Genomic DNA, 57,671 nt, shown 5'->3' on the forward strand with positions numbered 1-57,671 from the left:
AGTGCTTATTTTTTAGACGGCGCTTTGATAAACCTGAGCCAAAGAGTGTCTGGTTTAGCCACGCAAAATAGACATTACTCAACGCAGTAGCGTTATAAAATAGTCCTGACCCTACACTCGGTTACCGCTCTACCTTGCGGACAAACAAAGTAGTACTTTGCTATATGTCTCATTTGCCATTTGCCGCTCAGCAGTATTTAGTTCTCAGCAGTGTCTATAAATGTTTGCTATACAGCATAGCCCTATATTAATACCGCATTTTTATACTTATTTCAATACATAACGTATCACTAAAATAATTAAAATGATTGTAAACAGCAAAATTTGAGTTTGCTGACACTTTATAGAAGTAAAAATTTAAAGACAGACACAGTTAAGCTATTTACCATAAGTGCATAGATAAGCCGTCTCAACCTCGACTTTAACCTTAAATTTTTGATTAGCCTCAATGGTAAAGCTCTGATTTTCATCAAAAGTTCGCCATTCATCAGAATTTGGCAGTTTTACGATTAACGCCCCGCTCACAACAGTCATGGTTTCAAATTTGCTAGTACTAAACTCGTACTCTCCAACCTCCATAACCCCTACAGTAGCAGGCAAAGTCGCAGTTTGAAAGGCAATTGAGGTCACTTTATTATCAAAATATTGGTTAATCGTCGGCATGAAAAATCCTTAAGATAGTAAATTATAGTCGAGCCATGTTAATTGCAATATTAACCGCTTCAGTAATCCATTATACTAGATAGCCTTTATAATAAGTTAATTGATAATTCCCTTAGCTTATATTCCTCACTTGGAGTCTAAATTGAACGCGCCCACTTATACTGTATTATTTCTTTGCCAAGAAAACTCTGCCCGTAGCTTGATGGCTGAAGCTATGCTAAATAACTATGGTAAAGGCCGTTTTCAGTCATATAGTGCAGGTATAAGCCCTGCTGCTGAACCAAATCCTATTGCCATAAAGCTATTACAACAAGAAGGGTTTGCCACTGATTATTTAATACCAAAGCATTACAGGATGTTTTTAGAGGATGATGCGCCAAGTTTAGACTTTGTGTTTACCTTATGTGCCAGTAGTGAACAAGAAGCCAAGTTAAATATTTGGGATGAATTTAGTAGTGATACTATTACCGCCCATTGGCACTTTAACGATCCAAGTACTCTAGGCATCAATGAAGAAACTGAGCGTGAAGCGCTGATGCGTGTGCAACTGGAAATATCTCAGCGCATCAGAATGTTTATGATGTTACCAGATGAGAAACTTGAACGTCTTGCACATTTTCATGATCCTCATAACTAGATACACACTCTATGGATATAAGTGTTTATGATTTTGCAAGATATCGTACAGCTTGAAGGGCATATTCAAACCATATATCTGGCAGTTTACGATGATAAATTGCTACTGCTTGATGGCTGCTGCCGATCAGATGTACCCATGGTACTTGGTTATATAAAACAGACGTTAAAGCGCCCAATAACTGATCTTAAAGTTGTCGTCGTTACCCATATGCACCCTGATCATGCTGGCGGTGCAATAGCTTTTAAAAAAGCCACGGGATGTCTGATAGTGTCTTCGAGAAAAAATACCCAGTGGTATAGAGGAGTGAATGGGCGCATCATGCAGGGTGTCGATATATTAATGGCTCACTATGTAGCCACACGTTTAAACAAACAAATTAAATATCTGGGTTATCCTCGTTATCTAACCCCTGATGTGACAGTTATCGATGGTGATACTCTGCCGTACTTTGATGATTGGCAGGTGTTTGAAACGCCAGGACATACCGATAGGGATTTATCTATCTACCATCCTGATACTGGTCAAATTTATACTGCAGATTTGATTATTAAGCTGCGTCACAAATACGTAACGCCTATTCCCATTTATATTCCACGCGTTTATCAGTCCTCGCTTGCTAAGGTTAAAGCCATTAATCCTAAACAAGTCATGATGGCACATGGTGGGGCTCATTATATTGAGCCTGAGGTTTTTGATGATCTGATAAAGCGGACGCCTAAGGTGCCCAAAACTTTTAAAAGTTCAATCAATCACAAGTTGTTTTGGTGGTTTCAGACAAAACAAAGCGTTGATGACCATAGCGAGCCCACTTAATTTAATAACGTTAACAGGGTCATGATCATAAATACTACTGAGTGTTAAATACGACCACTTACCTCGCGTGTCATCTGTCAAATAATTTCATGGCTATTTAACAACGTTTCTAACGCTATCTGTCCATTATCTTAGTATGGGTCACTTATTAGCATCGATAACTTACCCTACCAACATAGTGATGATGAATATAACCGAATCCAGCTATCTTCAAAAGGCATTTACCACCGCTGGTGCAGGGTCATCTTCATTAGATATTTGGGAGATAAGATAGAGACTCAGGGTTGGTAAAAGTATTTAACCTGCTGCTGGCTCAAAGGTCTATTAATAGACAGACCCGTTAACGAGCCAAGGTCACGTAACGAAAGCGCTATAAGCTCAAAATGAAACACTATAAGCAGTCGAAAAACGTGATAAGAACCTATATTCATAAGCTAAAGTTAGGCTGTTTTAAAATAGAATGAGTCAATACGAGGCACTATTAAGTTAAAAACTCGGGTTGAATAGTCATTCTATTTAATCCTACTTTTAACGCAGTAGTGGCTTTTTTTAGGCGAAAATAACCAATTTTAGGCTGTGAATACAGGTTCTAAAACCAACAAGTTAAGTGTCTGGAATCAATTTAACTCATCAAATATCAGCTAAGAAATTACAGGGGCTAAATTTAATTGTGTTGACCACAAAAACGTTCAAACAGAACCTGCATTACTGCCATCGCATCATCACTGGCGATACGATAATAAATTTGCCTGCCTTCACGCCGCGTAGAAACCAGCCCATTTTCACGCAACACACCCAGCTGCTGTGATAAGCTTGGCTGCTTGATGCCTGTCATTTTTTCTATATCTTGAACGCAGGTTTCCCCTTGTACCAGCTGACATAGTAGTAATAGTCGATCTGCATGAGACAATGACTTAAGCAATAAGGATGCTTGACTAGCGGACGCCCTAATAGTATCTATATCCATGAATTCAATATGCTCTCTGACTTTGTCTTGGACATTCTCTTGAATATTGTCTTGTATACTCATAAGACTATTAAGATCTTCACAATTTGTCGCATCTAAAACTCTATCCCTAATCATGTATAACTCTCCAACTTACCTTTTATCTTTTTCGTTTATCTGACGCTTGGCTTTGCTAAGATTTAGTCTGAACCATCCTTAGTACTCTTTAACCATGATTCAGTATTAACCACGACTCAGTAGTTTACAGTATTAGTATAAATATTTTTATTATATTTATTTACATAGTATTTTTATATATGTGTACTTTATCCGATGTTCTCAATGATTGGCTTGATTAACAGTGTTAGCCAAAATTAAATCAGTAAAAAATTAATGACGTATCAATAAAATTTATTGTCAGTAACCAAACCCTAAAGCCCTGCCTCATAGAGTCCCTGAGAACTGATAGCGGCTTCCTGCATGCCACATTTTAACGAACGTAACCACTTTTCCTGAAGAATAGGTTTGGCGGCTAATCAATAAAGCACACTCCCCATCATTAATCTGTAATGCCTCGGCAACCTCTTTGGGTGCTGCAACCGCTCTAATACTATAACTGCCGCCTTCAAGGGGCGCTTTTGCAATAAGATAATCACTAGTATTTGTGACAGTAAAGTCTTGATGAATAAATTCTGGTACTAAATCAGCATCTACCCATCGCTCTTCGAACTGGATAGGAGCGCCATCGGCAAAATGTATAATTTTTACTTCAACAATATTTTTAGACTCATGTTTAGTACTTAGTTTAGAGGCCTGCGCTCGCCGCCCGACTTTATTTTGATTATTATCATCAAGCATGGGTTTGATAAATCGAGATAACACATTTGGCGATATATCAGTAGGTAATAAACTTCGATGAACGATAACTTTTGCTTTGTACTGTTTCTTATCTGCTTTTATATCAGCAGCAATATTCCTTACCTCAACTATCGTATTATTATATTGCTGTTGGGCAACAAAAGTCCCTGAGCCCTGCCGACGTTGCAATACTTGATCTTCACTCAGCTCTTTAAGGGCTCGGTTTACCGTCATGCGTGACACACCAAACTGAAGTGCTAAAGCATTCTCAGTGGGTATCATCGCCCCAGCTTGCCATTTACCGGAATGAATATTTTTTAAAATACTCTCTTTAATACGCTGATAAGCGGGTTTACTACGCTTAGATATTTTTTTATTCGTCGACATGAGTTAAAGCTTATTATTTGTGGTTAGGGTCTGTTGCACATTAAACGCTTTACCACTAATGAATTAATTTATTACCCAGATTAAAACAAGGTTTATGAATTTAGAATCAAAATGTCCTATATCGCACTATTGTATAGTATTAATCGAAACTCTGTCATTAAACTGCCATCTTCAATGCGGCATATTCTTGCATTTTATTATAAAGGGTAATTAAAAAAACGAGAAAAATGCTTGCATGATTTTTTTATTCTTGATAATTTGTATATACAACTTATATTAACTATTTTTTCTCTAAACACACCCCGCCTATAAAGGATTATTGATGACTAATTCTAAATTTACCCGTCGAGACGAAAGCCGTGAAATCGCTTCACCCACTGGTTCTACCTTATCGTGTAAAAGCTGGTTAACTGAAGCACCTTTTAGAATGTTGCAAAACAACTTGCATCCTGATGTGGCCGAAAACCCAAAAAGCTTAGTCGTATATGGCGGTATAGGCCGTGCCGCTCGTAATTGGGAAAGTTATGACCAAATTTTAGAATCCCTTAAACAGCTTGAGGGCGACCAAACTTTATTGGTACAGTCAGGCAAACCGGTGGGTATATTCCAAACTCATGAAGATGCCCCGCGCGTATTGATTGCTAACTCAAATCTGGTGCCTAAATGGGCAACTTGGGAGCACTTTAACGAGCTTGACCGTAAAGACCTATTTATGTATGGCCAAATGACGGCGGGTAGCTGGATTTACATTGGCACTCAGGGCATCGTACAAGGTACTTATGAAACTTTTGCTGAAGCAGGACGTCAACACTATGGGAGCGAAGATATCCGCTCCAATAACTGGGAAGGTCGCTGGATTCTAACAGCTGGCCTCGGTGGTATGGGTGGTGCTCAGCCGTTAGCGGCTACCTTTGCAGGTGCGGTCTCTTTAAATATTGAATGTCAACAAAGCAGTATCGATTTTCGTCTGCGAACGGGATACGTCGATGTTCAAGCTAAGGATTTAGACGATGCTTACCAGCTCATTAAACAGCATACTTCTGCTGGTAATGCTATTTCTATCGCTCTACTGGGTAACGCTGCAGAAATTCTTCCCGAGATGGTAAAGCGTGCTAAAGCAGGCGAAATTAAACCAGACTTCGTGACCGATCAAACCTCAGCACATGACCTCATTAACGGCTACCTGCCTATTGGCTGGACGGTTGATGAATGGAAAATAGCGCAAGAAGATTCAAGCAAACACGAAAAACTGGTTAAAGACGCCGCTCACTCCTGTGCCATCCACGTTCAAGCTATTTTAGATTTTCAAGAAATGGGTGTGCCAGCAACTGATTATGGTAATAATATCCGTCAAGTAGCCTATGACACAGGCGTTACAGATGCCTTTAATTTTCCCGGTTTCGTACCTGCCTATGTGCGCCCCCTATTTTGTCAAGGCAAAGGTCCCTTCCGCTGGGTAGCGCTATCTGGTGACCCTGAAGATATTTATAAAACAGACCAAAAAATTAAAGAACTATTCCCAGAAAATACTCATGTTCATAAATGGCTGGACATGGCAAACGAGCGTATTAAATTTCAGGGCTTACCTGCCCGCATTTGCTGGCTTGGGCTAGGCGAACGTGATAAAGCAGGGCTGGCTTTTAACGAAATGGTTAAAAATGGCGAATTAAAAGGCCCTATCGTTATCGGACGTGACCATTTAGATACCGGTTCAGTAGCCAGCCCAAATCGCGAGACCGAAAGCATGAAAGATGGCACTGATGCGGTATCCGACTGGGCACTTTTGAACGCCATGCTAAACGTTGCTGGCGGTGCAACTTGGGTATCACTGCATCACGGAGGCGGCGTAGGTATGGGATATTCACAGCATTCAGGCATGGTCATTGTGGCAGATGGAACTGATGCCGCCGCCAAACGTCTTGCTCGTGTATTAGTCAATGATTGTGGCTCTGGGGTTATGCGTCATGCTGATGCAGGGTATGAGCTTGCCATTAAGACTGCTAAAGAATATGGGCTTAATTTACCAATGATTGGGTAGCTGTTTTAGCGGCTTAACTTGTTGGTTTAACTATATTTTATTTAATTAGAGTTTTACTTAATTAAAGGCTCCTATCATCAAAACAACGCTGTTACCCTGAAAGACTCTTTAATCTTAAAGCTTTGGGGTTATTTGCTTCAGAACGCAAATAATACTATAGAGCTTAAATAATACTGATAAAAACAACCTTACCAAATCTAAAAATAAATAGGGTAATGAAAACGAGTGCAAACGCTAGGCTTAGCTGTTTTTATTAAGTGAGTTAGAGTTAGTTTGTTTTTTGGAAAAGGTACAATAATAGTCATATAAATTTTAAATTATAATACAGGATAACCTTATGCACCCTTCTCAATATCTAGTACTGACGCCTCGCAAACTGACGTTTACGCAGTTGCGTAAAATTTATGATACGCCTGTTCAAGTACGTTTAGATGAAGATGCTTATAAAGATATTGACGCCTCGCAAGCAGCTGTCCAACATATTGTCGCGCAGAATAAGAGTGCTTATGGCATCAATACCGGCTTTGGACTATTAGCGAAAACACGTATTAGCGATGACCAATTGGGCCTACTACAATATAATTTAATCGTTTCCCATTCTGTGGGCACATGCGAGCGGCTTGATGACGGTGTCGTGCGCTTGATAATGGTCATGAAAGTGGCCAGTCTTGCCCAAGGCTTCTCGGGTATACGCCGTGTGGTAGTTGACAGTCTAATTGGGCTGATTAACCACAATATTATTCCGCATATTCCTGCCAAAGGCTCAGTGGGTGCATCAGGAGACCTAGCACCATTATCACACATGACCTTAACCATGCTGGGACAAGGTACAGCGTATGTTAATGGTCAAGAAATGCCAGCCAGCGAGGCTTTGCAACAAGCTGGCCTTGAGCCATTAACCTTAGCTGCAAAAGAAGGTTTGGCACTGATAAACGGTACTCAAGTATCCACTGCACTTACCTTGCGCGGCTACTTCCATGCTCGTGATTTAGTGGCTTCTGCAACCGCAGTGGGCGCTCTGTCAGTCGATGCAGCTCGTGGTTCTGACGCACCATTTGATGCCCGTATTCATGACGTTCGAGGGCATCATGGTCAAATTCAAATTGCAAAAGCACACCGCAGACTTATTGAAGGTAGTCAAATTCGAGCCTCGCATGCCGAAGATGATGATCGGGTTCAGGACCCTTATTGCCTACGCTGCCAGCCACAGGTTGTCGGCGCTTGTTTAGATATCATCAATCACGCCGGTAATACGTTATTGATTGAAGCCAATGCTGTCACTGACAATCCGCTCATTTTTCAAAATAACGATAATGGTCATAATGATCCAGTCGCCATCTCGGGCGGTAACTTTCATGCTGAGCCCGTTGCCTTTGCAGCCGATACATTAGCGCTAGCTATTAGCGAGATTGGTTCGATGTCTGAGCGGCGTGTGGCCTTACTCATTGATGCGACTTTAAATGGTGGACTACCCCCTTTCTTAGTAGAAAACCCCGGTGTGAATTCGGGCTTTATGATTGCGCATGTTACCGCTGCCGCGTTAGCCTCTGAAAATAAATCTATTGCCCATCCTGCCAGTGTAGACAGTATTCCTACCTCAGCCAACCAAGAAGACCATGTCTCTATGGCCACTTTTGCTGGGCGCCGACTGTATGACATGATACAAAACACCGCTACCATCGTAGGTATTGAGCTATTATGCGCAGGTCAAGGTATTGATTTTCAGAAAGGGATGCACACCTCTAAAGCGTTGTCCGTGGTGCATCAACGCTTACGAAATAAAGTAACGTTTTATGATAAGGATCGCTACCTTGCACCTGATATTGAAGCAGCAAAACAGCTGGTATTATCCGGTGAGTTGAATACGCATTGGGCCGACTTACGTGCTGACTGGTTTTTACATGATTAATTTGATACCGTTTGAGAGAAATCAGTAATGTTGCTTAAATCATCTGATAGTCTATTACACGGCAAGCAAAAGTGCATAGACTTAAACTTAAAAAAAGGCATAGGCGTAGATCATACTCCATTTAATGCCACTCTATGGACAGGGCGCAATGAGCCGTATGAGTCAGAGCGTGCCTGTTATTGGTATCAGGTTGTTCAAGACGCTACGGTAAACACTGCCCCCGCAAGAATCTCCATTATTGGCTTTGCGTGTGACCAAGGGGTACGGCGTAATCTTGGCCGAGTGGGTGCCAAGGATGCCCCTCAGGCCATTCGTCACGCATTTGCCAAGCTACCAATCAGCCGTGCGCTACAAGATAAATATGATACTGACACTCGCAAATCATTAGTCGCTGATGTTGGCGATATCGTTTGTCATGACAATGACACCTTAGTGCCTGAAATCTTAGAACAAACTCAAGCAAAATACAGCGAACAAGTTACCAAAGTTATTGGCGAAGGTGGTTTTGTCATTGGATTAGGCGGTGGTCATGCCATTGCCTATGCCAGCTATCTAGGACTTTGGCATGCTTTAAATAAAACGATACCAGAGTCTACTTCACAAGTACGTCGTCCATCTAGTCCACCTAAAATTGGTATTATTAATTTTGATGCCCATTTAGACTTGCGCCAAGCTCCTAGCGGAACTTCTGGTACCCCGTTTCGACAAATAGCAGAACACATCCAGTCTTACAATCACACCCACCATCAAACTTTTCATTACTGCGCCATTGGTATCAGTCAATTTTCTAATACGGCTGCCCTATTTGACAGAGCGAGTGAGCTTGGGGTAATGATTATTAGTGATGATGACTGCTCTCGCCAGCCTTGGACTGCCATTGAACAACAGTTAGACAAGTTTATCAGCAATATAGATATACTCTATCTGACAATCGATATGGATGGCTTCTCTGCCAGTTGTGTACCCGGCGTTAGTGCCCCTGCGGCTAAGGGGATGAGTGTAGATTTTGTTGAGCGCTGTCTCGGGCATATCTTTGCTAGTGGCAAAGTTAAGGTGGCAGATATCGCTGAAATTAACCCCACCTATGATATTGATGGACGTAGCAGTAAAGTTGCTGCCCGTCTGTTGGCACTGATGATTGAATATTATTTATTGTTAGATTAGGTATCATGTTAATCATGCTCACTATTGGTAAGTTAGTAATACGTTTAAAGTAATACCTTTTCTGAAACAGAACCTAGATTTGTCAAACTCCCTTTGTCAAATTCGCTTAACGTAAGACTTGTCGTGTTTGCACTCATTTTTTTCGCTATCTTAATTTTCAGATTTGGTATAAGAAAACCTGCATCGATACGCCCCTCTTACCTTTTGGCGTAGGCTAAGGCCGCAGTTTACAAAGATTTATAACGAAGTAAGAAGTAAGAGTAAGGCGTTCATCTTAAATACTGGAGTATTCCATGACAGCTACTGCAACCACCCTGCCCTTTCCTGAAGAATTTGACACCCTTATCCTAAATGCCAATATAGCGACGTTCTCTAAACAGTATGGGTTTGATAGAGCTTTGTCAGGAGCTGGAGCATTAGACAATAAAAACGCTAAACACCACCGCCCCTATGGTCAAATCCTTAATGCTGCCATTGCTATTAAAGACGGTAAAATTAGTTGGATAGGTGACAATCAAGTCGCTCTTGACAGCCGTTCATACCAGCAAGCGATTAACAAGTTTGATAACGACACGGCTATTAATAACAAGGCTCTTGAAAATAAAATTGTTAATGCCAATGGTTACTGGATTACCCCCGGACTCGTTGATTGCCACACTCATTTAGTCTATGCAGGTAATCGCAGTAACGAGTTTGAAGCCCGCTTGCAGGGTATCAGCTATAAAGAGATTGCTGATAATGGTGGCGGTATCGTATCTACTGTGACAGCAACCCGAGCGGCCAGTTTTGACGAGCTGTATGCACAGACTGAGCGTCGCCTGCAAGCATTGCTTGCTGAGGGCGTGACTGGCATTGAGATTAAATCAGGTTATGGTCTCAACTTAGAGACGGAGCGTAAAATGCTACAAGTGGCTCGTAAACTTGGCCAAGACTATGGGATTACGGTAAAAACCACCTATCTTGCGGCGCATGCTGTACCTAACGAGTACAAAAATCAGCCTAGCGGTGCCGATGCCTATATCGATGAGGTGTGCGCATGGATGGCAATATTAAAGGATGAAGGATTAATAGATGCGGTGGATGGCTTTTGTGAAAATATTGGGTTTAGTAAAGTACAAATGGCCAAAGTATTTGATACTGCTAAAGCGCTAGGACTACCGGTTAAGCTTCATGCTGAGCAACTAAGCGACATGGACGGCAGTGGTTTGGTGGCACAATACAATGGGCTGTCCTCAGACCACCTTGAATTTTTATCAGAGAAAAATGTACAACTAATGGCACAGCATGATGTTGTCGCTGTCTTGTTACCCGGCGCATTTTACACGCTTAAAGAAACCAAGTTACCCCCAATGGACGCCTTATATCAGCATAATGTTGCCATCGCCTTATCAACTGACTGCAATCCCGGCACCTCGCCACTAACATCAATCTTAATGGTTCTAAACATGGGTTGTACACTGTTCGGTTTGACCCCAGAGCAAGCGTTAGCGGGAATAACCATTCATGCCGCTAAGGCGTTAGGTTTGGTTAATAAAGGGCGTATTGAAGTGGGTATGGATGCTGACCTAAGCTTGTGGGATATTGCCCGACCAGCAGACTTAGCATATCAGATGGGACTGAATTCCATTAACCGAGTTATGGTTAATGGTCAATGGAAGGATTAGGGCGCGACCTCATTGACATGCTATGGATTAAATAGGCTTAGTTAGCAAGAGCTAAGCGACTCATTTAAAAGTTAGGCCAAATAGGAGGTAAATCCATTTAACAGCATTTGCACAGCAATAGAGATAAGTATCATACCCATTAAACGCTCAATTGCTTTTAGACCACGATGACCCAGAATTTTATAAAGTTTCGTAGAGAAAAACAAAATTACAGCTGAAACACCCCAAGCAAGCAGCAACGCTAGCAGTGACTTAAAAATACTTTCAGGATTTTTTTCGGTTAATAAAATCAGCGTAGCTAATATAGATGGCCCAGCAATCAAAGGTATGGCGAGGGGCACAATAAAGGGTTCTCCATCGATATTATCATCACTCATAATACCACCAGGCTGAGGAAAAATCATGCGAATGGCAATAATCATCATTACCAAACCACCGCCTATAGCGACCGCCTCAGTACTTAGCCCTAACGTATGCAGTATGCTGCCACCCGCAAATAAAAATAAAACCATCAATCCAAGCGCAATCAGTAGCTCTCTGATAATAATAGGCTTGCGTCTATTTTCAGGGACTTTTTCTAAAACAGTCAAAAAGATAGGAATATTACCCAGTGGATCCATAATTAGAAATAGGGTAAGTGCTGCTGCAAAAATCTCCATCCGTTCTTGGCCTCAAATCAATAGCGTTTAAGCAAATAGATGTAGCTTATGCCCTATAGCTGCTCTATTGGTAAACAAAAGGACTTATTTTAACAGCGTTATGCGTACCTCGCTTATATAATTTACTTAAGGTCTCAAATCTTTCTAATAACGGCGTTTATTTTACTTTGTTTGTCTATAGTCAAAGAACTTTAAAGTAGTTACAAGGCAATCGAGTGCAAGTACTACTGGCGTAGGCTTAACGAGGTTAACACCGTAACTCTTTATAAGTTCGCCGACTATATCTAGTTTACCAATTGCTTTTCAAGCAATTGATGAATCTCAACTTTAAATTCTTTATCTTCGATTTTATTGGCGCTTACTTTTGCAAACTTCAAGCTTTCGATAGCAGCGTCTTTCTGGCCCAGCTCAAGTTGTAATTCAGCCATTGAAAATGCAATGGATGCCATATGGTCTTTAGAATTAATCGCCTTCGCTTTTTCCATCGCCTTAGCATAGATGACCAAAGCTTCCTCTAAATCTGCAGTAAAATCCGCCAGTGTTTCCCATTGTTCAGGATGATCTTTGCCATTAGATTCATTGTCAGCACAAACAGCTTGAAGCTGAGAATATAACGCATCAAACTCTGCTTGATTGCCTTTGCTATCCACCTCTAATAGCTTTTCTGCCAATACATAGATAGATCTGTATAGTTTGGTATTTATCATTTGTTCGCCTTATGACGTGCAGGATTGTAGTGGTTAAAGATTATAGTAGTTAAAAATTATAGTAGTTAAAGATTATTGTGGTTAAAGATTATGGTGGTTAAATAAGTACAGTTTTAAGATTTCATTTATTAATCTGTTAAAGGGTGGTTTAAATTGTGTTTACGACAAGTTTGAAGGATAGACAGAAGTTTGAATATGTTTGAATATTAGGTGCATGACGTATAGGGTTAATTCGTTCAAACTCATGTTAGCTCATGTGTTAAAAGCGCTATCGCTTTCATAAGTAGTCTTTCATGAGAAAACTTTAATAAACAATTATACACTAGGTCGTGGCCTAGTATTAAAACCACCTATTAATCAATCTTGCCCCTTAAAGCCTTTGTGCTACCTCGCTGTACTTTTTTATCTACCCGTTTACGTTTTGCATTTCTACTGGGTTTGGTAGGACGTCTGGTTTTATTGATATGGGTAGCAGTCACAATAAATTGTCTTAAGCGCTCCATGGCATCAATTTTGTTACGCTCCTGAGTACGAAACTGCTGCGCTTTGATAATGAGTACGCCATGTTTATTGATACGATTATCTTTAGTGTTTAATAGTTGCTGCTTTTGGGTATCGCTCAAGCTTGACGCATTGATATCAAAACGTAGATGAATAGCAGAAGCCACTTTATTAACATTCTGCCCGCCTGCCCCTTGAGCACGGATGGCACTAATTTCAACATCACTATCTTTGATACTTACTGTATTACTGATGAAAATCATAGAGATTATTAACTTTTTTACATTTTAAATTAAAACTGATTGTACGCTTATTACCTGATCTTCGAAACTCTGAGAAATAATTAATGTTTAGCCGGCTACTTTAAAGTAAGATTAAAGAAAAGCCATTAGATATACACTAAGATACGCACACAATAAAAAGCCCCTTATCAAAATGCTGATAAAGGGCTTTAACGTTATTGAGCGAATTTTAATGAATCTAACATTTAGATCAATAATCAGTCTTACTTAACACGCATATCGCCGGTTTCAACAAAACGTTGATGCCATGATAACGCTTCGGTTAACAAGTGCGGTGTATGCAATGAGCCTGCTTTTTCAGCGCGTGCATAGTAGTCTTGTAACATTGGGCGATAATCTGGGTGGGCGCAGTTATCTATAATGAGTTTTGCACGTTGACGTGGTGATTTACCACGCAGATCAGCAAACCCTTGCTCAGTAACCAAGAACATAACGTCATGCTCGGTATGGTCATGGTGCGATACCATTGGCACGATTGCGGAGATAGCTCCGTTTTTGGCGGTTGATGGGCTGACAAAGAATGAAAAATGCGAATTGCGAGTAAAGTCGCCTGAACCACCAATACCATTCATCATTTTGGTACCCATAATGTGAGTTGAGTTCACATTACCGTAGATATCCGCTTCTATCATTGCATTCATAGCGATAATACCAAGGCGACGAATGACCTCTGGGTGATTGGTATACTCTTGGGGGCGCAACATGATTTTTTCACGCAAAAGTTCAATATTGTCATTAAAGCGTTGCAATGCATCTGGGCTAAAGGACAAAGCCGTTGCAGAAGCTGACTTCATTTTGCCGCTTAGTACAAGATCAAGCATGCCATCTTGCAACACTTCAGTATAGCCAGCTAAATCTTCAAATGGGCTATCTTGCAGACCCATTAATACTGCATTGGCAACGTTACCAACGCCAGATTGTAGCGGTAGTAGATTTTTGGGTAGGCGACCTTGTTTGACTTCATGATCTAAGAAGTCAATGATTTGTGCCGCAATACGCTTTGAGTTTTCATCTGGATCAGCGAATTTGCTATTGCGATCAGGGGCGTCAGTAATAACAATACCAACAATTTTATCAAGGTCACATTCTAAATAAGGCGTACCAATGCGATCATCTGGCTGGACAATAGGAATTGGTTTACGATGAGGTGGTTCGCCAATGTCTGAATAGATATCGTGCATACCTTCAAGCATCATACTTTGACGCACATTGACTTCAATAATTACTTTTTTGGCCGATTTTATCCACTGATTGTTGGTGCCAATACCCATTGAGGGAACTATTTTACCTTCAGGCGTGATTGCAGTCGCTTCAATTAAGGCGATATCCATATCACCATAAAAGCCAAATCGAACTTGCTGCTCAAAATGCGATAAATGCATATCAACGTAGTGGGTGTTACCTGAGTTAATGTTATTGCGCATCACTGGATCAGATTGGAATGGCGCACGGAAAGTGACACAGTTAGCCTCGGCTAAAACACCATCACAGTCATGAGCGGTTGATGCGCCAGTTAACATGCCAATTCCGAACTCTTCGCCACGAGAGTGTGCAGCTTTAGCACGTTCAGCAATGGCATTAGGAACAAATTTTGGGTAGCCTGCACCGGTAAAGCCTGCCACACCCAAGGTCATGCCGTTTTGGACAAATTCTGCTGCTTGCTCTGCGGTCATGATCTTCGAACGCAAGCCTTCGTGTTGTACACGCTCTTCATGGTTAATTGAATTCATACAGTATTTTCCCTAGTAACTTCCATATTAAGATTTGCCTTCAACAAAATGAAGGAATGTTGAAACGAACCGTGATCAAGGTTTCAATATATTATGATGAACAATTTTCTTATAAAATACAAGCAAACTAAGCCAATTAATCACTTGTGGGGTAGTTATAAGCCATTCACTTTATAAGAATTTACTACATACCTTATTCTAAAATTTATATCTCCTTGTAAACGTTTCTTTACTCTAAAGCTGATCGGAAACTATTGTTTGAACTATTATTGCTTAAGCTATCGCCTGAATGACAGCTTAATTTGTAAGGTAGAGCGGTTTAGCCCCGATTGTAGCGCATATACTTGGTAAAGCACTGCGTTGCGAGGGCTTGGCGAGGGACGGTCTCGTTGTACAGGAACGACACTTGCCAATAGCGCTCGCCGCAGAGCAAGCCAAGATAGTAGCGGATAGCGGGATGGGCTATACATTTTAAAGTTAATTTATAGATTGCTAGGCTATGAGTGAAATTATCCCTCCAGACTGGTCAATAGTTTTAGAAGCTTAATTAAAGCCCAGCTTTCAAGCTTGCCTCAATAAACTGGTCTAAATCACCATCTAGTACTGCGCCCGTATTAAAGGTCTCAACGCCGGTACGCAAATCTTTAATGCGTGAGTCGTCGAGTACATAGGAGCGAATCTGACTACCCCAACCCACGTCGGACTTATTGTCCTCAACCGCTTGCTGTTTCTCCATACGTTTTTGCATTTCAAGCTCATACAGCTTGGCCCGCAGCATCTTCATCGCTGTGGCTTTGTTACCGTGCTGACTGCGCTCATTCTGGCAAGTCACTACAGTGTTGGTTGGCTCATGGGTTATCCTTACCGCAGAGTCGGTGGTGTTAACGTGCTGACCACCAGCCCCACTAGATCGATAGGTATCAATACGCAGATCAGCTGGGTTGATATCAATGTCAATATCATCATCAATTTCAGGCGACACAAACACTGATGCAAACGAGGTATGACGCCCATTGTTACTATCGAAAGGGGATTTTCGCACCAGACGATGCACCCCTGTCTCAGTGCGTAGCCAACCGAATGCATAATCTCCACTTACTTTAAATGAAGCGGATTTAACGCCCGCGACACTACCTGCTGACACTTCGATGATGTCTACCTTAAAGCCATGTGAGTCACACCAGCGGGTGTACATGCGCAGTAACATTTCTGCCCAATCTTGCGCCTCTGTACCGCCGCTGCCTGATTGAATATCGACATAGCAATTATTACCATCCATCTCGCCATTAAACATACGTTTGAACTCTAAGTCGTCTACCTGACTTTGTGCAGTCTCTAGTTCATGGTGTACGTCACCTAGCAAACTCTCGTCATCCGCTTCTACAGCCAACTCTAACATGGCTTTTGCATCTTCGAGCGTTGCCTCTAAGCTGGTAATGGTAGTAATTACCCCATCCAGCTGACTCTTTTCTTTACTAATTTTGGTCGCTCGCTCAGGGTCATTCCAAAGCTCTGGACTTTCCATTTCAAGGTTAACTTCTTCTAAGCGCTCAACTTTAGAGTCAAAGTCAAAGATACCCCCTTAAGTCATTTGAGCGGTTCATTAAGTCTTTAATGGTTTCTTGATACTGGTTAATTTCCATATATTTTCCAAAAGGTTAAGAGAAGGTTAAAAGGATGATTCATTAGATAGTAAAAAGCACTTAAGAAAAAACGAGCACTATGTATAACTCAACTAAACTTATCATGCCAACAGGCTAGTGCTACTAACAAGCTAACGCTAATACACTACCATTAACGAATTAACGGTAAGTCTATTAGCTATTAGCTGCTGGTTTCAATTGACCAGTCTTCCACTGCCCAACGATGCGCCAATGCATGAGCATGTAACACATCATCTGGGGTCACAGCGACTGGTCTGTCCGCCCACTCTAATAGTGGCAAGTCATTTTTTGAATCTGAATACGCATAGGTTTTACTGTAGGTAATACCCTTCTGTTGTTGGCCATCAAGCCATTTTTTAAGATGATATAATTTACCCTCTTGAAAGTTTGGCTTATCAGTTAGCTTTCCTGTATAACGATTGTCTTTTATTTCAAGCGGTGTGGCTAAAACATTGGTCTCGTGGATACCGAAATGTTCTGCTATGGCATTGACCACAAAGTTATTTGTCGCAGATATGATGACCACATCATGGCCGGCTTTAATATGCAGCTGAATAGCCTCTATGGCTTTTGGACGAATATGCGGTTCAATCTCGCATTTAATATATGCCTCACGTATCTCGCACAAACGCTCTATTGGCAAGCTGGTTAAAAACTCAGCCACAAATTCGTTATATTCAACCGCATCCAATGTGCCTTCAATATATTCTTCATAAAAGCGCTGATTAGCAGTGCGGTATTGAGCTTCATCAACCAAGCCATTTTTAACGATGTACTCGCCCCATAGATAATCACTATCGACATCTAGTAAGGTATGATCCAAATCAAATAGCGCCAGCTCTTTTTCAAAGTTTTGTTGGTGCTGGTCTGTTGACATATTATATTTACTCCACCTTAATGAGTCACGAATGATAAATTATTACAAACTAAATGATAAGCAGTTGAAACTAAAGATAAGTAATGCTAATTACTGATAACTGGGGTATGACTTTAGTGTCCATTAACAAAGCGTAAATTTAGGATGACTTAAAGTATGTACACGAATTTGCACAGTAAGTCTAAAAATAATGGTCCTGAAAAGACATCACTCAGGTAGTGCCACCTCCTCTATCCCTGTCTTAAATTGCTGGCATTTTTCGGCATAGTGCAGTGCTGACATTTTTAACATCTCGACTTGTTGCTCCGTTAAAGTTTTTACCACCTTAGCGGGTGCACCCATTACCAACGAGTTATCTGGAATTTCTTTGCCTTCAGTAACCAAAGCTTTGGCGCCAATAATACAATTCTTACCAATTTTGGCATTGTTGAGCACCACTGCGCCAATACCAATTAAACTGTTATCGCCAACTTGACAACCATGCAGCATGGCTAAATGACCAATCGTAACATAATTACCAATATTTACCTCGATACCTGCATCGGTGTGAATGACCACATTTTCCTGAGCATTACTGTAATCGCCAATATTGATACGCTCGTTATCACCACGTATCACCGCACCAAACCAAACACTGGCATGCTGACCTAAATAGACATCACCAATAACTCTTGCACTATCAGCGACCCAACCGTTAAAAGGTGTCGAAAACTGTGGGGTTTTATCCATATATTTATAAATCATCTGACCTTCCTTATGTATTACTCAGTATTGGTTAGTACATGCTTGCTTGTTAGTTAGTAAATGCTTGTTGCTAAATACCTAATTACCTAATTCTAACGACATAACACTGAAAGCGTGTTAATAAAACTCATGTAATTTATCCTATATTATGACATTAATGACTCAGTTCACTCAAAGCTAATTTATTGAGAGGTAACAGCGTGCTATTATCTGCGCATTAAATAACCATTTTAAAGCTGAGTACCTTATGCGTCATTTCTTTTTTGATATTATTTTTACCATCCTATGCTTAATAGTGGCTGCTTGGTGGGGGTTTACCCATGGCGGTATCTCAACCATGTTTTCTGCTTTAGCAATTACTGCTATTTTAGCGGTTATGGAAATCTCATTGTCATTTGACAATGCCGTTGTTAATGCCTCCATATTAAAAGGATGGAATGACTTTTGGAAAAAGATATTCTTAACCATCGGTATTCTTGTTGCGGTATTTGGTATGCGCTTAGTATTCCCCATCGTCATCGTCGCAGTGACGGCAAATCTAGGGTTTGTCGAGGTGGTGCAACTTGCGCTAAATGACCCAGCAAAATATGCCGAACACCTGAATGCTCATCATGCAGAAATCTCCGCCTTTGGCGGTATGTTCTTATTACTAGTGTTTTTAGGATTTATGTTTGGGGATAAAAAAGTGCATTGGTTTGATTGGCTCGAACGTAAGCTAACGCGGTTTAGTAAAGTAGATGCTATGAGCACCTTTGTTGCTATTTTAACCTTGATGATCTCGTTATCGTGGGTAGATGATACTAAAAAATCTGTTATTTTGATTGCAGGCATATGGGGGATTTTGGTATATCTAGGGGTTAATGTACTATCAACCATGCTAGAAGGTAGCACGGAGTCTGATGAAGAGGAAGCGCTTACTGACGCTCATGGAAACATCATTTCCAATACCGCAGGAGTATCAACCACCATATTAAAAGGAGGTATAGCAGGTTTTATCTATCTTGAAGTGTTAGATGCCTCATTTAGTTTTGACGGGGTTATTGGCGCCTTTGCTATTACCAATGATGTCATTATCATTATGCTTGGCCTAGCTATTGGCGCCATGTTTGTACGGTCAATGACCCTCTATCTCGTTGATAAAGGTACATTAAATGAGTTTATCTATTTAGAACATGGGGCTCACTATGCTATCGGTGCTTTGGCTATTATCATGCTTCTTTCGATGAAGTTTCATGTTCCCGAATTAGTCACTGGCCTAATTGGGGTAGCGTTTATTGGATTATCTTTATACAATTCTATTCAGTATCGACGCCGCTCGGCTGATAGCCAATAAAGCCATTTTTTATCAGCTATTTTGATTTGGTTGCTAGCCATTTTGTATCAGGTTTTGTATAATACGCAAAATCTGTACCTAAGCGAGTAGACATGAGACAGTTTGCAACATTCACTATTAAGTTATTCATTAGTGACTTTTGTTGTATTCTGTCCTCTTCTACTCGTTTTTTTGTGCCTAAAATTTATTAACAGTCATGTTTATAGCATCAGACATGTTTATAGAACAAAGTTATCGCATTTATAGTACAAAGTTATCGCAAAAATTTTTGCTTATTTCGAAATAGCGACTCTAAAACTGAGTTTAAAGTCGTCACAACCTTTTACAGAAGCTGATGAATGATAGAAACTGATAAATTCAATTATGATGCAGAGTTCAATTATGATGCAGAGTCGGTTGATTCAGTTTTCACACTCAACGTATCATGCTATATAAAATAGAAATAACTTATTTATGAACAAGTATAAAACCTAAATAACTTAGTAACTCAATAATTTAATAATTTAATTTATATTATTTACAAATTACAAATTGCGCGGCACGATAATTGATAATCACGAATAATGAGGGTAGGAATATGGGCGTACAGGACAGCACACATGGTCATTCGAAACCAGCTAGCAACTCGAAAAACGGCAACTCAAAAATTAGCAACTCGACAGATAATACAACGGTTACCGAAGTCGAGTCTATTCTAGCGTTAGCAGATGGCACGATTTTTCGCGGTATTTCTATCGGAGCACCTGGTTACCGCATTGGTGAAGTGGTGTTTAACACCTCAATGACTGGCTATCAGGAAATATTAACCGACCCAAGTTATGCTAAGCAAATTGTTACCCTAACCTACCCCCATATTGGCAATACTGGCACGAATACTGAAGATGCTGAATCTGGTAATATTGATTTTAGCTCCCAAAAGGGTCATCAAGTTTGGGCAGAAGGCTTAATTATTCGCGATGCCACAATGACCACCTCAAACTTCCGTAATTCAGAAAGTTTAACGGACTACCTTATTCGCCAACAAACCGTTGCCATTGCAGAAATTGATACTCGGAAGCTGACCCGTATCTTACGTGATAAAGGCGCGCAAAACGGCTGCATTATGACCGCTACTAATGGCAGCACCCTTACTGAGGATGATATTGCCAAAGCATTAGAGTTAGCGAAAGGATTTACTGGTCTTGAAGGCATGGATTTGGCGAAAGAATGCTGTCATCCCGAAGGTTTTGAGTGGACAGCAGGGACATGGGAGCTTGCAGACCGTGGTGTGCATGGCGTTACTAAAAGTGAAACTGGTGGTTATTACAAACAGTTAAACGAGCATATCGAACATAAATATAACGTAGTGGCCTATGATTTTGGCACTAAAACCAACATATTGCGTATGCTTGTGGATAGAGGCTGTAAAGTTACCGTTGTACCCGCACAAACACCCATTGCTGATGTATTAGCAATGAACCCCGACGGTATCTTCTTATCAAATGGCCCTGGCGACCCAGCAGCTTGTGGCTATGCGATAGACAATGTTCGTCATATTATCGAAGAGACCAATATTCCAACGTTTGGCATCTGCTTAGGTCACCAATTGGTTGGTCTTGCCAGCGGTGCTAAAACCATCAAAATGAAAACAGGCCACCACGGTGCAAACCATCCCGTTCAAGACTTAGAAACCAAACAAGTCATGATTACCAGTCAAAACCACGGCTTTGCGGTCGATGAAAATACGTTACCTGACAATGTAAAATCGACGCATCGTTCGTTATTTGATGGTACCAACCAAGGTATTGAGCTGACCAACAAACCCGTATTTAGCTTCCAAGGTCATCCAGAAGCCAGTCCTGGCCCACATGATGCTGCGCCTTTGTTTAAAAAGTTTGAAGGAATGATGGAAGCTGCTAAAAGCTAAGTAGTCATTTTTAAATAGCTATCCTTTATACAAAATTTAAATCGGTTATTTTAAGTCTCTATTTCGCCAATAGACGGTTTATTAGCATACAAGGCATGTGAAAAATGTTAACTTTTAGAACAGTTCTACTGGCCCTACTTTCTTTTAGCGTATTGAGTGGTTGTTCATCAGCCTTAAATACCCCGCCTAATAATACGTTAAATAATCAAAGTATTATAAAAAGCGAGAAAAGTGCGAGCACTAAGAAAGATGAATTAACTAATCTATTGGTTACTGTCTTTTCCATCGATGACTACTTAGGTATGGCTAAAAATGTCAATCAAGAAAATAACAGCTTTAGTCACTGCTTAGACTCTGAAGAAGTACATCGAAATACGTCGATTTATTTAAAAGAAAAGATTCAGAAGACTATTGCTCCGTTAACTCTTGATGAGACCAATAAGTATATCGACTTTCTTAAGTCAGATAATGGTTCGTTATTTCAAAAATTCTACCAAACACTCTATTCTTCTACTGAAGCACTTTATTCTGAAGGACAGGGCGGATTTGCAATAACAATAATGGAGTTTTATCAAGGTTTAAGCGATTATGAGATGGATATTCTTATGTCTCTTGAAGCCTTACCGAATACCGAAGTGAAAAATACATTATTTCCAATTGATGGAAATAACTTAAATTTAACAAAATCTGGCGAATTCATTGCTTACTTAAAAGAAACTGTTCAAGATACCTGCCAAAAAATTAAAATTTAATATTGCAACTAATACAGCTATAAGGTCAAATTATGCCAAAACGTACCGACATCAAAAGTATCTTAATTATCGGAGCAGGCCCAATCGTGATTGGCCAAGCGTGTGAATTCGATTACTCAGGTGCCCAAGCGTGTAAGGCACTGCGTGAGGAAGGCTACCGAGTCATTCTGGTAAACTCAAATCCAGCAACCATTATGACTGACCCAGTTATGGCTGATGCCACTTACATCGAACCCATTACTTGGCAAACGGTTGAACTCATTATCGACAAAGAACGTCCAGATGCTATCTTACCAACCATGGGTGGTCAGACCGCATTAAACTGCGCTTTAGATTTAGACAAGAACGGGGTTTTAGAAAAATATAACGTTGAGCTCATTGGTGCCACCAAAGACGCTATTGAAATGGCAGAAGACCGTGACCTATTTGACCAAGCCATGAAGCGTATTGGTCTTGAATGCCCACGTGCTGAGATTGCTGAAAGCATGGAGGAAGCCTTTGAGATTCAAGCGAAGCTTGGTTTCCCCTGTATCATTCGCCCGTCATTTACCATGGGCGGCTCAGGCGGCGGTATTGCTTATAACCGTGATGAGTTTATCGAAATTTGTGAGCGTGGTTTTGACCTCTCCCCGACCAACCAGCTTTTAATTGATGAATCACTCATTGGCTGGAAAGAATATGAGATGGAAGTGGTGCGTGACAAAAATGATAACTGTATTATTATCTGCGCTATCGAAAATATCGACCCGATGGGTGTGCATACAGGCGACTCAATCACAGTAGCCCCTGCACAAACCTTGACAGATAAAGAATATCAAATTATGCGTAACGCTTCACTGGCTGTATTACGTGAAATTGGTGTGGAAACAGGCGGTTCAAATGTGCAGTTTGGGGTTAATCCAGAAACTGGCCGGATGGTAGTGATTGAGATGAACCCGCGTGTATCTCGATCCTCTGCTCTAGCATCAAAAGCGACGGGGTTTCCTATTGCTAAGATTGCGGCAAAACTTGCGGTAGGATACACATTGGATGAACTGCAAAACGATATCACTGGAGGCAAAACCCCAGCCAGTTTCGAGCCATCAATCGACTACGTTGTCACAAAGATTCCTCGTTTTAACTTTGAGAAGTTCCCTCAAGCGGAAAATATTTTATCGACACAAATGAAATCTGTTGGCGAAGTCATGGCGATTGGTCGTAACTTCCAAGAGTCCATGCAAAAGGCATTACGTGGCTTGGAAACGGGTGCAGATGGTTTTGATGAGCAAATCGACTTTGCTGCCTTAAAAGAAGGTAAGCTTAGCGAAGATAAAGTACGCTCAGAGCTTAACAACCGCTTAACCATTCCTACACCAGAGCGTATCTTCTATCTAGCCGATGCGTTCCGCTTTGGTATGAGCGTAGATGAAGTCTTTAAACTAACCAATATTGACCCATGGTTTTTAGTACAGATTGAAGATATTGTTAAAACTGAGTCACAAGTCCACGCTCTTGGCTTTGGTGGGCTTAATGAAACAAACCTACGCAAATACAAGCGTAAAGGCTTGTCCGATTTACGCTTAGCAAAATTACTGGGTGTGTCGCAAAAACAGCTACGTAAAAAACGCTGGGATTTAGAAGTGTACCCTGTATATAAGCGTGTGGACACTTGTGCTGCCGAGTTTGCTACCTCAACAGCTTATATGTACTCCACTTATGATGAGGAGTGCGAAGCTAACCCGACTGATAACAAGAAAATTATGGTTATCGGCGGTGGACCAAACCGCATTGGTCAAGGTATAGAGTTTGATTACTGCTGTGTCCATGCGGCACTAGCCATGCGTGAAGATGGGTATGAAACCATTATGGTTAACTGTAACCCAGAAACAGTTTCAACCGACTATGACACCTCAGACCGATTATATTTTGAATCAATTACTTTAGAAGATGTGCTAGAGATTGTCCGTATTGAAAAACCAGATGGCGTTATTGTGCAGTTTGGTGGTCAAACCCCTCTAAAACTGGCACGTAGTTTAGAAGCGGCCGGCGTTAATATTATTGGCACCTCCCCTGATGCGATTGACCGTGCAGAAGACCGTGAACGTTTTCAGCATATGATTCATCAGCTTGATTTAATTCAACCCCCTAATGCGCTTGCTACCAGCTTAGAGGATGGCTTAATTAAGGCCAAAGATGTGGGCTACCCTCTTGTTGTACGTCCCTCCTATGTGTTGGGCGGCCGTGCAATGGAGATCGTTTATAACGAGGATGAACTCAAACACTATTTGCGTACTGCGGTGCAAGCCTCAAATGAAGCACCTGTTCTTCTTGACCGCTTTTTAGACGATGCGATTGAAGTGGATGTAGACTGCGTAAGCGATGGTAATGACGTGGTCATTGGCGGTATTATGCAACATATCGAACAAGCGGGGGTTCATTCTGGCGACTCAGCCTGCTCATTACCTCCTTATTCTCTGTCTCAAGAAATATGTGATGAGATGCGCCGTCAAACAGTTGCCATGGCAAAAGAGCTTGGTGTTGTCGGTTTAATGAATGTACAGTTTGCGGTTAAAGATGGCACAGTATATATCTTAGAAGTTAACCCTCGTGCTGCCCGTACCGTCCCTTTCGTATCCAAATGCATTGGTACATCGCTGGCTCAAGTTGCTGCTCGCTGTATGGCAGGTAAGTCTCTTGTTGACCAAAACTTTACCAAAGAAGTTATTCCCGCTTTCTTTGCGGTAAAAGAAGCGGTATTCCCGTTTGCAAAATTCCCAGGCGTAGACCCTATTCTTAGCCCAGAAATGAAATCAACGGGCGAAGTAATGGGTGTTGGTAAAACATTCGGCGAGGCTTTTTACAAGAGCGTGATTGGTACTAATGAGCGCTTACCTGGTCTGCCTAAAGAGGGAGAAACTAAAACTGTATTCATCTCAGTAAGGGACAGTGATAAACCTAATCTACCTGCAATTGCTCAAAAACTGATTGGATTTGGCTTTAAGCTTGTTGCGACAACTGGTACTCAGCAATTCCTCAATGAACAAGGAATTGAGTGCACCCGCATTAAAAAAGTAACCGAAGGTCGTCCCCATATTGTTGATGCCTTGAAAAATGGCGAAATTGACCTTATTATTAATACAACTGAAGGCAAGCAGGCACAGGAAGACTCATTTTCTATACGCCGCAATGCGCTTCAAAGTAAAGTATTTTATGTCACGACAATTGGGGCTGCCGATGCCGTATGTAAGTCTTACACCATTGACTTACCTTTTGAAGTGTATAAACTACAAGATCTACATGAGCAAGCTGATACTATTTAACTGATACTGTTTGATCAATTAGTTCAGATAAGTTCATACCAGATTTAACAGCCATTGATTAAGTGTGCTCTAAACTGTTTTGCAATTGCTAATCGAAATGCTCGATTAGCAATTTTTGTAAGTATAAACCTGTCATCGTTAATTGATGGTTTATACGCATCTAATATTTATGCACTCAGTACCCTCTCAGAAGCAGAGGGCGCTGTGGTGTTTTTTTATCTACTATACATATTTGTTTATCTAAGGATATTGATATGCAACGCTTTCCAATGACACCGCAAGGGCATGATGCACTTGAAGAAGAGTTGAAACAGCTCAAAAAGGTTGACCGACCACGCATAACTGCTGCTATCGCAGAAGCTCGTGAACATGGCGACCTAAAAGAAAATGCAGAATATCATGCAGCTCGTGAACAACAAGGCTTTTGTGAAGCACGTATTCGAGATATTGAGGCGAAACTGGCGGGGGCACAAGTAATTGATCCAACCACACTCCCAAAAGAAGGTCGTGTCGTATTTGGTGTGACCGTTGTCATTGAGAATCTAGACACCGAAGAAGAGAAACGTTATAAAATTGTCGGTGATGATGAAGCTGATTTTAAAGCTAATAAAATTTCTGTTAACTCGCCGATTGCTCGCGGACTTATTGGAAAGTCTGAAGGGGATGAAGCCCGTATCGAAACGCCACGTGGATTGGTTGAGTTTGAAGTTATTAAAGTTCTTTACGAATAATGCTTCTAACCATAAAAATAACCATAACATAAAAAGTTACTTAACTAGCTAATATTTAAAGATGCAAATGATGATTAAGACCCTACTTAAACATCGATTCTTGACAGCCCACTTTATAGCCTAGCAATTGCATCATTTTGACTCTACAAATTTGCCTAATTATTTAGTTTGTCTATAAATTTGTGGTTAGTATGATTTTTTATTGACAGCTAAACGTTATGTTGACTTGAAAAAAGGTTTCAGTTAGTGTAAGTTACAAAAAATAAACATACTCATATAAGTATGTGACATTTTATAGATATCTTAGGTGCTACTGATTTTGGTTATAAAACTAAGGGTTTTCATACTTACAGTTTTATAACCACAGTTTTTGCATAGGTATGTTTACCTATGTATTCTTTAAGTCACTAGTTAGATATCGTACTGACTAAATGCGAACAAAACAATAGACATAATGCTCAAGAGGCAGCCATGAATAAGCTTTCATCTACAATATGTGCTCTAGCCTGTATATTTGGTGCTAATACTATAGCTAATGCAGCTAATACAAATTCAGCTAAAGAAGCTCAAATATCCAGTCAAATAGATAATGTAATAAGCGGATTATCAAGTCAGCTAAGTCGCTCTCCCTCTTTGATTAAAACGTCTTACGAACCGATATCCTTAGCCACGCAAAGCTCATTAATGGGTAAAGATACCTTAGCTAATGACAATACTACCGATATGCTTTCGCATCTTACTTTAGTAGCTTCTAACTCTGTTAATCGCTTTAAGCAATCTGGCCGTGCTTCATGGTATGGTGGCAAATTCCATGGTAGAAAAACAGCAAGTGGTGAGCGCTTCAATATGCATTCGATGACTGCGGCCCATCCTTCTTTGCCTTTTAATACATTTTTAAAAGTCACAAATAAGAATAATGGTAAAAGTGTTATTGTTAAAGTCAATGACCGTGGACCATTTACGGGTAACCGTGTACTTGACTTATCTTACGGTGCTGCAAAAAAAATTGGTCTAGTATCTCGTGGTGTGGCTAATGTTGCTATTGAAAGGGTCAATAACCCTTAGTATTTTAATTGATTAAGGCTCTAATACCTATCAAAAGCACTTGCTATTAAGCAGGTGCTTTTTTGTATCTACTGATTATTAATTATAATATAGATGATAGAATATCATTTAAATAACAGACATAAAGGCCTTTATAAAACCTATATACATGTAACATAAGTGACAATATATATAAAGGGCATATCTCAATAAGAGCACATCTAAATTCGATACAACCAGTAACCAATTGATACTGAAAAGTACCTACCTCCCCGACTTATTAATTAAATCATACTGTTGATCTGGTTAATGATTACAAATGTGTAAGACAACACTCGTGATAACTTTATGAAATCAAATATTTCAAAACCTTCATCAAAGTCAGTATCTGCTTTAAATCTTTATTTAGTGACTGATGCCGATATGTGTGGTCATAAAGGATTAATAGACACTGTTTGTGCTGCCATAGATGGCGGTGTAACAATGGTACAGCTGCGCGATAAATATGCATCAGATGATGCGCTCTACCATACGGCTTGTCAGCTTAAAGAAGCTATTGGCGGGCGTGTACCACTGTTGATCAACGATAAAGTTTCAATTGCCAAAAAAGCTGGGCTTGATGGCGCCCATATTGGCCAAGGGGATATGCCCGTATTAGAAGCTCGCAGTATACTAGGTGCCGATGCTTGGTTAGGTCTAACCATTAACACTATCGAACAATTACAAGCCGCTCAACATGAGCATTTTGAGCAACTAAACTATGTGGGCTTAGGTCCAGTGTTTGCCACCAACACTAAAGCTAATCATGAATTACCGATAGGTATAAATGGCTTAAAAGAGTTAGTAAAGTTAAGCACCTTACCCACTGTTGCTATAGGTGGTATCCACTTTAATAATGCTGCCCAAGTTTATGCTACTGGATGCAATGGTATTGCTGTCGTCTCAGAAATTTGTGGCTCAAACAACCCTAAAGTAGCTGCGCAAGCCTTATTAAAGACAAAATAGGAGAACAAGTATGATTGCCAATATATTAACCATTGCTGGTACAGATTGTACTGGTGGTGCAGGTATTCAAGCTGATATCAAATCAATAAGTGCGAATGGCGGTTATGCAATGAGTGTCATTACCGCTGTTATTGCTCAAAACACTCAAGGTGTACAACAAGTAGAGATGATGCCTACTGAGCTAGTCTCCGCTCAGCTCGATTCTGTGTTTAATGATGTAAAAGTCGATGCTGTAAAAATTGGCATGCTAGGCACAGATGATATGATTCGCTGCGTTGCTGAAGCGCTAGTTAAATATAGACCGAAAAAAGTGGTCTTAGATCCTGTTATGGTGGCAAAAAGCGGCGATCGTCTGCTTGATGCTGACGCCGTCACTGCGCTGCGTGAGGTGTTAATTCCAAGAGTTGGGCTCATTACGCCTAACCTACCAGAAGCCGCAGATCTGCTTGGCGAGCCTGAAGCTAAAAATAGAGAAGAGATGAAAGATCAAGCCATGCGTTTACCAGGTGCTGTGTTTTTAAAAGGGGGACACTTAACCCAAGATGAATCACCAGACTTACTGCGCATCTCAGATGAGTTAAAGTGGTTTGAAAGCATACGTCTTGCTACCAAAAACAGTCATGGTACTGGGTGTACCTTATCTGCTGCAATAGCAACTTTCTGGGGAAATGGAGACTCACTTGATGACGCCTGTTTTAAGGCAAAAAACTACCTGACTGGTGCATTAACAGCAGCTGATAAATTAAATGTGGGTCAAGGTCATGGCCCTGTTCATCACTTTTATAAGTTTTACTAATTTAGTTTATAATGGATATCTCATAAATAATTTAAAGCCAATATAAGGTTTAAAAGCTAATATAAGTAGAGACACGATACTAGCGTTTAAAAGTGTTGACGAATAATAATCAGCTTTAATTTGATATCTAGGCTTATTTACTAAATCTCAAAAGCTCTATCTATAGCATCATCCAAACGGTCTGCTGTAATCACGTTAATACCTTTGAATTGTGCCATTAAACTCTTCGGTGCGTTAGCTTTTGGAACAATCGCATGCTTAAAACCATGCTTCATTGCCTCTTTTAGACGCTCTTGGCCATTTGGTACGGGGCGTATTTCACCAGAGAGGCCGACTTCTCCAAATACGGCTAAAGAAGATGGTAGCGGTTTTTCTTTAATACTTGAGGCACACGCTAATAGTACCGCTAAATCCGAACCTGTTTCCATCACTTTTACGCCGCCAACCACATTTACATAAACATCTTGACCACTGGTATGAATCCCTCCATGTCGATGCATCACTGCAAGAAGCATGGCTAAACGCTGTTGATCCAAACCCAATGCCATACGCCTAGGTTGACCGGCAGAGTCATCAACCAAAGCTTGAACTTCGACCAATAGTGGCCTTGTACCCTCACGACTTACCATGACCACAGAGCCAGATATGGGTTTATCATAACGGCTTAAGAAAATTGCAGAAGGGTTAGCAACCTCTTTAAGCCCTGTATCAGTCATCCCAAATATACCCAACTCATTGACAGCACCAAAACGGTTTTTAACTGCACGTATCATTCTAAAGCGCGAATCGGATTGTCCTTCAAAATATAATACCGTATCAACCATATGTTCTAGGACCCTTGGGCCTGCCAGCGTGCCTTCTTTTGTGACATGGCCTACCAAAAACAGTGCCGTTCCTGTCTGTTTAGCATAGCGGGTAAGCATCGCAGCAGATTCACGGATTTGACTAACTCCGCCTGGAGCTGAATTAATCGCATCGGTGTATATGGTTTGAATTGAATCAATAATCGCCACTGCAGGTTGCTCTTGTGTCAGTGCAGCGCAAATAGTTTCGACATTCGTCTCCGCCATTACTTTTAAATGTGCATTCGGTAACCCAAGTCGCTGTGCACGCATTGCCACTTGTGATAAGGACTCTTCTCCTGTGACATAAAGCGCACTACCCGCCAATGAATTGGGGTCAGCCATATTAGTGGCAGTTTGCAGCAATATAGTAGATTTACCAATACCAGGATCGCCGCCAATGAGTACCACAGATCCCGCTACCAATCCGCCTCCTAACACTCGGTTAAACTCGCCAATACCCGTTGGTAAACGGGTATCTAACGAGACACCTATAGAGGCTAGAGGTACAACGCCACTTTGTGATCCAGCATAATTAATACGATCTTTTTGAGTTGAGCCGGTTGAATGCTTTTGTGCATGAGGTGCCGAACTGGGTTTAGTAGTGGTCTTATGATGTGGCATGCTCACATTTGGGGCTTCGACTAAGCTATTCCATTCACCACAGTCTGAGCACTGTCCCGACCATTTACCAAAATAAGCACCACAATTTTGACAAACATAACTGGATTTAGACTTGGCCATAGACAGTACTCAGCTTTAGATTTTTAATATAAGGGATGTGATATATAAGAATCATGACCAACAACGGCATTAATAGCAAATATAGTGATAATAATAACGACTGAAAACACCAAACCTAATGAATGCTCAATAAGAGAATAATAAAACTAACATTAGTGATTGTGATTAGCAGAACACTGCGCATATCATTCATGCAGTATTGAGTCGTCATAAGAAGAGATATGAGAAAAGGTTTAGTAGTTTAAATAAAGGCAATGATTTATATAGATACAATAGTGAATAATGTTTTATTACATGTAGATAAGGGAGTTAAACTTGAAAATCCTTACCTAAATATACTTCGCGGACCAAATCATTTTCTAATACTTGCGCGGAGGTACCCTCAGCAATAATTGAACCCTCACTAACAATATATGCCTTATCGCAAATAGCTAATGTATCACGAACATTATGATCGGTAATTAACACACCAATTCCGCGCTCTTTTAAGGTAATGATGACTTCTTTGATATCACCAACCGAGATGGGGTCTACACCAGCAAAAGGCTCATCTAGTAAAATAAACTTTGGATCTGAGGCAAGCGCGCGTGCAATTTCACAGCGACGACGTTCACCGCCAGATACACTCATGCCTAAAGAGTGCCTAACATGTTCTAAATTAAAGTCTGCAATTAACTTTTCAAGCTCCTGCTTTTGCGCAGACATATTTAAATCCTTGCGGGTTTGTAATATAGATAAGATATTATCTTGAATAGACAGTTTACGAAATATAGATGCCTCTTGAGGTAAATACCCTATACCTGCTCTAGCACGCTCATGCATGGCATATTTAGATAGGTCTTGATCCCCCAGCCTTACCACGCCTTTGTCCATATTAACTAGACCAACTACCATATAAAAACTGGTGGTTTTACCCGCACCGTTAGGACCAAGCAAACCCACAACCTGACCTTGCTCCACGCTAAAAGACACATCTTTAACCACCCACCGCTTAGCATATCTCTTTGCAAGATGTTGCATGGTAAGCGTATTTTTTGGTTCATTATATGAATCAACTTTGTGAATCGCTTGACTGTCATTAAGTTGTATTAGTTCAGATGCGGATAGATTTTCATTCATAATTACCGTATTCCTTTACGACTTGACGCTGCGTTTGGTGGAAAAATAAGCTCTACTCGCTGGCTACCACCTGAAGTCGCTTCCACATCTCCAACCTTTAAACTATATCTGATGACATTACCTGAGAAGCTTGCTCCATTTTGAGTGAGTTTGGCATTGCCTGTGAGCGTAACGATACCATTTACTGCATTGTAGTCAATTTTGTTGGCCTGACCACGCGCAAGTCCCTTCTCTTTAGTAACCACTTGTTGCATCGTTGCAGGACGACCGCTTAAAACGGCTGATTGAATACTGCGGTTATTTGATAGATTAACCGTAATATTATCAGCAGCTAATTTCAAAGTACCTTGGGTAATCGTAACATTTCCAGAATATGAGTTTATCCCAGTACGTTCACTATAGGTTGCTCTATCAGCAAGCAACCTAATAGGCTGCTGGGCATCCGAAGGCAAAGCTTGAGCGTGCATCGAGATGCCAGCGGTCAATACGGATGCTACTGCTATAAAAACTGCGCTCAATACATTTTTATCACGGCTTGCATAACGATATATTGATTCTCGTATTGATTGATGTCGGCATGGATTCACGGTGTCGTTCCTAGGGTTAAATAACTTATTTATGGTGGTATGAGGTATTAACACTTAAAGAGTAAAATTATTGCTTAGCTTAAAATAAGGGTTCATTAGTACGTGGAGGCGGCATAAAAGTTACTGCAACCTTTGTAAAATCATATACGCCTGTTTGCAAATTTGCCTCAAAGCTTGCTGCGTCAAACTCATTCTTAGATTGAGTAACTTTAATCGGGTTTGCACTATAAATAACCTTTTTATCTAAATTACCGATAAGCTCCGATGCCATTAATCGCATTGGCGGTGTTACTGAATTTTTAGCCTCACTTGAATCTGTATCACTTAAATGACTAGCTCTAGATTGCTGACTAGCAAAGATAACGTTATTACTCATGATTACTTTTGACTCATCGTGATATATCTCAGCTTCATCAGCATTAATCACTACATTTTGTTCAAGGCTGGGACGCCAATTAATGGTCATCGACTCAAGTCGATCTAGATTTTTATCTGAATAATGCGTTAAATCATCTGCAGTGAGTGAATATTCTGCAATACCAGATTCATCGGTTTGAACGGCTAAAATATCAGTGGCTCGATATTCAATATTTGACTCAGAAAACTGAATAGGCGCTTCAATATTACCCTGATTACGATAAAACCATACCGCAAACACAGCAACAATAAAAGACACAATAAATAAGAAGCGAGTATTCATCGAACCTCTTTAATAACGCATTGTTTTAATAGCTTATTGTTTTAGTTTTAATAACGCATTTTTTAACAGCGAACTACTAGCTTTATCTGAGAGTGACATTAATCTAGTAAATAATCGCTGAGATAATCGTTATACTTACCATGACCTTTCAATATTAAATCGCATACCTCACGGACAGCCCCGTTGCCACCTTGCTGCGTCGTTACCATCATAACGCGGCTAATAACTTCGTGGTGCGCATTAGGAACAGATGCAGCGAAACCCACAGATTGAAGTGCTTTAAGATCGGTTAAATCATCGCCCATATAGGCACAATCCGCTAAATTATAAGGTAGATCAATGAGTAATTCTTGCATAGCAGCGAGCTTGTCAGAACGACCTTGAACCACATAGTCTATTCCTAGTTCAGCAGCACGTTTTTCCACCATTGGACTGGTACGTGCGGTTATAATTGCAGTCTTGATGCCGATTTTTCTAAGCGCTTTAATACCCATGCCATCTTTGACACTAAACTGTTTAGTCTCTACGCCATTCGCATCATAAATAATATGGCCATTGGTTAATATCCCGTCGACATCAAGTATTAGAATTTTAACCTTGCCAGCAGCTTTTATTAAATCCTGCATCGCTATGTAATCCTCAAATGATAGTTTGATAAAACCGCTATTTAACACCTGCATTTAATAGGTCGTGAATAGTAATAACCCCTTCCAAGCGATTTTCGTTATCGACAATAAGCAGCTGATTGATCGCTTTTTTATTCATGATTGTTAAGGCATCAGAGGCACGCATATCCTTTGAAACTGTCTTAGGTAATGGTGTCATAATATCCGCCATTTTAGTATTCAAATCTATATGTTTTTCTAAAGCACGTCTCAAATCGCCGTCAGTGAAGATTCCCACAACCCGTTGCTTTTCATCTACCACGACAGCCATGCCCAGCCGTCCACTTGTCATTGTAAATAATGCCTCATGTAAGCTTGTTTCTGACGTTACCGTGGGAAGTTTAGTCTTTGTTTCATCACTATGCATAAGGTCACTAACACGCATCAATAACTTACGACCTAAAGCACCTGCCGGATGCGACAATGCAAAATCTTCAGAGGTAAAATTTCTAATATGCACTAGAGTGACTGCTAAAGCATCGCCTAATGCTAGTGTCGCCGTAGTACTTGAAGTAGGTGCGAGTCCCAAAGGACAGGCCTCATCAAATGCACCTAAAGTCAGTGACACATTAGCAGATTTCGGCAGCACGCCTCTGGTATCACGGCTAATACTAATTAGTGGTATAGAAAACTGTTTGACCACCGGTAATAGCGTTTTAATCTCATCTGATTGGCCAGAGTTTGAGATTGCTAATAACACATCACCTTTGACCAACATACCAAGATCACCGTGTCCAGCTTCACCGGGATGCATAAAAAAGGCGGGTGTACCAGTGGATGCAAAAGTGGCGGCAATCTTGCGTCCAATATGCCCCGACTTTCCCATGCCAGTGACAACGACCCGACCTTTACAGCTTAAGATGAGTTCACAAGCTTCTACAAATCGCTCATCAAGCTGCTCAATTAGGAGCTCTAAGGCAGCTTGCTCAGTACGAATCGCTTGTATGGCATAATCAATATATTTATCTGTCTTTTGAATAGATAGCTTGGATAACATAGGATTTCTTATTTTTAAAACATCGGGTTAGCTATGTGGTTAATACGCTAAGTTTATCATATAAATAATAGTTGCGAGTAAATTGACTTCGGCAGACTGACCTAATTTTAACCATTCCTTTATTTTTACAATCGCTTTATTGCGTACAAAAAAACCCGCTCAGTGACAGCAGGTCTTAGTAAACAGAAGTAAAAATTATGTCATAGTGAATCAATCATCATCTTCAAATTTACTAGCAGACTCATCAGATTTATCTAATGGCTTAGTAGGCGGTTGAAAGCCACGCTTTTCTAAAGCACTGTCCTCAAAACCCCTGCTTTCAAAGCTACGCGGCTGGGCACTTTCTGAGGCAAGACCTCTGTCATCAAAACTCCGATTACTCTCAAAACCTCGCTCGTTAGCAAAACCTCGCTCTTGAGAGAAACTGCCTCGCTCTTGATTAAAACCCCTGTCCGTAAAGCCACTGCGATTAAAACTGGCGCGTTTATTTGTAAAACTACCCCCTTCAAAACCAGCCGAACCTCGATCAAATGCCCCTGCCGCTGGAGTACCAGAAAAACCGCTTGGAGCTTGGAGATTACTGGATGCGTGCATACCACTTGCCGAAGTAGACGAGCCACTAGTACGTGGATTACGTGCAGGCACTACTGTAGAAATAGCATGTTTATATACCATTTGACTTACCGTATTTTTTAAAAGTACCACATACTGATCGAATGATTCGATTTGACCTTGCAGCTTAATCCCGTTGACCAGAAAAATTGACACCGGAATACGGTCTTTACGTAAAGCATTTAAAAAAGGGTCTTGTAAAGTTTGTCCTTTTGACATTGAGTGTCTCCTATTTTTTTTAATTTATTATCGATAATTATTATCTATGGATGACAAAGTAATGTGTAAGTATTTAGATCAGTAGCAATATTTACAACAGACAATATTTACAACAAAAAGTTATTTGAAATTTAAAGTTATTCTTATTTTATCAGTTATAGTTAATAATTTATGTATTATTTAATGTCTTTTCTACAAAAGTAGCTCACGTATCACATTCATTAATTTAACAACTAACGTCTAACAATGTTTTGGTTATTAATAGTGGTAATTTTATAAATTTAGATAGGAATAGTGTCGTAAAGATATCTTATAGCTAAAGCTGAGCGAATAAAAAATCTTTGGCATCTTTAATGCTCGAAAAAGGATACACAACTTTAGACACATGGTTATTCAAAGCATCAGGAGTGATAGATTTATTGGTTTGGGTCATTGCAAAAATCAAATTCTCAGAATGCACGACATCTGCCTTTTGTGTTACGCAGACAGTAGAATGAGTGTTCACTAAATTTCTTAACCACGTATACTGACGTTTGGCAAGTTGTCTTGTAGCATATAGTGCCTTATTTTTCATGTCTTGACAAGCGACCTCCAGCTCGCATGATCGTACATTATCTTGTGTCTTATGACCATGATTTTCATTCGTGAGTATGTGTTGCATTACTGGATGTTTGGTATTCATTAGATAATCTAAAACTTGTCGGTAACCCACACAGCGCATAGAAGGAGTGTCAGGCGTTAGCGAATAACGGTTTAATAAATGTAACACTTCATCAAAAAAACCAGCCTCCCACATTTGCTGCAATCGAAGCTCAATTCGCTCATGTAACCATGCTCTTTCAGGCATAACCGCTAGACCCAACCAAAACTGTTTTGGATGATCAGCTATCGCCTGTTTAGGCAATTTTTGCCATTCACTGAGTGGCTTTCCTGTATGATTATAAACTTCAACAGCACGAGTTATACGCTGGGTATCAGTCGCATTGAGACGCTCAGCAATGTCAGGGTCTACCTGTTTCAGATAGTCATGCAGTACCTCAATACCCGCATTCTGTCGCCACTTCTCTACCTTGATTCGGGTCTTTATGTCTGTTTCTGGAACCGGCGATAATCCCGTAAACATTGCCATGTAATACATCATGGTACCACCAACCAATAACGGTATCTTACTGCGGGCATGAATCTGTTCAATCAGTATCTCCACATCTGCTACAAAACTAGCCACACTGTAAGTTTCGGTTGGATCAATAATATTTACCATGTGATGGGGATAACGACGTAATTCCTCTGCACTTGGCTTAGCAGTGCCAATATTCATATCACGATAAATGAGCGCAGAGTCTACCGAAATAATCTCAAACCGCCCTGTATCATATAACTCATATGCAAGAGAGGTTTTGCCACTTGCTGTTGGCGCCATCAGACATACCACTGCATTTTCAGGTAGCTTGTTTAAGCTTAATACCTGCTCTACAGTATCGTTAGTGGCGTCTGTATGCTGCTCTAACGTATTAGTCATTTAAATGCTCATTCAATCGTCTAGCGGGTTAGTAATTTGGGTAATAGTGGGTAATATAATGATGTTTATTAAATTGTCTTTGTTAAATGAGCCTTCTTGCATAGGCTAACTTATATAAATTGGTAGTTATTCACTCAGCTTTTTATTAGAGAAAGCTTGCTTTAACAGGGCAACCATAACCTCTTTATAGTTCATCCTGACTACTGCAAACTTTTTAAGATACTCATGGGCATTATTATCCTCTTCAGCAGCTAAATGCTGGATAAAGCTAGTATTTAAATAGTCAAGCTTCTCATCTACGTCAAGACATAAATAGTCATCTGGAAACTTAATGTTACTGATCGACCGGTGATGTGCAGAGTTGTCAGTACCCCCATGCACTGTATTGTCTAAAATAGGGGCAATATTCTTATGCCAATAAGTAAATAACTTCAATTCGCTCATCAACAAAAAACTATTATTAACCTGTATCAATACTAAAGCGCCCTCTTCAAAAGAATAACGTTTAGACAACCTTGATAAGCCACTATCATTTAATAGCCCCTTAAGATCTCTTGCATCTTCTAATATAGCCAAGCAGCTTATTAAACTATCAGACTGTATACTCTTTTCTGAGGGCAGTCTGGAAAACGGAATATGAAGTTGCTGCAAATTCTTAAGAAGCAGGTTATTTGTAGGTGCAGTAATATTATTATAGGTACTATATATAACCTTATTAAATGAATCGTTAATATTTGACAGTTGGTATCGCTGTGGCTTTTCAGAAACTGATCCACTCGACATCCTAGTATTTGAATGAGTAGCATTTGAATAAGTAGCATCAAAACCTTTTAAATATGGATATTTTTCGCCAGCTTGCTTTTTTCTATCTGGCTCGTTTTTATCTGATTCGTTTCTATCGGACTTTTTACGAACCCTATTTCCGTATTCAAGATGGGCTTGAGCTGATTTAGTGGTTTGCTTCTTTACCCATGTTTGCAGACCGTCTCGAACGCCTACTTTAAGGTGTGCCGTTATATTTGCTAAATTTTGTATCTTTATACATCGTTTAGAAGGATGCACGTTAAGATTTAACCAAGAATGAGGAAGCTGAAAAAACAACACATAGCCTAATTCCTTTAGTATAGTTTCAGTATTATTAGGCTGAAAACTTGCCACACACTTACGTAGGCACTGTGCAATTTGTTTATCTTTTACTAACCGCCCATTTATATAGATTAATTTGAGATTTAAAGTTGCCGAGGTAAAACCTTTGGCTTGAGGCATTATCAGCCCAGAGATATGACAAATCTGTGCAGAATCGACTTGAGGCGCTAATCCTTCTAGAGCTATATTAATGGGCTGAACCATCGTTTCAAAAGTTGAATCTGATTGCGATGCCAAACTTGGCAATATTGTTTGCAATCGAGACATCATTCCTTTTGCAGTCTCTAAAGGGGTTTTAGTTGTCGTACAATAACCTTCCGATTTGGGCCGAATAGACTCAAAATAAAAACGGCGCCTATCATTATGCCAAAGGCTGATATCAATATCACTAGCCACTAACGCTAGCTGCTTGACAACGGATTCAATATGACTAAACTCAGTAGAAATGGACTTTAAATTACCACGCCGAGCTGGTACATTAAAATACAGATCTTTAACAGTAACGGTTGTGCCTTGCGGTTGAACAACCGGTATGAGTGACGGGGTATCCTCTAAAATACCCGCAACAGTTAGCTCACGACCAATACCACTATCATCACAACTACTTTTAATGGTAAGCCGCGACACTGCTGCTGTTGCTGCTAGGGCTTCTCCTCTAAATCCTAGTGTGGAAATGCCCCGTAAATGCGCAACATCTGCTATCTTACTGGTGGCAAATCGTGTCACTGCCATTACCATGTCATCTGGATGAATACCACAGCCATTATCACATACCTCAATCAGCCCCATGCCGCCTTGAGTAATTTTAATAATAATTTCGCTTGCGCCCGCATCAATTGCATTTTCCATTAACTCTTTAACAACCGAAGCGGGGCGCGTGACCACCTCGCCAGCTGCTAATTGATTAACAAGTAAAGGAGGAAGTTTTTTTATACGATTACTTTCTAAACGATTACTTTCTAAACGATTATTCAGTTGAGCTTGGGAGGTTTGAGTGGTGTTGGAAGTCATTAATAAAGGTCTGATATAGTGATTTATAGGTTAAGGACTGTATTATTGATGAATAAAGTAAAGCATATGTGCATCGAGTTTGTTTATTTTAAAGAGGCTCAAAGCTAAATTCTATACAGCCCCTAATTGAGACGCATCAAAACTAGCATCATCTTCATAATCAATACTGACTTGACGAACCTCATCCTCAGACTCATTTTTTACGATTTTAATATGAATCGTCATCACTGGCTTTGACAAATACTGTTTTGCCTTACTCGCCCACTCTATAATTATCAGCGCATCATCGTCTTCCAAATACTCTTCGAAGCCAATGAAGGACAATTCTTCGGGGTCTTGCAAACGATATAAATCAGCATGGTAAACGGTCTTAACTCCAGATTGAATTGTAGCATGACTACTTAATTGACAATGGCTTAAATCATAAGGTTCAACCAAAGTATAGGTTGGGCTTTTGACGGCGCCCGTATGTCCTAGTTCTCGAAGCCAATAGCGGGTTAATGTGGTTTTACCTGCCCCCAAATCGCCTGACAACCAGACACTACCAATTATTCCTGCTAAGGCAAGTTTTCTAGCGAGAGCTTGCGTATCCTCTTCAGAAGTTAAAGTAAGCTCAACTGTATGCTTCGTCATATAAACCCTACTTAAACCCATTTTTTATTTTTAAATCAAATGTTTATCAAGATTTCATCTCTACTCTACTTAACCTGCAACTTAACCTCAGGGTTAACAAACTTTTTACCAGAAATAAGTTTGTCATACATATTGGAATCATACCACTCAGCTTTAACTTGATCACTAAATTCGAAATCTTCCAATCTCAGAGCTCCCATTTGTACGTTTGCCACATCCTCAGCAAAACACTGTGCATAGCCGGTTGCTGTCTCGTGTACGATCACTGAATAAACACTGACATCTGCTTCACCATTAGTAGTTTGCGTTTGCTTAAGAATACTTTGCACCCAGAAAAAAATAACTCTTGAAAACTGCTCCGCAGAAGGAGACACAGGCAAGCTAATCCAGCGTGCACTAAACTCTTTACACATCTCAATATAGTCAGGATTATCTTTATTCCAGAAGCATATAGCATGATCAAAACTATCAATAATATCTTTAATAGATGACTTAAGTAGCCCAAAGTCATAAACCATTTGTCCGTTATCCAGCCTATCTGCCTGTAAGATAAGCTCAATTTGATAACTGTGACCATGTATCGAACGCTTGCAGCGATCTGAGCTACAATTACGCACTATGTGTGCGTTTTCAAATTTAAATAGCTTACGTATTCGCATAAAGGGGCCCTAAGCTTGAATATAAAGAAATTTTGATAAAACACTTGGGTTATTGGCTAAAGTATATACCTAAAGTAATAATGCCAACATACTTATAATTAACCACTAAGCCATATATAAACTATGAAGAATGAGAAAAGTTACTAAGGGTTAAGATGAAAGTGCCTTAATCACATCCTTCTCTATTGCATCAGGTTTAGTCGTTGGCGCATACCTATCAACAACCCTACCATCACGACCTATCAAGAATTTGGTAAAGTTCCATTTTATTTTATCGGTTAAAAACCCACCTTCCTGACTTTTTAACCACGTATAAACTGGGTGTTCATTGTCGCCATTAACATCAATTTTATCCATCATTAAAAAACTAACGCCATAGTTCTTTTGACAAAATGCACCAATCTCTTCGCTACTTCCAGGCTCTTGAGCACCAAACTGATTACAGGGAAAACCAATAATGACCAACCCTTGCTCTTTATATGCTTGATATAACTTTTCTAGACCCTCAAACTGTGGGGTAAAGCCACACTTGCTGGCAGTATTGACAATGAGTAACACTTTCCCCTCAAAGTCTTTAAAGTTAACCAGATTTCCTTGGATGTCCTGTGCGCTAAAATCATATAATGTTGTCATTAGTATTCCTTTGTTTTTATAGGCATTAAGTTAGACTTCAAAATAATACCGTCATTAAATTAAATAGTGTCATTTAAATAGCGTCATTAAAGTATAGACATTAACCTTTATTAGGATCGAAATCTATAGCCACTGAGTTGATACAGTACCGCATTCCTGTGGTATCTTTTGGTCCATCTGGAAATACATGACCCAAATGACCACCGCAGTTACGACAAGTGACCTCAACACGTCGCATACCATGAGAGGTATCGAGATGCTCCTCTACTGCTGAGTCATCCAAGGTTGCGTCAAAACTTGGCCAGCCACACCCTGCATCAAACTTATTATTTGAGTCGAAAAGTTTTGCACCACACCCTTTGCAGCGAAATACACCCTTTTCATTTGTCTTATTATGAATACCTGTAAAAGGTCGCTCAGTGCCTTTTTGACGTAACACATAATATTCTTCATCTGATAAACGAGAACGCCAGTCGGCCTCCGTTAACTGTTCGATTTCTGACTTACTCAATTGATTATCTTGCATTATTTTCTCCCTCATAGCTGGTAATAACAGAATGTCTTTTAGTACATTTAACACAGTGTCATTTAAAGCAGTTATAGGCTATTTTATAGTTTTCGACGTTTTATAAGATAGAATTTTAAGATTGACTATAGTTAACTATATGCGGTCTTATATATCATCTACAAACCCAATTATTTAAATTACCCCGTCCCGTTACATAATCACAATATATAAAAGTAAAGAGAATTTCTGCCTAACCTCATGGTGTATCTGATAATTAAATGAGCATTAAGTAATAATTATATTTAATTTTGCAAGTATATCTTGCATAAAAACTATTGATAAAAAGTTTCAAATGCAATAATATCTTGCATTATACTATTGAATGTATATATTTTATTGAGTAAGTGTCTCATTTAAAATCAGCACGTAAAATTTTAACCAGCACTCAGTATCTGAAGAGTATATTTATGACGGCGCCATTATGACAACACTAGCAAATATCACAGAACCATCAGAGTTTCAGGCTCAAGGTAAGCGTTTAACGCAGCTTCGCAAAGCAAAAGGATTAACCGCTGAGCAACTGGCTGTCTTAATGACTAAGTCTGGCTCTAAAGTGAGCCGAGGCGCTATCTCTAATTGGGAACGGGGTATCAATGGTATTGTGTCTTCTAAGTTGCCTACCCTAGCTAAAATATTAGACTGTACTGAAGGTTATTTATTGCGAGGAGAACCAGCAACAAGCTTGCAGACCAAATCGAATATCAACAACGACCTGCTTTCACCTATTTTAAATTCTAACACGGGTAAAACAGCCATGCCTAATCCCATCAAAAACCCTTCTCGTAAACCAGTAAAAAAGTCAGATAAACTTCAAAATGTTTGTTATGACATTCGTGGACCTCTATTGAAAACAGCCATGCAAATGGAAGCTCAAGGTCAACGTATCATCAAATTAAATGTGGGTAATCCTGCCCCATTTGGTCTGGATGCCCCGCATGAAATTTTGCAAGACGTGGCGTTAAATCTGCATAAATCCACAGGTTATTCTGATTCACAGGGTATATTCTCAGCTCGAAAAGCGATTTTACAATACTATCAGTCTAAAGGCCTGTTAAGCGCAGTTGATGTACGAGATGTTTATTTGGGCAATGGCGTTTCTGAGCTTATTGTGTTAACGATGCAGGCATTGATGAATGATGGCGATGAAGTATTAATCCCCATGCCAGATTATCCATTATGGACTGCGGCTGCCAACCTCTCTGGCGGTACTGCGGTACATTATCGTTGTAACGAGGAGAATAACTGGCAACCTGATATCGAAGACATTCGTGCAAAGATTACGCATAAAACCAGGGGAATCGTCGTTATTAATCCTAATAACCCAACTGGTGCATTGTATTCTAACGAGCTGTTGCTTGAGATAGTTGAGCTAGCGCGTGAGTACGATTTAGTAATCATGGCGGATGAAATCTATGACCGCGTATTATACGATGATGCTGTGCATACGCCTATGTCTACCTTAGCACATGACGTGCTCGTACTAACCTATAATGGGTTATCGAAGTCACATCGTATTGCTGGCTTTAGAGCAGGTTGGCTTATGATCTCAGGGGAGAAAGAACACGCCAGTGACTTTATTGAAGGCTTGGATATGCTTGCCTCAATGCGTCTATGTGCTAACGTACCAGCACAATATGCCATCCAAACAGCCATGGGAGGATATCAAAGCATGCAAGCGCTTACTGATGAGTCTGGTCGACTATATAAACAGCGACAGCTCGCTATTGATCGCCTAAATGCCATTCCTGGTATTTCATGCACCTTGCCACAAGGGGCTTTTTATTGTTTTCCAAAAATGGACCGTTCCATCTACCCCATCGAAGATGACATGCAGTTTATGATGGATTTATTGGTTGAAGAAAAAGTACTTATGGTTCAAGGCACTGGTTTTAACTGGGAAGTTCCAGACCATTTCCGAGTCGTCTTTTTACCAAACTTATTGGATCTGGAAGATGCAATGAATAGGCTAGACCGATTCTTTGCCAATAAACGTAAACAGTTTGGCACGGATACTCTATCGGTCTAATTTAAATTTTTTTTATTAATAAAAAAGGGAGCATTAGGTTTAATGCTCCCTTTTTATCTTCATTTTAAGATTTATTAATACCAAATCTATAGTCAAAGAAGTCTAAAATGGTTACAAGGCAACCGAGTGCAAGTAGCTAGTAATTCAGAAGTAAGCTTAACGAGGTTAACACTGTAACCGTTTAGTAGTTCGCTGACTATAAAAATCAATATGAGAAGGAAAACGCTTGTAAATACTATAAATATTAGGTTTAACGAGTTTGATACAGTTAGTTTTTTTCAGATGTGTTGTCAGATTTATAGTTTTCGTTCTTTTAGATAATGCAGTATCTCGTTTTTATTTGAACGTGTGACTAACCACTGGGCAAACTCTTCTGCTTTAGCAAAATCATTACCTAGTTTTTGTTGATATAACAGTTTAAAGTTATTCTCTCTTTCCTCAGCTTTCAAACGCTTTTGCCAAGGGTCGCTTATCACTTCGGTCAATTCATTCTGCATTTTTAGATACTTAAGCAGCTGCCACTCACCACGATCTAGCCATATGTCATAACAGCTATGGCAAACATTTATGGTATTCTCATGCTCATTGTCTATCAAATATTTTAGGGTGTATTTGCCGCAGCCTTGACAAATCAAAGCACCATCGGTGTTTTCAACTTCGGTAAAATCGAAGTTATCCGCTACTTCAGAGCCTTCTGCTCTTAAGTTATTGCTGTTGTTTAAGGTCTGAGCCTCTAACCACTCTCGATAGGCCGATAGATAAACATGTACACCATTACAGGTTATACATTTTAACGCTTCCAGGCTACCATCAAGCAGTGCGGGTTCTAAAGTATCTGTTTTACATTGATAGCAATTTAATCGCATGGGACTTCCTGTTTTTTGGTAGGACTTCAATAAAATACACGATTATCAATTTAGTTTTTAACTAAAAAAAACTTGTCTTTAGGGTACGTTTTTATTTGTAAGTATTATTGGCAGATAATTATTAGCAAGTAATTATTAGCAAGCAGGTAAGTCGCTAACTAAGGGCTGTATGAGCCTTAACTAGCAGCTGAATAACTCGCAACTGCACGTTAAATAAAACAGCCGTTAAATAATTAAATAAAAAGCTAATAAGGTAATCACATCCATCATCAAAATATAACCAATACTGCCATAAACCATTAATAATTAATTATTAATGATTAAGCATTGAAACTAACGCACCTCTATACTGTTGAAATGGGTTAGTTGCAAAATCTAATTATAATAGACATTTAAAATACTATAAACCATCCTAAACTGGCTTAAAACTGTCTCTTAAACTCACAATCTGATTAAAGACAGGGGTTTCTTTTGTATGCTCCACACTGTCAGCCACAAAATAACCTTCTCGCTCAAATTGAAAGCGGCTTTCAGCTTCTGAATTTGCAAGAGCAGGTTCAATAACCGCCTTTAGCACTGTGAGTGAGTTTGGATTAAGCACTTCATGTAAGTCATCCGCATTAGCAGGATCTTCCACGTTAAATAGTTGCTCATAAATGCGCACAGTGGCTGGTACACCTTGGGTTGCCGATACCCAATGAATAACCCCTTTTACTTTACGGTCTTCAGGGTTTTTGCCGAGTGTTGTTTTATCAATCGTGGCTTTAAGCTCAACCACATTGCCGGCCTCATCAAGTATATGCTCACTTACGGCTAAACAATAGGTATTGCGCAAACGTATTTCTGTCTTTTCAGGCGACAAACGCTTATAGCCTTTCGGCGGATCAAGCTCATAGTCGTCTTTATCAATATAAATGGTTTTGGTAAATGGAATTTCACGCTCGCCCATATCGATATTGGGGTGTTTAGGCTGAGTCAGCCACAGTGCTTTATTGGTCTCATCCCAGCGGCCGGTCACACTGTCTGCTTTTAAACTTTCCCACTCGCTAACTGCTTCCTCAAAATTAGTAATAGTTACTTTGAGCGGCTTAAGCACTGCCATGCCTCGGGCTGTGGTATTTTCTAATGACTGACGAATGCTAAATTCTAATAGACGAAAATCAACAACGCTGTCTGATTTAGTGACCCCAACACGGTCACAAAAATCACGTAGACCTTCGGGAGTATAACCACGGCGGCGCATACCAGCCACGGTTGGCATACGGGGGTCATCCCAACCACTGACAACGCCTTCATCAACCAATTGTTTTAGCTTGCGTTTACTGGTCATCGTATGATCAACATTGAGACGGCTAAATTCGTATTGATGGGGAGGATAGCCAATTCCCCCCTTTTCTCCAATTTTCTCAACAGCCCAATCATAAAAAGGTCGATGATCTTCAAATTCTAGCGTACAAATTGAATGTGTAATACCTTCTATGGCATCGGATAAGGGGTGGGCATAATCGTACATGGGATAAATACACCATTTGTCGCCTGTTTGATGATGGTGTTGATGCATGACACGATATATCACAGGATCTCGCATATTCATGTTTGGGCTAGCCATATCAATCTTAGCGCGCAATACCGCTTTACTCTCAGCGAATTTTCCATTTTTCATATCGTCAAAAAGCTGAAGGTTTTCCTCAACGCTTGCATCACGTTGGGGCGATGGTTTACCTGGCTCATTAAATGAACCACGATTTTCTTTTATTTGCTCTGGTGTTTGCAAGTCTACATACGCATCGCCCTGTTTTATGAGCTGAATGGCCCAATCATATAGCTGATCAAAGTAACCAGAAGCATGATGTGGCTTACCAGCCCACTCGAAGCCTAGCCATTCTACATCTCTTTGAATACTATCGATATAATCTTGTTTTTCAGCAGTCGGATTGGTGTCATCAAAACGTAAATTACACACACCGCCAAACTCTTCGGCAATGCCAAAATTTAAGCAGATGGATTTTACATGACCTAAATGCAAATAGCCGTTTGGCTCCGGCGGAAAACGAGTGATGATTTTTTCATATTTATGTTGGGCAACATCTTCGCGAATAATATGACGAATAAAATCGTTTTTTTTGTCATTATTTATATTGGTGCTAACATTGCCATTAGTATTATCGTTTGTCTTGCTCATTAATTTACAGCTCCTGTTTTAAAGCGTCAAAAGTTAAATCTTCAAATAAATCAGTCTTTGCACTTATAAGTCATCGGTTATACATTAGGGTTGTTGCCTTAGCTATCAAGTTAACAGGGTACTGGATATCCGCAAATCAGTACTGACCCACGGTTGATCAAAGATTGGCTCTCGACTGATCGTAAACCATAAGAACAAAACCTAATCACAAACCGACAAATAATATCTAGTTAACATCATAATATGATGCCATTCTATCAGGTTTGCTAAACGCTGTAACAGCTAGACACATGACAAGCTAAAAAAAAGACGTTAGACTATCGCCTAACTTCATAGCTTTGTATTTATTAACATTGTATTTATGAACATTGTATTTATGAATCCTGTCTTCTCCCATTATTAAAAAAGTGAGATAACAAGTGAGCACACTTAAAGCATTTGGCTATACAAGTTTGATACTGCCAATCTTTTTTATGGGTTGTGCGAATACGGACACTACTCCGACTACCCATATCAATTCAAAACCTAAAACAGAGGAAACAACAATGACTGATACGCCAGTAGTACAATTAGAGACATCAATGGGCGAGATCGTAATTGAGCTAAACGCAGAAGCAGCGCCAAAAACAGTTGCTAACTTTGTAGAATATGTCAATGCTGGTCATTATAATGGCACTATTTTCCACCGTGTCATACCTGGATTTATGGTGCAAGGTGGCGGTATGGACGCTGAGATGAATGAAAAACCTACACGTGCACCTGTTGAAATTGAAGCAGACAATGGCCTAAAAAATGACGAAGGTACCATTGCAATGGCACGTACACAAGATCCAAACTCTGCAACGAGTCAGTTCTTTATCAATGTTAAAGACAATGATTTCTTAAATCACTCTGCAAAAAACATGCAAGGTTGGGGTTACACTGTCTTCGGTAAAGTGACAAGCGGCATGGATGTTGTGAAAAAAATTGAAGGGGTGCCAACTGGCCGTTTTGGTATGCATGCTGATGTCCCTAAAGAAGCTGTCGTCATTAACTCTGCTAAAATTATTAGCGAATAAATAGTTAGCGAATAAGTGACTATGTTAATAAATCAAAGCGCCGTGTTAGATTACGGCCATCTAATAACTAACCAGCCGCACAGTATTCGCCGGGTTTTTATTAGTGATTTACATTTATCTACTGATGAGCCTGCCTTAGTGCAGGCTTTTTTGGCATTATTAAATGATTTAGCTACCCTACCCAACCTACAAGAGTTGTATATATTAGGCGATTGGTTTGATGCTTGGATCGGAGATGATGCTTATTTATCACTGAGTCACACTCAGAAAGAACACCACTGGATTACGCCATTCCTAGAGAAGTTAACTACTTTAAGTAATAATACCTGCCAAATATTTGTCATGCACGGAAATCGTGACTTTGTATTAGGACGAAAGTTTTGCGATATATTTAAGGGTAAACTGATAGCCGAGCCTTACAACATCCAAGTAGGCCAACGTACGTTCCGACTTGAGCATGGTGATGCACTATGTACCGACGATAAAGCTTATCAGCGCTTTAGAAAAATAATACGCAACCCATTTATTCAGTGGTTTTTAATGAGAAAATCTCTACATAACCGCCAAAAAATAGCCGAAAATATTCGGCAACACAGTGCCAAAGGTAAGTCAAAAAAAGCAGAGTATATTATGGATGTCAATGAGTTAGCCGTGACTAAGGCTTTACAAAACGTTGATGCCTTGCTACACGGTCATACACATCGGCCAAATATGCATGAACTGTCAGTAAATCATAAACTTAAGCAACGTTATGTGTTAGGGGATTGGCGAGTTATTAAACCTGGTAGTTCTTATGAGAAGGTAGAAGCAATTATTGGTGTCACAATACAACCAGAAAACTCAGAGGCTCAAACAGCTGAAAAAATAGTTAAAAATCGTATTCAAGTTGATAATCCCATTAAAAATGCCGAAAGTTTTAATTTAATCAGCTTCCAGCATTAATATTTAGCTTTAATTAAAGGTAATAGTTTGTGAGGAATAGCGACTCAACCTAACCTTAATCCAGAAGTCTGAAAAAATGATCACGATAGTGCTTTAACTCACGGATTGAATCGCGGATATCATCCATAGCTAAGTGGCTACCTGTTTTAGTGACCCCTTTAAGTACATCTGGACGCCAGCGGTAACAAAGCTCTTTGATAGAGGACACATCTAAATTACGATAATGGAAAAAACGCTCAAGCTCAGGCATCTGACGCGCTAAAAAGCGGCGGTCTTGGCATATAGAGTTGCCACACATTGGGGACTTACCCGCATCAACCCATTTATTTAAAAAGGTAATGGTCTCACGCTCGGCTTCTTCTAATGTAACAGCACTACGGCGAACACGATCTATTAATCCTGATTGCCCATGTTGTTTAGTATTCCAATCATCCATTGCATTCAGCTTTTGGTCTGGTACCTTAATAGCAAATACAGGCCCTTCAGCCAGCACGTTTAAATTTTCATCGGTAACGATAGTCGCAATCTCAATAATGTCATCTGTCTTAGTATCAAGACCAGTCATTTCTAAATCGATCCATACCAGCCCTTTTTTACCCTCATTCTTAATCTTAATCTTATTGGGATGATCGGTATTACTCATAAGTTATCCTAAATCTTACATTTAATAAAATTGGCAATAATATCATTTAAAGAGACTATAAATCTTAAACCTTCAATCTTAATGAATAAGTTAAAAATAGAGCGTTATCGTATAGCGATTCATATCGAGAGGTATAATATAGGCAGTTATGGAATATAGAGCTCGATATAGCTCGATATAGAGAGCTATACAGTTGATCAAACTACCCTTCTACCTTTGGTATAAGCGTTAAAATAGCCCCCAACTAGAACGAAAAGGTCAATTAAGCCCTATGTTAACAAATTTAAACCCGTTAGCTTCAATATTTTAAAAAAACATGCCGATTCTTACGTTAAATTATGGATTTAAGAGCTAACAAAACGCCTTTTACCTCTAAAAAAAGTTATAGTGACAAAGTAAACAAGTGACACGATTGGTTTTATTATTTAACAAGCTTTATAAGCAACTTGCATTGACCCAACCAACTATTAACTAACCATTTTTTCAAATCTAGCCTTTTAGATTAGAGTTGAATTTAGCGTAATATAACCTTGCTCGATTGCGTGTTAATGGCAAATGCCACAGATTAGGGGTATCCTCTTTTAATTTATTATCCTCATTTAAACTATAAGGTAAAAAATAAAAAGGTAAAAAATAAAATATATTATCGTCAAACAGGAATGGTTTCAAAGTAGCTATAAGCCTATTGGTTAAAAATTAGATAAAGTTTAGCGGACATTTAGTTGTTTTTAACCCATATGATTTAAATGACTGTCAATGAAGACATGCCCTAAAATGACAAACAATATGATACATTACATCACGGACACAACTATTTTATGGCTTTGATTAGACAACGCAAACTGACCAAACAACAATTAAGACGCATCGACAAGCAGCAAACTGCTCAGCAAGACTCCATTGATGATGGTTTGATGGATGGAGTGGTTATGGCACATTATGGTAAACAGCTAGAGGTTCAAGTGACCTCTTTACCAGCCAAGATACCTGAGCGTCCTAAGATTAGTGAGGGCGAACCTGAACCTTTTTGGCAAGCCATACAACTTGGCGATATTTGGCGTTGTCATGCGCGAACTAATTTACCAATGCTCGCAACTGGCGATCAAGTACGATGGGTGGCTGATCCTAATACGGGATTTGGACGCATTGAATCTGTAAAAGAACGAACCTCATTAGTTTCAAGACCAGATCGTTATCATAGACTAAAGCCCGTTGCCGCTAATGTCGATATTTTAGCTATTGTTTTTGCGGCCCTACCCGCTGCTGCACCTAGCTTAATTGATAGATACCTAGTCGTTTGTCATCACGCTCACGTCAAACCTCTTCTGGTTCTTAATAAGGCAGACTTACTGTCTCTACCAGAGTATGCATTTACAAAGTCGTTATTAGAGGAATATGAGGCGTTGGGTTATGAGACTGTTCTAACCTCCGCACCCTGTCCAGAAAATACTTTTATTTCAAATACTATTCCCTCACAACAAAATACTATTCCCTCACAACAAGTGGCTAACAAGCTCGGACTAGATGATTTAAAACAGAAAATAGCTGACAAGTTAGTGATTTTTGCTGGCCAATCTGGTGTTGGAAAAAGCACTTTAGTCAATGCGTTACTTCCCGAATCTGATCAAAATGTCAACACGATTTCAGTCAACTCAAAACTTGGTCAACACACCACCACGACCAGTCGTTTACTACCCTTTAACCCAAGTGACTTGACCCAAGGCGGTATTGTTGATACACCTGGCATACGTGAATATGGCATATGGCACCTAACCCCTGATAACATTTTAGCAGGCTTTGTGGAGCTTGATCCTATAGCGGGAGACTGCCAATTTAGAGACTGCAAACATACTTATAACAGTAAAGGCTGCGCATTATGGAAGGCTGTCGCCGAGGGTAAAGTGAAGCAACGACGCGTTGAGAGCTTAGTTACCCTGCAAGAGGAAGCAGATACCCCCACCTACTAAGACAGCACCTTAACAGCTTTTTATAGAGGGACGTTGTAGTAGGAAACTATAGTGTCACATCAAAGTGACACTTCTAATTAATTGCTTCAAAGTGGATTAATTTCACATGGGATGTCTAATGCAATCTGCAACTTATCACGTTATAATAAGAGCCATTAAGTCATGTTCCCTAAATGCATTATTGGAGAAACATTTTGTCACTAGATCGTATGCTTGAATTTATGGGCAATCACCCATTCTTGTTTGGAATTTTAGCAGTACTTATTTTGTTGTTTTTTGCTGTTGAGAACAAGCGCAGTGGCAAGAAAATTGCACCTAACTCTTTAGGCACTTTGGTCAATACTCAGAACGCACAAATTATTGATATTCGTGCAAAGAAAAAATTTAATACAGGGTATATTCAAGGTAGCCGTAACATTCCTTTTACCCAGTTTAAAGATAGTCTAGAAGAAATTCGTGCTATAGAAGAACCTATTGTCATTGTCTGTGACATGGGTATTCAGGCAGGTGCTGCCGTTCAGATGATTGGTAAACCAAACGTATTTCGTCTAGAAGGCGGTATTGGCGGATGGCAAGCTGCAGGTATGCCATTGGTAGGTGCGACAGCAAAGCCAAAAGGTAAGACGGTTAATGGCAAAGCTAAAGCTCGCTAAACCTGTATTATTTACAAATATTTTTTAAACATTAATAAAGTTATTTTATAGACAAAGTTTTATTATACAGCTACATACAGCTACTATACGGTGCAATGTAACCTAATGTACTAAGTATGGTTCTATTTGATGCAAGGCAAGCATAAAGTACCACATTGTCTATCGACCTAACCTCAAGGATAAATTATGACTGTACCTGTTACACTATACAGCACGCCAATTTGCCCCTATTGTTCAAGTGCCAAACATTTATTGAACTCTAAGGGTATCGAATTTACCGAAATCGGCATGCATGATATTAGCTCCGAAGAACGTATGGCGTTGATGAAAAAAACAAATAACTATCGCACTGTGCCACAAATATTTATAGGTGATACATTCATTGGTGGTTTTAGCGAGCTAGACCAGCTGAACCAAGATGGTAAACTTGACCAAATGCTAAATGGCTAATCTTACAAGCCATAGTTAATTATTTTAATACAATTAAACAATAAATAAAGGAGCCTTATAATGGCTGAACAAGCAGCACAACCACAACTTGCTTTAGAACGTATTTATGTCAAAGATATGTCTCTTGAAGTACCGGGGGCTGATGTTTTTACTAAAGAATGGAAGCCTGAATTAGACATTAACCTTTCTACTAACGCTGAAAAGCTTGATGAAGATCATTATCAAGTTGTGCTTACGGTTACTGTCAATGCTCAAAATGACGGTGCACCTGCATTTATCGCAGAAGTCCATCAAGGTGGCATTTTCCTATTAAAAGACATTCCTGAAGAACAGGTTGGTCAAATTCTTGGTGCGTATTGCCCAAATGTATTGTTCCCTTATGCCCGAGAAGTCATTAGCGATATCGTAACTCGTGGTAGCTTCCCACAGTTGCTATTAGCACCTGTTAACTTTGATCAAGCTTATGCGCAAAGTCAGCAACAAGCCGCTGCTGAAGGCAATGCCTAATTCCTAGCATCTCTTGAGTTAACCTTAAGTACCTAAATAAAGCCTATCATTTAATAATAAAAAACCCGCTAATTTAGCGGGTTTTTTATTGGCTTCTGAGGTCATTTTATAACCTGTATTTTGTAAATAATGCTTTTTAAACAGTATGTGTTGAAGATTTTTATTATCAGACATGTTTAGGTATGAAGATTTGACTCAATGATTAGTAGCAACCAACTTAAGCAATCAATCTATACAAACCCACAATAAAAAACAATCACTACCAGCAAGCAATACGTCCATAGCCAACTTATAGAAGACTAAACGGATTTATAAGCCGTTCTCGAACCAACTTTTGTCACACGTCCCACTTTTGGGTTTGAAATCATCCTTTTAAAGCACTTAATATTTTTTGTTTAACAACCTCGATGTCTTCCGTACCGTCAAACTTATGATACTTAGCAGCATCAGCATCTTTTTTGGCTTTTTCTTGATAAAAGCCAACCAATGTAGAGGTCTGTTTATGGTAGGTTGATAAGCGATCACGAATGGTTTCTTCTTTGTCATCCTCACGCTGAACTAAAGGCTCACCTGTCACATCATCAATACCCTCTTGCTTAGGGGGGTTATAAATCACATGATACACTCGACCAGAATCTGGATGTTGACGACGACCTGATAAACGAGAAACAATTTCATCATCAGGAACACTAATCTCTACCACATGGTCAATAGCAACCCCCGCATCCACTAAAGCCTCAGCTTGAGGGATAGTACGCGGAAAACCATCAAAAATACAACCATTAGCACAGTCGGGCTTTGATATACGCTCTTTTACCAGATTTATGATCAAGTCATCTGATACCAACCCCCCTGCTTTCATGATGCTTTGTGCTTGTTTACCTAGATCAGTACCTTCTTTGATAGCTGCTCGAAGCATATCACCCGTTGAGATTTGCGGAATATCAAACTCTTTAGAGATAAACTGAGCTTGAGTGCCCTTGCCTGCCCCTGGTGGTCCTAGCAATATAATACGCATCATAAATTAAATCCTCTAGTTAAGTGAGTATGAGCAAATAACATTATGTGGAAGATGTCTATAATCAATATCACTTAAATAACAAAATAATCATGATTAAATTATAACAACAAATATCCACATTGATATTTGCAAAAGGTGCTTTATTGCAATTCATATCGTCTAGTTTTGAAACTTTGTTACCTTACCTTGAGATCTTTAAAAGCTCAAGTTATATTAAAAATTAAATGTGACCATCAGCAACTTGACAGCTATTGGCTAAGGTTGAATAAACTGATAAATAGATATTATGGCAGTTGCTGGTTAATTTCTATAACGATATTTATATTGTCCAAGTTATCCCCTTCTGTATATTGAAGGGGCACTCTGTCAGAACGTAAATCGCCAGATTCGCTCATTGCTTGACCAGATTTACTGATGCGAGCTGTTGCCACTAGCTTTTTATTCGCGTTTATTGCCGTTGAAATTGTATGGGTTGGCATCATCGCATCATTATCTGATAAATTGACTTTTAGAGTATGGTCTTTAGCGGCTAAAGCCTGATTTGCAGGGAGGCGCTTTACCGCCAGAGGTGCACCGCCAGTTTCTTCTTGTATGGTGACAAATAGCGTATCACCTGTTTCGATTAGAGGAATCAAGCTACTGTTTATTTTTACAGATGCATTTAAATTGCTTATGACTGTTGCGCTTTGTTGATCCGTTTGCAACGTTTGCGGGTCTGCAGATAAACTTGCTTGCTGCTGCGCCTGAATATTTTGGCTTAACTCATCAAGGCTTTGTATCGCTTGTGAATGGTCACCTTCTTTTGACATAATCCCATCACGCAATCTATTAATCCACGCTTGAGCATTGTCATAGTTCCCCCTGCGTGCTTCGCCCATTACCATAAGCATCTGAGCGCCTTGATGCTCAGGGTTTTGCTTAAGTACATGTTGTAGCGCGCTTAATCCATCAGCACTCAACATGCCGCCATTCACAAAAAATTGAGTTTGCGCATATCTGACGGCTATCGTTTCATCTGAAGGCTTAATTCTATAAGCCCGCGATATCGCCTCTAAGGCTTGGTTATCTGCTTTAAACGCCAGATAAATGTCTGATAATCGCATCCAGCGTTGGGCGTCATGGGCATGATGATGGACATTAGTTTGAATGGCATTTAAAAGTGCTACATTATCTTTGGTTGCCCATTCGGGCGGGGTTTCAATTTTTCCTGTCAATAAGTCATCTGCCACTTCGCCAACGTTATCTTGCGCATTCCACAGATCTCTAACAGGTGTTCTATCTTCAGCTAATATATAGATAAGTCCTATTAATAGAGGAACGCAAATTAATACGATCGTACAGGCTTTTTTATTGCCATTAAATTTGTAATAGCTATGAGCGTCGTTTAGTTGATCTTCATTTAAGTGTTTGTCAGATATACCATTAGGTTCATTTTTAGATATTCTGTCGGATTCGGATAGTTGCTCAGTTGTTATAGAATTAGATGATGGCGTATTATCAAAAGCACTAGCTTGTAATAACTGTCGCTCAAGCTCAGTTTTTTGAGTTATAAAAGCACTTTTACTCATCTGCCCACTTTCATAGTCAGCTTGTAACTCAGTGATACGATCTTGAAATACCTCGACATTCAAGGCAATCAGTTTATTATCTTTTTTATTACCTGCTGAATTATATTCTCTAAACCAAGGCAGCACTATGACATAAGCAAACGCAATTGCTAGAATGATTGCCAGGGCGATAAAAATCGTTATCGTTGGCATGATTTAACTCCTTTCAGTTGAGATATCAACAAATAATGTTAAGCGGCGTCAAGACATAGCTGATAAATAAAAATGCTATAAAGCCTACGACTATGAATAGCAAGATGATTGGTAGCACCTTAAAACCTTAAGTGATTCTTTATATTTAGCGTTGTATAGCGAAAGAATTGGCGTGTTCAACTCGTCGACCCTTCTCGTCGACCCTTATGATATAAAAAATATGACACTTAATTTTATTTTGGTATATCACTATTTTTATTACTTATAGAACCATGCTGTTTTAAGAGTGCTTCTAGAGAAGCAGATTCCTCAGTAGACAGTCCTGATTCAACAATCTCACTATTACTGTTATTACTACTGTCTATCACATTATCTATGCTTGATGCAGCAGACTCGGTGCCATGGCTTACTTTATATTTTGACCTGTCATTATGGCTATTTCGCCATAACCACCAACCTATCAAAGTCACTAGAATTAAAGGAGGGAAAAACCACAATATCCACGTCGTTGGCCGTACGGGTGGCTTATAGCTAATAAAGTCGCCATAACGTTCATACATATAGTCACGAATTTGAGCATCTGACTTTCCTTCCATGACCATCTCATAAGTCTTTCGCTTTAAATCTTTTGAGATCAGTGAGTCTGAACCTGCTAAATTCTGGTTTTGGCATTTTGGGCAGCGAAACTCTTCAATTAATGATCTGTATTGCGTCTCTTGCTGCGGAGTGTCGAATTCATAAACATCAATCGCCGCATAAGCAGTACTGGTAAATAAGCCAAGAGTAACTGTAAAAATCAATGCTATTAGCGTCACTAAAAACCACTGCTTAAAAGTTTTTAGAGGTATAAGGTTCGATAAGATCATTTACATACCTCAGCAATTCTTGCCGTCGTTTCTGATTTATTTAAATCAATATCGTCATTGCCCAACTCTTCAAGAAGCGTCATACATGGCTTCACACGCTCATTCCAGTTTTTCTCATTAATTTCGCCAACAATATGTTGACGAATGTTATCTTGTGAATCAACCACAAAAGTTTCTGGTGCGCCCGTTAACCCTAAATCTATTGCAAGAGACCCTGTGTAGTCATGAACAGAAAAAACAAAAGGATCACTCATTCTTCGCAAATAAGCGAGAGCATTCTCAACTTCATCTTGATAATTTACCCCTACAATATCAACACCTTGCTTGTCTAATTCAAGCAAGAATGGATGTTCTACAATACACGTTGGACACCACGATCCCCAGACGTTAATGAGATAGGGATGACTGGGTAGTTGATTATTGCTAACTTTTTTTGACATATCGGAAAGCAGTGGCAATTCAAACGTAGGCACAGGTCTATTAAGGGCATTATCCACAACAATATCCGTTGGCTTACCTAATCTAAAAAACAACATAACGATTAAGCCAATAAACACAATTAATGGAATAAGAAACCATGTTTTTATGGTTGACTTTTCTACGATCGGAGCTGTCATGCCATTTTCCTTTTAATGCATCATTAATACTATCAATATTGAGGTCATTACATCCTAATCAACAAAACCTCTACTTGCTGAGCGGTATGTTTGTTTATTTGCCTAATTGTTTATGCCGCTAACTGCCTGTCTAGCTATCAGATCAAGCCATCAAATTAATAGTCACTCTACTGGTCTACATGCTCATTTATTTATAGTATCAAGGTATTTGTCTAACCCGTTCAAGGCAGATAACATCATCATTAAGTGCCAGATAATTAAGTGCCAAATGATCAAGTGCCAAATGATCAAGTGGCAAACAATCTAATAGCCAAAATATTATTAAGT

At 39.7% G+C, this 57,671-nt stretch carries 52 protein-coding genes; 21 read left to right on the plus strand and 31 right to left on the minus strand.

The window, feature by feature from the left end; all coding sequences use genetic code 11:
• Nucleotides 1-378 precede the first annotated feature (378 nt).
• The gene (gene ppnP / locus AC2SLL_RS02140; protein ID WP_486530031.1) at nt 379-663 is read right to left on the minus strand and encodes a pyrimidine/purine nucleoside phosphorylase; all 285 of its coding nucleotides are present in this window, start codon (nt 661-663) and stop codon (nt 379-381) included.
• Between the two features lie 142 nt (nt 664-805).
• Here ppnP and AC2SLL_RS02145 point away from each other — a divergent pair, with 142 nt between their 5' ends.
• Complete coding sequence (locus tag AC2SLL_RS02145; protein WP_486530032.1) at nt 806-1,300, plus strand: arsenate reductase ArsC; 495 nt, start codon at nt 806-808, stop codon at nt 1,298-1,300.
• Nucleotides 1,301-1,327: 27 nt separating this feature from the next.
• Nucleotides 1,328-2,116: an MBL fold metallo-hydrolase gene (locus tag AC2SLL_RS02150; protein WP_486530033.1), complete on the plus strand. Its 789-nt coding sequence runs from the start codon at nt 1,328-1,330 to the stop codon at nt 2,114-2,116.
• Between the two features lie 664 nt (nt 2,117-2,780).
• Here AC2SLL_RS02150 and AC2SLL_RS02155 read toward each other — a convergent pair.
• Together AC2SLL_RS02155 and AC2SLL_RS02160 are read right to left on the minus strand one after the other, a co-directional pair.
• Nucleotides 2,781-3,083 (minus strand): ArsR/SmtB family transcription factor, encoded by a 303-nt coding sequence (locus AC2SLL_RS02155; protein ID WP_486530176.1) that lies wholly within the window; start codon nt 3,081-3,083, stop codon nt 2,781-2,783.
• Nucleotides 3,084-3,506: 423 nt separating this feature from the next.
• Nucleotides 3,507-4,307 carry a UTRA domain-containing protein gene (locus AC2SLL_RS02160; RefSeq protein WP_486530034.1) on the minus strand — a complete coding sequence of 267 codons (801 nt, stop codon included), beginning with the start codon at nt 4,305-4,307 and terminating at the stop codon, nt 3,507-3,509.
• A gap of 322 nt (nt 4,308-4,629) precedes the next feature.
• On the opposite strand from AC2SLL_RS02160, the gene hutU reads away from it, so the two are divergent.
• The 4 genes from hutU (at nt 4,630) to hutI (ending at nt 11,082) form a co-directional block, all read left to right on the plus strand.
• A complete protein-coding gene (gene hutU, locus AC2SLL_RS02165) occupies nt 4,630-6,345 on the plus strand; it encodes a urocanate hydratase (RefSeq protein ID WP_486530035.1) in 1,716 nt (571 codons plus the stop codon).
• A 337-nt stretch (nt 6,346-6,682) separates the two neighbouring features.
• A complete protein-coding gene (hutH, locus tag AC2SLL_RS02170; RefSeq protein WP_486530036.1) occupies nt 6,683-8,254 on the plus strand; it encodes a histidine ammonia-lyase in 1,572 nt (523 codons plus the stop codon).
• 27 nt (nt 8,255-8,281) lie between these two features.
• Nucleotides 8,282-9,418 carry a formimidoylglutamase gene (hutG, locus tag AC2SLL_RS02175; protein WP_486530037.1) on the plus strand — a complete coding sequence of 379 codons (1,137 nt, stop codon included), beginning with the start codon at nt 8,282-8,284 and terminating at the stop codon, nt 9,416-9,418.
• A 293-nt stretch (nt 9,419-9,711) separates the two neighbouring features.
• Nucleotides 9,712-11,082, plus strand: a complete 1,371-nt coding sequence (gene hutI, locus AC2SLL_RS02180; RefSeq protein WP_486530038.1) for an imidazolonepropionase — start codon at nt 9,712-9,714, stop codon at nt 11,080-11,082.
• Between the two features lie 71 nt (nt 11,083-11,153).
• On the opposite strand, the gene AC2SLL_RS02185 is transcribed toward hutI, so the two are convergent.
• The 8 genes from AC2SLL_RS02185 to AC2SLL_RS02220 all read right to left on the minus strand — a co-directional run bounded on the left by AC2SLL_RS02185 (nt 11,154) and on the right by AC2SLL_RS02220 (nt 18,266).
• Nucleotides 11,154-11,741, minus strand: coding sequence for a YhgN family NAAT transporter (locus tag AC2SLL_RS02185; protein WP_486530039.1), 588 nt, complete (start codon nt 11,739-11,741; stop codon nt 11,154-11,156).
• 284 nt (nt 11,742-12,025) lie between these two features.
• Nucleotides 12,026-12,448: a tetratricopeptide repeat protein gene (locus AC2SLL_RS02190; protein ID WP_486530040.1), complete on the minus strand. Its 423-nt coding sequence runs from the start codon at nt 12,446-12,448 to the stop codon at nt 12,026-12,028.
• Nucleotides 12,449-12,801: 353 nt separating this feature from the next.
• Nucleotides 12,802-13,212, minus strand: coding sequence for an alternative ribosome rescue aminoacyl-tRNA hydrolase ArfB (gene arfB, locus AC2SLL_RS02195; protein ID WP_486530041.1), 411 nt, complete (start codon nt 13,210-13,212; stop codon nt 12,802-12,804).
• Between the two features lie 242 nt (nt 13,213-13,454).
• Nucleotides 13,455-14,981 (minus strand): succinyl-CoA:acetate CoA-transferase ScpC, encoded by a 1,527-nt coding sequence (gene scpC, locus AC2SLL_RS02200; protein WP_486530042.1) that lies wholly within the window; start codon nt 14,979-14,981, stop codon nt 13,455-13,457.
• Between the two features lie 278 nt (nt 14,982-15,259).
• Nucleotides 15,260-15,451, minus strand: a complete 192-nt coding sequence (locus AC2SLL_RS02205) for a hypothetical protein (protein WP_486530043.1) — start codon at nt 15,449-15,451, stop codon at nt 15,260-15,262.
• A 77-nt stretch (nt 15,452-15,528) separates the two neighbouring features.
• Nucleotides 15,529-16,624 (minus strand): peptide chain release factor 2 gene (prfB, locus tag AC2SLL_RS02210; protein WP_486530044.1). Its coding sequence is split into 2 segments (ribosomal slippage): nt 15,529-16,551 and nt 16,553-16,624, totalling 1,095 coding nucleotides; the frame shifts between segments, so codons are not numbered across the junction.
• Between the two features lie 181 nt (nt 16,625-16,805).
• Nucleotides 16,806-17,522: an HAD family hydrolase gene (locus tag AC2SLL_RS02215; RefSeq protein WP_486530045.1), complete on the minus strand. Its 717-nt coding sequence runs from the start codon at nt 17,520-17,522 to the stop codon at nt 16,806-16,808.
• Nucleotides 17,523-17,729: 207 nt separating this feature from the next.
• Nucleotides 17,730-18,266 carry a gamma carbonic anhydrase family protein gene (locus AC2SLL_RS02220; RefSeq protein ID WP_486530046.1) on the minus strand — a complete coding sequence of 179 codons (537 nt, stop codon included), beginning with the start codon at nt 18,264-18,266 and terminating at the stop codon, nt 17,730-17,732.
• A gap of 247 nt (nt 18,267-18,513) precedes the next feature.
• Between AC2SLL_RS02220 and AC2SLL_RS02225 the strand changes: the two genes are divergently transcribed.
• The 8 genes from AC2SLL_RS02225 to thiD all read left to right on the plus strand — a co-directional run bounded on the left by AC2SLL_RS02225 (nt 18,514) and on the right by thiD (nt 29,132).
• A complete protein-coding gene (locus AC2SLL_RS02225) occupies nt 18,514-19,599 on the plus strand; it encodes a DUF475 domain-containing protein (RefSeq protein ID WP_486530047.1) in 1,086 nt (361 codons plus the stop codon).
• 577 nt (nt 19,600-20,176) lie between these two features.
• Entirely contained in the window at nt 20,177-21,505 is a 1,329-nt protein-coding gene (gene carA / locus AC2SLL_RS02230) for a glutamine-hydrolyzing carbamoyl-phosphate synthase small subunit (protein ID WP_486530048.1), read from the plus strand.
• 104 nt (nt 21,506-21,609) lie between these two features.
• The gene (locus AC2SLL_RS02235; protein WP_486530049.1) at nt 21,610-22,257 is read left to right on the plus strand and encodes a hypothetical protein; all 648 of its coding nucleotides are present in this window, start codon (nt 21,610-21,612) and stop codon (nt 22,255-22,257) included.
• A gap of 32 nt (nt 22,258-22,289) precedes the next feature.
• Nucleotides 22,290-25,556 carry a carbamoyl-phosphate synthase large subunit gene (gene carB / locus AC2SLL_RS02240; RefSeq protein WP_486530050.1) on the plus strand — a complete coding sequence of 1,089 codons (3,267 nt, stop codon included), beginning with the start codon at nt 22,290-22,292 and terminating at the stop codon, nt 25,554-25,556.
• A gap of 254 nt (nt 25,557-25,810) precedes the next feature.
• Entirely contained in the window at nt 25,811-26,287 is a 477-nt protein-coding gene (gene greA / locus AC2SLL_RS02245; RefSeq protein ID WP_486530051.1) for a transcription elongation factor GreA, read from the plus strand.
• A 471-nt stretch (nt 26,288-26,758) separates the two neighbouring features.
• Nucleotides 26,759-27,352, plus strand: a complete 594-nt coding sequence (locus AC2SLL_RS02250) for a septal ring lytic transglycosylase RlpA family protein (RefSeq protein ID WP_486530052.1) — start codon at nt 26,759-26,761, stop codon at nt 27,350-27,352.
• A 327-nt stretch (nt 27,353-27,679) separates the two neighbouring features.
• Complete coding sequence (gene thiE / locus AC2SLL_RS02255; RefSeq protein WP_486530053.1) at nt 27,680-28,336, plus strand: thiamine phosphate synthase; 657 nt, start codon at nt 27,680-27,682, stop codon at nt 28,334-28,336.
• Nucleotides 28,337-28,346: 10 nt separating this feature from the next.
• Nucleotides 28,347-29,132 carry a bifunctional hydroxymethylpyrimidine kinase/phosphomethylpyrimidine kinase gene (gene thiD, locus AC2SLL_RS02260; RefSeq protein ID WP_486530054.1) on the plus strand — a complete coding sequence of 262 codons (786 nt, stop codon included), beginning with the start codon at nt 28,347-28,349 and terminating at the stop codon, nt 29,130-29,132.
• A 140-nt stretch (nt 29,133-29,272) separates the two neighbouring features.
• On the opposite strand, the gene radA is transcribed toward thiD, so the two are convergent.
• The 13 genes from radA to msrB all read right to left on the minus strand — a co-directional run bounded on the left by radA (nt 29,273) and on the right by msrB (nt 41,744).
• Nucleotides 29,273-30,718, minus strand: a complete 1,446-nt coding sequence (gene radA / locus AC2SLL_RS02265; RefSeq protein WP_486530055.1) for a DNA repair protein RadA — start codon at nt 30,716-30,718, stop codon at nt 29,273-29,275.
• 309 nt (nt 30,719-31,027) lie between these two features.
• Complete coding sequence (gene lptB / locus AC2SLL_RS02270; RefSeq protein ID WP_486530177.1) at nt 31,028-31,738, minus strand: LPS export ABC transporter ATP-binding protein; 711 nt, start codon at nt 31,736-31,738, stop codon at nt 31,028-31,030.
• Nucleotides 31,739-31,839: 101 nt separating this feature from the next.
• Entirely contained in the window at nt 31,840-32,304 is a 465-nt protein-coding gene (lptA, locus tag AC2SLL_RS02275) for a lipopolysaccharide transport periplasmic protein LptA (protein ID WP_486530178.1), read from the minus strand.
• 199 nt (nt 32,305-32,503) lie between these two features.
• Entirely contained in the window at nt 32,504-33,124 is a 621-nt protein-coding gene (lptC, locus tag AC2SLL_RS02280; RefSeq protein ID WP_486530056.1) for an LPS export ABC transporter periplasmic protein LptC, read from the minus strand.
• Between the two features lie 98 nt (nt 33,125-33,222).
• The gene (locus AC2SLL_RS02285) at nt 33,223-33,750 is read right to left on the minus strand and encodes a KdsC family phosphatase (RefSeq protein WP_486530057.1); all 528 of its coding nucleotides are present in this window, start codon (nt 33,748-33,750) and stop codon (nt 33,223-33,225) included.
• 37 nt (nt 33,751-33,787) lie between these two features.
• Entirely contained in the window at nt 33,788-34,786 is a 999-nt protein-coding gene (locus tag AC2SLL_RS02290; protein WP_486530058.1) for a KpsF/GutQ family sugar-phosphate isomerase, read from the minus strand.
• Between the two features lie 210 nt (nt 34,787-34,996).
• Entirely contained in the window at nt 34,997-35,617 is a 621-nt protein-coding gene (gene hfq, locus AC2SLL_RS02295; RefSeq protein ID WP_486530059.1) for an RNA chaperone Hfq, read from the minus strand.
• Nucleotides 35,618-35,933: 316 nt separating this feature from the next.
• On the minus strand, nt 35,934-37,037 hold the full coding sequence (miaA, locus tag AC2SLL_RS02300; RefSeq protein ID WP_486530179.1) for a tRNA (adenosine(37)-N6)-dimethylallyltransferase MiaA: 1,104 nt from the start codon (nt 37,035-37,037) through the stop codon (nt 35,934-35,936).
• A 225-nt stretch (nt 37,038-37,262) separates the two neighbouring features.
• Entirely contained in the window at nt 37,263-39,293 is a 2,031-nt protein-coding gene (gene mutL / locus AC2SLL_RS02305; RefSeq protein WP_486530060.1) for a DNA mismatch repair endonuclease MutL, read from the minus strand.
• Nucleotides 39,294-39,404: 111 nt separating this feature from the next.
• Nucleotides 39,405-39,926 carry a tRNA (adenosine(37)-N6)-threonylcarbamoyltransferase complex ATPase subunit type 1 TsaE gene (gene tsaE, locus AC2SLL_RS02310; RefSeq protein ID WP_486530061.1) on the minus strand — a complete coding sequence of 174 codons (522 nt, stop codon included), beginning with the start codon at nt 39,924-39,926 and terminating at the stop codon, nt 39,405-39,407.
• Between the two features lie 65 nt (nt 39,927-39,991).
• A complete protein-coding gene (locus AC2SLL_RS02315) occupies nt 39,992-40,585 on the minus strand; it encodes a 6-pyruvoyl trahydropterin synthase family protein (protein ID WP_486530062.1) in 594 nt (197 codons plus the stop codon).
• Nucleotides 40,586-40,735: 150 nt separating this feature from the next.
• A complete protein-coding gene (locus AC2SLL_RS02320) occupies nt 40,736-41,218 on the minus strand; it encodes a glutathione peroxidase (RefSeq protein ID WP_486530063.1) in 483 nt (160 codons plus the stop codon).
• A gap of 100 nt (nt 41,219-41,318) precedes the next feature.
• Nucleotides 41,319-41,744: a peptide-methionine (R)-S-oxide reductase MsrB gene (gene msrB, locus AC2SLL_RS02325; protein ID WP_486530064.1), complete on the minus strand. Its 426-nt coding sequence runs from the start codon at nt 41,742-41,744 to the stop codon at nt 41,319-41,321.
• A 463-nt stretch (nt 41,745-42,207) separates the two neighbouring features.
• Between msrB and AC2SLL_RS02330 the strand changes: the two genes are divergently transcribed.
• Entirely contained in the window at nt 42,208-43,812 is a 1,605-nt protein-coding gene (locus AC2SLL_RS02330; protein ID WP_486530065.1) for an aminotransferase class I/II-fold pyridoxal phosphate-dependent enzyme, read from the plus strand.
• 296 nt (nt 43,813-44,108) lie between these two features.
• On the opposite strand, the gene AC2SLL_RS02335 is transcribed toward AC2SLL_RS02330, so the two are convergent.
• Nucleotides 44,109-44,678, minus strand: a complete 570-nt coding sequence (locus tag AC2SLL_RS02335; RefSeq protein WP_486530066.1) for a TFIIB-type zinc ribbon-containing protein — start codon at nt 44,676-44,678, stop codon at nt 44,109-44,111.
• A gap of 412 nt (nt 44,679-45,090) precedes the next feature.
• Nucleotides 45,091-46,860, minus strand: a complete 1,770-nt coding sequence (locus AC2SLL_RS02340; RefSeq protein WP_486530067.1) for a glutamine--tRNA ligase/YqeY domain fusion protein — start codon at nt 46,858-46,860, stop codon at nt 45,091-45,093.
• 545 nt (nt 46,861-47,405) lie between these two features.
• Between AC2SLL_RS02340 and AC2SLL_RS02345 the strand changes: the two genes are divergently transcribed.
• A complete protein-coding gene (locus AC2SLL_RS02345; protein WP_486530180.1) occupies nt 47,406-47,918 on the plus strand; it encodes a peptidylprolyl isomerase in 513 nt (170 codons plus the stop codon).
• Nucleotides 47,919-47,939: 21 nt separating this feature from the next.
• Nucleotides 47,940-48,860 (plus strand): UDP-2,3-diacylglucosamine diphosphatase, encoded by a 921-nt coding sequence (locus tag AC2SLL_RS02350; protein WP_486530068.1) that lies wholly within the window; start codon nt 47,940-47,942, stop codon nt 48,858-48,860.
• Between the two features lie 55 nt (nt 48,861-48,915).
• On the opposite strand, the gene orn is transcribed toward AC2SLL_RS02350, so the two are convergent.
• Nucleotides 48,916-49,503: an oligoribonuclease gene (gene orn / locus AC2SLL_RS02355; RefSeq protein ID WP_486530069.1), complete on the minus strand. Its 588-nt coding sequence runs from the start codon at nt 49,501-49,503 to the stop codon at nt 48,916-48,918.
• A gap of 818 nt (nt 49,504-50,321) precedes the next feature.
• On the opposite strand from orn, the gene rsgA reads away from it, so the two are divergent.
• The 4 genes from rsgA (at nt 50,322) to secB (ending at nt 53,080) form a co-directional block, all read left to right on the plus strand.
• Nucleotides 50,322-51,470 (plus strand): ribosome small subunit-dependent GTPase A, encoded by a 1,149-nt coding sequence (rsgA, locus tag AC2SLL_RS02360; RefSeq protein ID WP_486530070.1) that lies wholly within the window; start codon nt 50,322-50,324, stop codon nt 51,468-51,470.
• A 209-nt stretch (nt 51,471-51,679) separates the two neighbouring features.
• Nucleotides 51,680-52,123, plus strand: a complete 444-nt coding sequence (locus AC2SLL_RS02365) for a rhodanese-like domain-containing protein (RefSeq protein WP_486530181.1) — start codon at nt 51,680-51,682, stop codon at nt 52,121-52,123.
• 186 nt (nt 52,124-52,309) lie between these two features.
• Nucleotides 52,310-52,573 carry a glutaredoxin 3 gene (grxC, locus tag AC2SLL_RS02370; protein WP_486530071.1) on the plus strand — a complete coding sequence of 88 codons (264 nt, stop codon included), beginning with the start codon at nt 52,310-52,312 and terminating at the stop codon, nt 52,571-52,573.
• Nucleotides 52,574-52,630: 57 nt separating this feature from the next.
• Complete coding sequence (secB, locus tag AC2SLL_RS02375) at nt 52,631-53,080, plus strand: protein-export chaperone SecB (protein ID WP_486530182.1); 450 nt, start codon at nt 52,631-52,633, stop codon at nt 53,078-53,080.
• A gap of 364 nt (nt 53,081-53,444) precedes the next feature.
• Here secB and adk read toward each other — a convergent pair whose 3' ends face one another.
• From adk to AC2SLL_RS02395, 4 genes are all read right to left on the minus strand, one after another.
• On the minus strand, nt 53,445-54,098 hold the full coding sequence (adk, locus tag AC2SLL_RS02380; RefSeq protein ID WP_486530183.1) for an adenylate kinase: 654 nt from the start codon (nt 54,096-54,098) through the stop codon (nt 53,445-53,447).
• A 287-nt stretch (nt 54,099-54,385) separates the two neighbouring features.
• Complete coding sequence (gene ccmI, locus AC2SLL_RS02385; RefSeq protein WP_486530072.1) at nt 54,386-55,861, minus strand: c-type cytochrome biogenesis protein CcmI; 1,476 nt, start codon at nt 55,859-55,861, stop codon at nt 54,386-54,388.
• A 233-nt stretch (nt 55,862-56,094) separates the two neighbouring features.
• A complete protein-coding gene (locus AC2SLL_RS02390) occupies nt 56,095-56,676 on the minus strand; it encodes a cytochrome c-type biogenesis protein (protein ID WP_486530184.1) in 582 nt (193 codons plus the stop codon).
• Between the two features lie 47 nt (nt 56,677-56,723).
• Nucleotides 56,724-57,344, minus strand: a complete 621-nt coding sequence (locus AC2SLL_RS02395) for a DsbE family thiol:disulfide interchange protein (protein WP_486530073.1) — start codon at nt 57,342-57,344, stop codon at nt 56,724-56,726.
• Between the last annotated feature and the right edge of the window lie 327 nt (nt 57,345-57,671).

This window comes from Psychrobacter sp. CX97, from assembly GCF_057396285.1.

What these genes read in the sequence shown, in the direction of transcription:
- AC2SLL_RS02365 (WP_486530181.1), top strand. Translation starts at nt 51,680, where the DNA reads ATGCTTGAATTTATGGGCAATCACCCATTCTTGTTTGGAATTTTAGCA.
- hfq (WP_486530059.1), bottom strand. Translation starts at nt 35,617, where the DNA reads ATGTCAAAAGGACAAACTTTACAAGACCCTTTTTTAAATGCTTTACGT.
- lptA (WP_486530178.1), bottom strand. Translation starts at nt 32,304, where the DNA reads ATGCACGCTCAAGCTTTGCCTTCGGATGCCCAGCAGCCTATTAGGTTG.
- AC2SLL_RS02160 (WP_486530034.1), bottom strand. Translation starts at nt 4,307, where the DNA reads ATGTCGACGAATAAAAAAATATCTAAGCGTAGTAAACCCGCTTATCAG.
- AC2SLL_RS02315 (WP_486530062.1), bottom strand. Translation starts at nt 40,585, where the DNA reads ATGCGAATACGTAAGCTATTTAAATTTGAAAACGCACACATAGTGCGT.
- hutI (WP_486530038.1), top strand. Translation starts at nt 9,712, where the DNA reads ATGACAGCTACTGCAACCACCCTGCCCTTTCCTGAAGAATTTGACACC.
- thiE (WP_486530053.1), top strand. Translation starts at nt 27,680, where the DNA reads ATGAAATCAAATATTTCAAAACCTTCATCAAAGTCAGTATCTGCTTTA.
- lptC (WP_486530056.1), bottom strand. Translation starts at nt 33,124, where the DNA reads ATGAATACTCGCTTCTTATTTATTGTGTCTTTTATTGTTGCTGTGTTT.
- ppnP (WP_486530031.1), bottom strand. Translation starts at nt 663, where the DNA reads ATGCCGACGATTAACCAATATTTTGATAATAAAGTGACCTCAATTGCC.
- hutU (WP_486530035.1), top strand. Translation starts at nt 4,630, where the DNA reads ATGACTAATTCTAAATTTACCCGTCGAGACGAAAGCCGTGAAATCGCT.
- scpC (WP_486530042.1), bottom strand. Translation starts at nt 14,981, where the DNA reads ATGAATTCAATTAACCATGAAGAGCGTGTACAACACGAAGGCTTGCGT.
- AC2SLL_RS02345 (WP_486530180.1), top strand. Translation starts at nt 47,406, where the DNA reads ATGACTGATACGCCAGTAGTACAATTAGAGACATCAATGGGCGAGATC.
- radA (WP_486530055.1), bottom strand. Translation starts at nt 30,718, where the DNA reads ATGGCCAAGTCTAAATCCAGTTATGTTTGTCAAAATTGTGGTGCTTAT.
- AC2SLL_RS02150 (WP_486530033.1), top strand. Translation starts at nt 1,328, where the DNA reads ATGATTTTGCAAGATATCGTACAGCTTGAAGGGCATATTCAAACCATA.
- thiD (WP_486530054.1), top strand. Translation starts at nt 28,347, where the DNA reads ATGATTGCCAATATATTAACCATTGCTGGTACAGATTGTACTGGTGGT.
- hutG (WP_486530037.1), top strand. Translation starts at nt 8,282, where the DNA reads ATGTTGCTTAAATCATCTGATAGTCTATTACACGGCAAGCAAAAGTGC.
- AC2SLL_RS02155 (WP_486530176.1), bottom strand. Translation starts at nt 3,083, where the DNA reads ATGGATATAGATACTATTAGGGCGTCCGCTAGTCAAGCATCCTTATTG.
- AC2SLL_RS02225 (WP_486530047.1), top strand. Translation starts at nt 18,514, where the DNA reads ATGCGTCATTTCTTTTTTGATATTATTTTTACCATCCTATGCTTAATA.
- AC2SLL_RS02250 (WP_486530052.1), top strand. Translation starts at nt 26,759, where the DNA reads ATGAATAAGCTTTCATCTACAATATGTGCTCTAGCCTGTATATTTGGT.
- AC2SLL_RS02185 (WP_486530039.1), bottom strand. Translation starts at nt 11,741, where the DNA reads ATGGAGATTTTTGCAGCAGCACTTACCCTATTTCTAATTATGGATCCA.
- adk (WP_486530183.1), bottom strand. Translation starts at nt 54,098, where the DNA reads ATGCGTATTATATTGCTAGGACCACCAGGGGCAGGCAAGGGCACTCAA.
- greA (WP_486530051.1), top strand. Translation starts at nt 25,811, where the DNA reads ATGCAACGCTTTCCAATGACACCGCAAGGGCATGATGCACTTGAAGAA.
- lptB (WP_486530177.1), bottom strand. Translation starts at nt 31,738, where the DNA reads ATGCAACATCTTGCAAAGAGATATGCTAAGCGGTGGGTGGTTAAAGAT.
- msrB (WP_486530064.1), bottom strand. Translation starts at nt 41,744, where the DNA reads ATGCAAGATAATCAATTGAGTAAGTCAGAAATCGAACAGTTAACGGAG.
- ccmI (WP_486530072.1), bottom strand. Translation starts at nt 55,861, where the DNA reads ATGCCAACGATAACGATTTTTATCGCCCTGGCAATCATTCTAGCAATT.
- AC2SLL_RS02320 (WP_486530063.1), bottom strand. Translation starts at nt 41,218, where the DNA reads ATGACAACATTATATGATTTTAGCGCACAGGACATCCAAGGAAATCTG.
- AC2SLL_RS02290 (WP_486530058.1), bottom strand. Translation starts at nt 34,786, where the DNA reads ATGTTATCCAAGCTATCTATTCAAAAGACAGATAAATATATTGATTAT.
- grxC (WP_486530071.1), top strand. Translation starts at nt 52,310, where the DNA reads ATGACTGTACCTGTTACACTATACAGCACGCCAATTTGCCCCTATTGT.
- arfB (WP_486530041.1), bottom strand. Translation starts at nt 13,212, where the DNA reads ATGATTTTCATCAGTAATACAGTAAGTATCAAAGATAGTGATGTTGAA.
- AC2SLL_RS02395 (WP_486530073.1), bottom strand. Translation starts at nt 57,344, where the DNA reads ATGACAGCTCCGATCGTAGAAAAGTCAACCATAAAAACATGGTTTCTT.
- AC2SLL_RS02235 (WP_486530049.1), top strand. Translation starts at nt 21,610, where the DNA reads ATGTTAACTTTTAGAACAGTTCTACTGGCCCTACTTTCTTTTAGCGTA.
- tsaE (WP_486530061.1), bottom strand. Translation starts at nt 39,926, where the DNA reads ATGACGAAGCATACAGTTGAGCTTACTTTAACTTCTGAAGAGGATACG.
- AC2SLL_RS02350 (WP_486530068.1), top strand. Translation starts at nt 47,940, where the DNA reads ATGTTAATAAATCAAAGCGCCGTGTTAGATTACGGCCATCTAATAACT.
- AC2SLL_RS02220 (WP_486530046.1), bottom strand. Translation starts at nt 18,266, where the DNA reads ATGATTTATAAATATATGGATAAAACCCCACAGTTTTCGACACCTTTT.
- AC2SLL_RS02190 (WP_486530040.1), bottom strand. Translation starts at nt 12,448, where the DNA reads ATGATAAATACCAAACTATACAGATCTATCTATGTATTGGCAGAAAAG.
- miaA (WP_486530179.1), bottom strand. Translation starts at nt 37,037, where the DNA reads ATGGCGCCAACAGCAAGTGGCAAAACCTCTCTTGCATATGAGTTATAT.
- AC2SLL_RS02330 (WP_486530065.1), top strand. Translation starts at nt 42,208, where the DNA reads ATGACAACACTAGCAAATATCACAGAACCATCAGAGTTTCAGGCTCAA.
- AC2SLL_RS02215 (WP_486530045.1), bottom strand. Translation starts at nt 17,522, where the DNA reads ATGTCAACAGACCAGCACCAACAAAACTTTGAAAAAGAGCTGGCGCTA.
- hutH (WP_486530036.1), top strand. Translation starts at nt 6,683, where the DNA reads ATGCACCCTTCTCAATATCTAGTACTGACGCCTCGCAAACTGACGTTT.
- carB (WP_486530050.1), top strand. Translation starts at nt 22,290, where the DNA reads ATGCCAAAACGTACCGACATCAAAAGTATCTTAATTATCGGAGCAGGC.
- mutL (WP_486530060.1), bottom strand. Translation starts at nt 39,293, where the DNA reads ATGACTTCCAACACCACTCAAACCTCCCAAGCTCAACTGAATAATCGT.
- AC2SLL_RS02205 (WP_486530043.1), bottom strand. Translation starts at nt 15,451, where the DNA reads ATGTATAGCCCATCCCGCTATCCGCTACTATCTTGGCTTGCTCTGCGG.
- rsgA (WP_486530070.1), top strand. Translation starts at nt 50,322, where the DNA reads ATGGCTTTGATTAGACAACGCAAACTGACCAAACAACAATTAAGACGC.
- AC2SLL_RS02340 (WP_486530067.1), bottom strand. Translation starts at nt 46,860, where the DNA reads ATGAGCAAGACAAACGATAATACTAATGGCAATGTTAGCACCAATATA.
- AC2SLL_RS02285 (WP_486530057.1), bottom strand. Translation starts at nt 33,750, where the DNA reads ATGCAGGATTTAATAAAAGCTGCTGGCAAGGTTAAAATTCTAATACTT.
- carA (WP_486530048.1), top strand. Translation starts at nt 20,177, where the DNA reads ATGGGCGTACAGGACAGCACACATGGTCATTCGAAACCAGCTAGCAAC.
- AC2SLL_RS02335 (WP_486530066.1), bottom strand. Translation starts at nt 44,678, where the DNA reads ATGCGATTAAATTGCTATCAATGTAAAACAGATACTTTAGAACCCGCA.
- orn (WP_486530069.1), bottom strand. Translation starts at nt 49,503, where the DNA reads ATGAGTAATACCGATCATCCCAATAAGATTAAGATTAAGAATGAGGGT.